Here is a 52,101-nt window from a genome sequence, read left to right as displayed (position 1 = left end):
GCTTGTGCGTCGGGTTCCGGCAACAACCAAACAAGCTCCCGTACAAACCCACCACCCCCCCCCCCCCCCCCCCCCCCCCCCCGCCCCCCCCCCCCCCCCCCCCCCCCCCCGGCGCTCCTGCCTAGGCGCAGGTTCCACCGCTGGGGGTCAGTGCGCCGATGAAGGTGTCCAGTCGGGCGACGGCTGTGCGGAGCAGGTCGACGGATCCGGTCGGGTCGTCCGGGAGTTCGAGGCCGTGGTCGGCGGCGGGGAGTTCCAGGACCTGGTGGCCGGTGGCGTCGGCGACGCTCCGGTCCCACAGCCTGTCGGCGCCGCCGCCGATCAGGAGGGTCGGTGCGGTGGCCCGGTGGAGGGCGCGGGCCACGTGGTCGAGGGTGAGCACCGGGGTGAGCCAGGCGGCCGGGAGGGCGCGGTCCGCGGCGAGGCCGGCGGCCAGGGAGCCCAGCGACTTGCCGACCAGCAGGCGGCAGGCGCCGCCCTCGGCGTCGACAGCCGCGCCGACCTGCCGCTCGACCCAGGCGATCCGCTGCTCCGTCGTGAACTCGGCGAATCCGTCCGGGATCCGCCACCACAGCTCCTGGACCGTCCAGCCGTGCCGGACCAGGACCGAGGAGGCGAAGTGCAGCAGTGGACGGGCGGGCGTGTAGCCGACGCCGGGGACGACCAGCGCGACCCGGTCCGGGTCGCCGTCGATACGGGTGGGGAGGCTCAGTGCGGAGGAAGCGGACATGCCCGCAGGCTACTTCCGGCCCACCCCGCCGACTGCGGGGGGAACCTCCTGCACCATCATCTGCCGTGCGCCCCACGCTACTTCGGCTATGGCGGAACGACACCTTGGTCCGCGATACTTGGTTCGCACAGTGATCGAGTCCGAAGGAAGGGGGAGCTCATGAGCTTCGTTCTCGCGTTCCTGGCCGCGCTGGCGGCCGTCGTCGTCGGCACCACCCTGTTCCTGGCCCGTCGTGATCGGGCCCACCGGCGGTGGGCGGACGGCACGGAGGGCCTGCTGATCGAACAGCGGCGGACCTCCCAGGCCGCCCGGATCCGCAGCACCCACTCCACCTGGGCCACCCACCACGGCAACGGCCTGTTCCCCGACGACCTGCAGACCCACTACGTCTGACGCGGCGTCGCCACCTTCCCGGCGCCGGGGGCGGACGCAGCGGCGCCGGGGCGGACGAAAACCCGGGTGCGCCCCTCGGCCCGGCCGCGCGACACTACCGCGCATGAGCTCCGACGCCGCCCCGACCCCGCAGGTCCGGGCCCTCGACCACGTGGCCTCGCTCTCCGCCGGCCCGCCCGTCGACCCGGCCCTGCGGGTGACCCTCAACTTCCACCCGGACCGGGTCTCCCGCGGCCGGGCCGTCCTCGACGCCCTGGCCGAGGACGGCGTCTACCTCTCCCAGTTCGCCACCGGCACCAGCAACGGCGGCCTGACCGCCCACCCCGGCGGGGACCGCTGGCGCTGGGAGAGCCGGATCTTCGCCGGTGCCTACGACGCCGCGGCTCCCGGCGAACGCCCCGTCTACGGAGCCCTCGACCACCGCCGCAGTCCGGTCGGCGCCGCACCCCGCTTCGGCTCCGCGCACCTGCGGCTCACCGCCCCCGCCCTGGAGCGCACCACCTTCTGCTACCCGGACAGCTTCCTGGAGCCCACGGACTTCGGCACCGCCGCCCGCATGGGGCTCGTCGAACTGGCCCTGGCCGACGACCAGGACGCCCTCGACGACTACATCGAGGCGCAGGTCCACGGCCCGGTCCGGCTGGCCGAGGACGTCGAGGCCCTGGTGCTGGACCCCTGCTACCGGAACACCCCGGTCGAGGACGCCGCCCGCCGCCTCCCCTGCCCGCTGGAGTGGCACCCCGGCTTCCGGCTCACCGTCGAGGAGCTCCGCCGCCACCCCGACTACCGCGGCCAGGAGTTCGTCGCCCTCGGCGCCCGGATCGCCGAGGAGGGCGCCCTCGACCCCCGGATCATCGGCGCTGCCGCCGCGAGCGGTCGCCACGACCCCCAGGCCCTCAAGAAGGTGTGGCACTACCTCGCCCGCTTCGGCGCCCTCGGGTTCGGCGCCCCCGGGTAGCGAAAAGCGGTTGGCCCGGCTTCCCGCCGGACGGAGAATCGCCGGATGACCGATGACCAGATCGACTGGGCCCGCCTGCGCGCCGCCCACCGGGCCTGTACCCGCTTCCTCTCCGGCAACCGCCCGCTCACCATGCGCGAGCGGCTCACCGCGCTCGCCGAGGCGGTCGAGCCGGACGCCCACCCCGACATCTACGGGGACGGCGGGCCGGTCGGGGAGCTGGAGGAGCGCACCGCCGCGCTCCTCGGCACGGAGGACGCGGTGTTCTTCCCCAGCGGGACGATGGCCCAGCAGGTCGCCCTGCGCCACCACGCCGAGCGGACCGGGAACCCGGCCGTCGCACTCCACCCGCAGAGCCACCTCGAACGGCACGAGCGCCACGCCCACGTCCAGCTGACCGGCCTGCGCAGCCTCTGGCCCACCACCGAGCCGCGGCAGCCGACCGCCGACGAACTGCGGGGCCTCGGCGAGCCGTTCGGCACCCTGGTGGTGGAACTCCCGCTCCGCGACCCGGGCTTCGTCCTGCCCACCTGGGACGAGCTCACCGAGCTGGTCGCCGCCGCCCGCGCGGCCGGTGCCCGGGTGCACTTCGACGGGGCCCGCCTCTGGAACACCACGACCCACTTCGGCCGGCCGCTGGACGAGATCGCCGCCCTGGCCGACAGCGTCTACGTCTCCTACTACAAGGACCTCGGCGGCATCAGCGGGGCCGCCCTCGCCGGGGACAAGGCCTTCACCGCGTACGCCCGCACCTGGCGCCACCGTTACGGCGGGCAGCTCTACCAGCAGTGGCCGGCCGCCCTCGCCGCGCTCACCGGCCTGGCCACCGAACTCCCCCGGATCCCCGGCCACACCCGCCACGCGGCGACCCTCATCCCCGCCCTGGCCGCCCTTCCCGGTGCGCGGATCTTCCCGGAGGTCCCGCCCACCCACGACTTCCAGCTCTGGCTCCCCCACCCGGCGCGCGCCCTGAACGCGGCCACCCTCGCCCTCGCCGAGCAGGAGGGGACCTGGTTCCTGGACTGGACCGACGCCGCCCCCGGCCTCGCCATGGCCGAGGTCCGCCTGACGGGCTCGGCCCGGGACTGGACGGCGGAGGAGGTCACCGAACTCGGGCTGCGCTTCCTGGAACTGGTCGCCGCCGCCGAACGGGACTGACCCACCGCCGAACGGGACCGACCCGCCGGCCCCCGGGCTCGGGCAGCCAGCCCCCGGGCTCGGGCAGCCGGACGGAGCCCGCGGCCGTCAAACGGATGGCGGGCTCCCCACCCTTCGTGTCAGAATGACGATTATGAGCAAGCAGCAGGTCGGGGACTTCGCCGACGTCCGCAGCCGCGAGGAGCTGGCGGGCCTGATGGCCACCGGGGCACGGCCGAAGTGGGTGATGTTCTGGGGGCACACCGCCCGCAAGGGCGGCGGGACGCGGCAGGAGTGCCTGAGCCAGTGGTGGCCCGGGCAGTTCACCGTCGACGGGGTGACGTACGCCTCCGCCGAGCACTGGATGATGGCCGGCAAGGCCCGGATGTTCGGCGACCGGGCGATCGAGCAGCAGGTGCTGGAGGCCCGGACGCCCGCCGAGGCGAAGAAGCTGGGCCGACTGGTGCAGGACTTCGACGACAAGACCTGGACGGCGGGCCGGTTCGACCTGGTGGTCGAGGGGAACGTCGCGAAGTTCGGTCAGGACGAGGCCCTGCGGGAGTACCTGCTGGGCACGGGCGACCGCGTCCTGGTCGAGGCCAGCCCGCTGGACCGGATCTGGGGCATCGGCCTCGGCGCGGACGACATCCGGGCCGAGCGACCGCTGGAGTGGCGGGGGCTGAACCTGCTCGGGTTCGCGCTGATGGAGGCGCGGGCCCGACTGGCCGGTTGAGGCCGGTCGTTCCCCTGCCGGACGGGGCGGCCCCTGCCGGACGGGGCGGCCCCTGCCGCGGAGCGCGACCGGCGCACTTCTCGCAACGGCCGCCCTCTGCGCGCTCCTTGACGCCACTCGGGCACGACTGGTCGCGCTCTCGTAACTCCATCGCCACATTCCGACGCCAGGATGTCCCGCAGTCAGGGCACAGATGGACAGGTTGGGGCGATCATGCGCATGCGGTCGACGGAAGAATCCGCAGGCCAGCAACCGGAGGGCGAGCAACGGGCCGCCGAACTCCGGTCGGAACTGGACGAGTTGCTCCGCGCGAGCCGGTACGCGGGCCAACGCGAACGCCGGTTGAGCGAGGCGATACGGGCGACCCCGGGCCGCCAGCGCCCGGACGGCGACCTGCTGCGGCAGCTCGCCCAGGCCCGCACCCTACGCGAGGGCCTGGGCGCGCGCTGCCTGCAACTGAGCGATCAGTTACAGGAGTTGGAGCTCCACCTCAGACAGGCGCCGATCCCAGCGCCGGCCCCGGCACCACCCCCGGCACCGGCACCACCCCCGGCACCGGCACCGCCACCACCCCCCGCTCCACCCGTCCGCCCCGACCTCGGCGCCCTCACCGAGCGGATCACCGGACTCCACCGCAGCGGGGCCCGCCCCGAGGCCGAGGACCTGCTGGACCGGGCCGCCGCCCACCTCGCCCCCGTCGAGGCCGCCTTGCTGGCCGGGATGCTCTCCCGGCGCGGGCCGACCGGCGCCTCGCTCCAACTGGCCCGGACGGCCGCCCGGAGCGCCCCGGAGCACGCCGTCGTGGTGCTGGCGGAGCTGCGCGAACTGGGTCTGGCCGAGGAGGCCGCCGAGCTGTTCCACGCCTTCCGGGCCTACCCGGCCGCCGCCGTCCCGGCGCTGCTCGCCGCGCTGGAGCGGGCCGGGCAGCACGCCGACAGCGCCACGCTGCTCTGGGAGTGGGGCTCGGCGCCGACCCCGGAGCTGACCTCGCTGGCCGCCGGCCTCCAGCAGCACGGCCGCCCCGCCGACGTCCGCACGCTGCTGCGCCAGGCGGCCGGCCGCCCGACCGCGGACCTGGTCGGACTCGCGACCGGACTGCCGCCCGCGCTCGCCACCCTCCTGCTGCAGGAGCTGGCGGCCCTCCGCCCGCCGGTCGAACTGGCGCGCCTGGCCGCCGCGCTGGAGAACCACCGGGACCTCTACGGGCAGCTGCTGGCGGCACTGCTCGCCGACGACACCCGCCACCGCACCACCCTGGCCGCCCTCCGCACGGCCGGCCTGCCGACCGCCCCGCCGGCCGCCCCGCGCTCCCGCTGGGGCCGGCGCTGACCCACCGGCCGTAGGAAAGCGGGGAGCCCCCGCCCGCCTCCACCAGGGAGGACGGCCGGGGGCTCCCCGAAGTACCGGAGTACCGGAGTACCGGAGTACCGGACTCAGCAGCCGATCAGCCGCGCCGCCAGGTAGCCCTTCACCTGGTCCAGCGACACACGCTCCTGCGACATGGTGTCGCGGTCGCGAACGGTCACGGCGTTGTCCTCGAGGGTGTCGAAGTCGACCGTGACGCAGAACGGCGTACCGATCTCGTCCTGGCGGCGGTAGCGCTTGCCGATCGCGCCCGCGTCGTCGAACTCGACGTTCCACGCGGTGCGCAGGTCGGCGGCCAGGCCGCGGGCCTTCGGGGAGAGCTCGGCGTTGCGCGACAGCGGCAGCACCGCGACCTTGACCGGGGCCAGGCGCGGGTCGAGCCGCATGCCGACGCGCTTCTCCATGACGCCCTTGGCGTTCGGCGCCTCGTCCTCGAAGTAGGCGTCGATCAGGAAGGCCAGCATGGCGCGGTTGAGGCCGGCCGCCGGCTCGATGACGTACGGGAAGTACCGCTCGCCGGACTCCTGGTCGAAGTACTTGAGGTCCTGGCCGGAGGCCTCGCTGTGCACCCGCAGGTCGTAGTCCGTGCGGTTGGCGACGCCCTCCAGCTCGGAGAACTCGGAGCCGCCGAAGTTGAAGCGGTACTCGATGTCCACGGTGCGCTTGGCGTAGTGGGAGAGCTTCTCCTTCGGGTGCTCGAAGAAGCGCATGTTCTCGGTGCGCAGACCGAGGTCGACGTACCAGTCCCAGCGCTGCTGGAGCCAGTACTCGTGCCACTGCTCGTCCTCGCCCGGCTTGACGAAGAACTCCATCTCCATCTGCTCGAACTCACGGGTCCGGAAGATGAAGTTGCCGGGGGTGATCTCGTTGCGGAAGCTCTTGCCGGTCTGGGCGATGCCGAACGGCGGCTTCTTGCGCGAAGTGGTCTGGACGGCCTTGAAGTTGGTGAAGATGCCCTGGGCGGTCTCGGGGCGCAGGAAGGCCAGGCCGCTCGCCTCCTCGGTGACACCGAGGTGGGTCTTGAGCATGCCCGAGAAGTCCTTGGGCTCGGTGAACTGGCCCTTGGTGCCGCAGTCGGGGCAGTTGACGTCCTTGAGGCCGTTCGGCGGCGGGAAGCCGTGCTTGGCCTCGTACTTCTCCTCCAGGTGGTCGGCCCGGTGGCGCTTGTGGCAGGAGAGGCACTCGGTCAGCGGGTCGTTGAAGGTGGCGACGTGGCCGGAGGCCTCCCAGACCTCGCGGGCCAGGATCACCGACGAGTCGAGTCCGACGACGTCCTCGCGGGCCTGGACCATCGTGCGCCACCACTGGCGCTTGATGTTCTCCTTGAGCTCGACGCCCAGCGGCCCGTAGTCCCAGGCGGCACGCGTGCCGCCGTAGATCTCGCTGCAGGGGTAGACGAAGCCTCGGCGCTTGCTCAGGCTGACGATCGTGTCGATCTTGTCGGCGGCCACAGTGCTCTCTTCAGTACGTACGGCACGGTCAGGGCACGGCTGGTTGCTCGTACCCGAATACCCAAGGTTACCGGCCAGACGGGTACGGGGTTCAAATCGATATGGTCCGGCTCCTCCCGACCAGGGCCACCTGCCGTTCACCCGTCCGAGTGATTTGACAATCATTTCCACTGCAGATGAGAATGATTGTCATGATGATCGGACTGCTCAGCCGCCGTACCCGCAGGACCGCCGCCCTGGCCGTCGCCGCCCTCGCCGCCTCCATGGCCCTCACGGCCTGCGGTGGCAGCAGCAGCGCCCAGGGTGCGGACGGCAAGCTGAACGTCGTCGCCTCCTTCTACCCGATGGAGTTCCTGGCCCAGCAGATCGGCAAGGAGCACGTCTCGGTCACCGACCTCACCGCGCCCGGCGTCGAGCCGCACGACCTGGAGCTCACCGCCAAGCAGGTCGCCGGCGTCCAGAAGGCCGACGCGATCCTCTACCTCAAGGGCCTCCAGCCCACCGTCGACCAGGCCGTCGACCAGTCGGCCAGCAAGCACAAGATCGACGCCACCGCGGCCAGCCCGCTGGTCGACCACCACCTCGACGAGGGCACCGCCGAGGGCGACGGCTACAAGCACGAGGGCCCGGCCGGCGACCCGCACATCTGGCTCGACCCGAGCCGCTACGCCGCGATCGCCAAGAGCGTCGGCGACGAGTTCGCCAAGGCCGACCCCGCGCACGCCGCCGACTACCGGAAGAACACCGACGACCTGGTCACCCGGCTCACCGCCCTGGACCAGGAGTTCCGGACCGGGCTGCAGGACGTCAAGACCAAGACCTTCGTCACCAGCCACGCCGCCTTCGGCTACCTCGCCGACCACTACGGCCTCACCCAGGTCGCCATCAACGGCGTCGACCCGGAGTCCGAGCCCACCCCGGCCCGCCTCGCCGAGGTGCAGAAGGCCGCCAAGGACAACGGCGTCACCACGATCTTCTTCGAGACCCTGGTCAGCCCCAAGCTCGCCGACACCGTCGCCAAGGACCTCGGCCTCAAGACCGCGGTGCTGGACCCGCTGGAGGGCGTCAAGGACCCGTCCAAGGACGACTACCTGACCGTCATGAAGCAGAACCTGGCCAACCTCCGGGCCGCCCTCGGCGCCCCCGCCGCGGCCACCCCGGCCCCCACCCCCGCGAGCTGACGGGACGCCCCACCATGACCCACCCGATACCCCCGGCCGTCCGCCTCCGCGACGCCGTCGCCTCGCGCGGCGGCCGGCCGGTGCTGCGCGGCGTCGACCTCACCGTCCGACCCGGCGAGGTCGTCGCCCTGCTCGGCGCCAACGGCTCCGGCAAGTCGACCACCGTCAAGGCCGTGATCGGCTCCGTCCCGCTGGAGCAGGGCACCCTGGAGCTGTTCGGCACCCCGTACGGCTCCTTCCGCGCCTGGCACCGGATCGGGTACGTCCCGCAGCGCACCACCGCCGCCTCCGGCGTCCCCGCCACCGTGCGCGAGGTGGTCTCCACCGGGCGGCTCGCACAGCACCGGCTGCTGCCGTTCCGCCGCCGGGACCGCGCCGCGGTGGACGGCGCGCTGGCCGCCGTCGGCATGCTGGACCGAGCCGGGGACGGCGTCGCCGACCTCTCCGGCGGCCAGCAGCAGCGGGTGCTGATCGCCCGCGCCCTGGTCGGCACCCCCGACCTGCTGATCATGGACGAGCCGATGGCCGGCGTGGACGCCGCCAGCCAGCAGGTGCTCGCCGACACCCTGCGCGCCGAGGTCGGCCGCGGTGCCTCCGTACTCCTCGTCCTGCACGAACTCGGGCCGCTGGAGCCGCTGATCGACCGCGCCGTGGTGCTGCGGGACGGCTGCGTCGCGCACGACGGCCCGCCGGTGCCCAACACCGGCCTGCACGCGCTGCCCGGCCACGACCACGTCCACCCGCACGCCGACCTCACCCCGCCGAGGCTGCTCGCATGACCGAGATGCTCTCCTACGACTTCATGCAGCGCGCCCTGCTGGCCGCCGTGCTGGTCGGGATCACCGCCCCCGCCGTCGGGATCTACCTGGTGCAGCGCCGCCAGGCCCTGATGGGCGACGGCATGGGCCACGTCGCGATGACCGGCGTCGGCCTCGGCTTCATCTTCCAGACCAGCCCGGTCTGGATGGCCGTGCTGGTCTGCGTGCTCGGCGCCGTCACCATGGAGCTGGTCCGCTCGCGCGGCAACCAGCGCGGCGACATCGCCCTGGCGATGCTCTTCTACGGCGGCATGGCCTGCGGCAAGCTGCTCGTCTCGATGTCCGCCCAGGCCGGGGCCGGCTCGCTGGAGAGCTACCTGTGGGGCTCGATCCTCACCGTCGCCCCCGCCGACCTGGCCACCATCGCGGTGCTCGGGGCGGTGGTCATCGCGGTCACCGTCGGCCTGCGCCGCCAGCTCTTCGCGATCTGCCAGGACGAGGACTTCGCCCGGGTCACCGGCGTGCCGGTGCGCACCCTCAACCTGCTGCTCGCGGTGATGGCCGCGGTCACCGTCACGGTCGCCATGCGGGTGGTCGGACTGCTGCTGGTCAGCGCGCTGATGGTGGTCCCGGTGGTCGCCGCCCAGCAGCTGACCCGCTCCTTCGCCGCCACCCAGGCCGCCTCGATCGCGCTCGGCGTGGTGGTCGCGCTGGCCGGCGTCACCGGCTCCTACCAGCTGAACGTGCCCTCCGGACCGGCCATCGTGCTGCTCGCCATCGCGGTGTTCGCGGTGTTCAGCGCGATCGCCGCCCCGCTCGCCCGCCGCCGCCACCGGCGCCGCGGCGACGCCGGGCAGGGGCCCCAGGTCTGCGACGTCCGACTCCCCGGCCAGGACCCGGGAAAGAGTTCCTCCGACGCGACCACTCCGGAGCGGCGGGCCGGGCTGGCACAATGAGGTGCGTGACGCCCACGACCCCAGGAGGACCCACGGTGACCACCGCAGGCCCGTCGCCGCGCGCCCGCTCGACCCGGCAGCGAGCCGCCGTCTCGGCGGCCCTGGACGAGATCGCGGACTTCCGCAGCGCCCAGGAGCTCCACGACCTGCTCAAGCACCGCGGAGACTCCGTCGGTCTGACCACGGTCTACCGCACCCTCCAGTCGCTCGCCGACGCCGGTGAGGTGGACGTGCTGCGCACCGCCGACGGCGAGGCCGTCTACCGCCGGTGCAGCAGCGGGCACCACCACCACCTGGTCTGCCGGCACTGCGGCGCCACCGTCGAGGTCGAAGGCCCCGCGGTCGAGCGCTGGGCCAACTCGGTCGCCGCCGAGCACGGGTTCAGCGACATCGCACACACCCTGGAGATCTTCGGCACCTGCGCGGACTGCGCCAAGAAGGGCTGAACGACCGTCCGTACGGGGGCAGCCCGCGCGGACGACGGCCGAAGGGCCCGCAGGAACGGTTCGTTCCGCGGGCCCTTCGGCACGTGCACGCCAGTCGGTATCAGCGCCGGTCGGTGCCAGCGCCGGTCGGCGTCAGCGCTGGGCGGGCAGCTCCAGCGGCGAGGGCAGCTCGTTCGGGATCGCCCCGCCGAAGCGGCGGTCGCGCATCGCGAACTGCTCGCAGGCGCGCCACAGGTCGCGGCGGTCGAAGTCCGGCCAGAGCACGTCCTGGAACACGAACTCGGCGTACGCGGACTGCCAGAGCAGGAAGTTGGAGGTGCGCTGCTCGCCGCTGGGGCGCAGGAAGAGGTCCACGTCCGGCATGTCCGGGTGGTACATGTACTTGGCGAGGGTCTTCTCGTTGACCTTCTTCGGGTCCAGCCGGCCGGCCGCCACGTCCAGCGCAATCGCCTGCGCGGCGTCGGCGAGTTCGGCCCGGCCGCCGTAGTTGACGCACATGTAGAGCGTCACGGCGTCGTTGCCCTTGGTCTGCTCCTCGGCGACCTGGAGCTCCTGGACGACGCTCTTCCACAGCTTGGGCATCCGGCCGGCCCAGCGGATCCGCACGCCCATCGCGTCCATCTCGTCGCGGCGGCGGCGGATGACGTCCCGGTTGAAGTTCATCAGGAACTTCACCTCGTCGGGCGAGCGCTTCCAGTTCTCGGTGGAGAACGCGTACAGCGAGATGTTCTTGACGCCGAGCTCGATCGCGCCCTTGAGCACGTCCAGCACGACGGACTCGCCGATCTTGTGGCCCTCGGTGCGGGGCAGCCCGCGCTCCTTGGCCCAACGGCCGTTGCCGTCCATCACGATGGCGACGTGGTCCGGGACCAGCTCGCCGGGGAGCTTCGGGGGCCTGGCGCCGCTGGGGTGCGGGGTCGGGGGTTCGTAGACCCGCTGCTTGCCACCGCCGAAGAGCCGTCGCGCTGCCATGTGCTCACTTCTCCACGTATCTCATCGAGCGGATGCCCCGCTCCAGGTGCCACTGCAGATAGGCCGCGACCAGGCCGCTGCCCTCCCGCCAGTACCGTGGCTCGCAGGCGTCGGCCGTCCGCCAGTCCCCTGACAGCAGCGCCCCGAGCAGTACCAGTGTCTCAGGGGAGGGTACGGCACATCCGGGCACTCGGCAGTCCGCGCAGAGCACCCCCCCTGCGGGGAGGGAGAAGAAACGGTTCGGCCCGTCCAGGCCGCACTTGGCGCAGTCGGTGAAGCTCGCGCCGTACCCGTTCACCGCGAGCGAGCGCAGCAGGAAGGCGTCCAGCACCAGGTGCGACTCGTGCGTCCCGGCCGCCAGCGTGCGCAGCCCGCCCACCAGCAGCAGGTACTGCTGGACGGCCGGCTCGCCCTCGTTCTCGGCGAAGCGCTCGGCCGTCTCCAGCATCGCCGTGCCGGCGGTGTAGCGGCCGTAGTCGGTGACGATCGATCCGCCGTACGGGGCGATGGTCTCCACCTGGGTGCACAGCGGCAGCCCGCGCCCGATCAGCTCGCTCCCCCGGCTGAAGAACTGCACGTCCACGTGCGAGAACGGCTCCAGCCGGGCGCCGAACTTGGACTTGGTCTTGCGCACCCCGCGCGCCACCGCCCGCACCTTGCCGTGGTGGCGGGTCAGCAGGGTGATGATCCGATCGGCCTCGCCGAGCTTCTGCGCCCGCAACACGACGCCGTCGTCCCGGAAAAGGCTCATGCCCCCCATTGTCCCCCAGGGCACGGACAGCCGTGGACAGCCGTGTTGCCCGCACCGGGGACCGTGGGGGAGGACCACTGCGGTGCGGGTCACGGCGGGCCCGGAGGGTGGGGGCACCTCCCGGCCGAAGGCCGGGGGCGAGCGGGCCCGTTTGTGGGGGATACGGAAGGTCCGGAGGGACGGGGGCCGAGGCCCTACAGGTTCTCGTACGGTGCCCGGGTCGCCGCCTCCAGCAGCGCCGGCACCTGGCTCTGCGGCAGGTCCAGGCAGCTGCCGACGGCGGCCAGCGCCTCGCGCTCCTGCGGCAGGTAGCGCCCGTCCGCCAGGGCGATCGCGGCGCCCAGCAGCAGCAGCCGCTCCCGGCCCTGCTGGGCCAGGTGCGGGGCGAGCGGTTCGAGCACCGCGTGCAGTTCCACGGCCAGGCCGCCGGACATCCCGTGGGCGTCGTGGAGTTCGCCGCCGAGCCCGGAGAGCGCGGCGAGCGCGGCCAGCACCTGGGCCTCGCCGCAGTCCTCGAACCCGGCCTCGCGCACCGCCGTGCAGGCCGCCTCGCGGGCCGCCCGGTGGGCGGTGCCGCCGGCCGCGAGCAGGGCCAGCGCGATGGTGTACTGGGCGTCCCGCAGCATCGCGCCGAGGCGCACGCTGGTGGGCTGCTCCAGGGACTCGACGCCGTAGCGCCCGTGGCAGCTGGTGCACTGCACGCTGCCGATCACCGGCCCGAGCGGCGCGACCGGCGTCCCCAGCAGGCGCAGCCAGCGCCGGCCGTGCTGCCGGCGGTAGTTGCGGTCCCCGCCGCAGCCCGGGCAGAAGAAATCACCGAGAACATCGGTCCGCCACCTCGGGCGGACACCCCACAACCTGGTCACGGCGCCACTCCCCAGACATGGCAGGCGGCCTGCACAACTATGGACAGGTCACGCGACCGGACACCGAGGCCGTCCCACCGACCCGGCTTGCCGGTGGATCGATGTTGCCACGGTTACCGGCACGTGTCAGTACCTCGAACGGCTTCCGATCCGAAAAAATGTGGCGCAGGCCACAGCCCGCCGGAACGCCCGGCGGACACGGCGAAGGGCCGCCCCGCGGGACGGCCCTTCGCGTACCACCCTGGGGCGTGTCTGACAATTCCCGCCGGGCGCGCGACGCCGGGGCACGCACCTCGCCGCGTTGTCGTCAGTCGCCGATGCTCCGCATGGACTCCCTCCTCCGCCTTGCGATGCACGCACCCCAACGCCGCACGCTGATCCGACGCGAATTGTCAGACACGCCCTAGGGAGTTAACCCCGCTGCGAGCGGTTGACGGCACTGATCATCGCCTTGAGCGAGGCCAGCACGGTGTTGCCGTCGATGCCCACGCCCCACAGCACCTTGCCGTCCACCGCGCACTCCACGTACGCGGCCGCCTGGGCGTCGCCGCCCTCGCTCAGCGCGTGCTCGGCGTAGTCCAGCACCCGTACGTCCACGCCGATCCGGGCCAGCGCGTCCGCGAAGGCCGAGACCGGGCCGTTGCCGGTGCCGGACAGGGTCACCGGCACACCGTCCACCACGGCCTCGGCGGTCAGCGCGTCCCGGCCGTCCTCGGTGGTCAGGGTGCGCGAACCCGCCAGCGACAGCCGGCCCCACGGGTTGCCGGTGGTCGGCAGGTACTCGTCCTCGAAGACCCGCCAGATCTCCGCCGGGCTGACCTCGCCGCCCTCGGCGTCGGTCTTGGCCTGGATGATCCGGGAGAACTCGATCTGCATCCGGCGCGGCAGGTCCAGCTTGTGGTCGTTCTTGAGGACGTACGCCACCCCGCCCTTGCCGGACTGGCTGTTGACCCGGATGACCGCCTCGTAGGTGCGGCCGACGTCCTTCGGGTCGATCGGCAGGTACGGCACGCCCCAGGTGTGCTCCGCCACCGGCACCCCGGCCGCCTTCGCGTCCGCCTCCAGGGCGTCGAAGCCCTTCTTGATGGCGTCCTGGTGCGAGCCGGAGAAGGAGGTGTACACCAGGTCCCCGGCGTACGGGTGGCGCGGGTGCACCTCCATCTGGTTGCAGTACTCGGCGGTGCGGCGCACCTCGTCGATGTCGGAGAAGTCGATCTGCGGGTCGATGCCCTGCGAGAACAGGTTCATCCCCAGCGTCACCAGGTCGACGTTGCCGGTCCGCTCGCCCTGCCCGAACAGGCAGCCCTCGATCCGGTCCGCGCCCGCCATGTAGGCCAGCTCGGCCGAGGCCACGGCGGTGCCGCGGTCGTTGTGGGGGTGCACCGACAGGCAGACGAACTCGCGGCGCGACAGGTTGCGCGACATCCACTCGAACTGGTCGGCCTGGACGTTCGGGGTGGCCCGCTCGACGGTGGCCGGCAGGTTCAGGATGATCTCGCGGCCCTCGCCGGGCTGCCAGACGTCCATCACCGCCTCGCAGACCTCCAGCGCGAAGTCCAGCTCGGTGTCCACGAAGATCTCCGGCGAGTACTGGTAGCCGAAGACGGTGTCGTCGCCCAGCAGCTTCTCCGCGTACTCCATCACCAGCCGGGTCCCGTCCACCGCGATCGCCTTGGTGGCCGCCTCGTCGTTGCGGAACACCACCCGGCGGAACAGCGGCGCGGTCGCGTTGTACAGGTGGACGGTCGCCCGCGGGGCGCCGACCAGCGACTCGACGGTCTTCTCGATCAGCTCTTCGCGGGCCTGGGTCAGCACCGAGATGGTGACGTCCTCCGGGATCGCCCCCTCCTCGATCAGCGACCGCACGAAGGCGTGGTCGGTGGCGCCGGAGGACGGGAAGCCGACCTCGATCTCCTTGTAGCCCATGGCCACCAGCAGGTCGAACATCTTCCGCTTGCGGGCCGGGGACATCGGGTCGATCAGCGCCTGGTTGCCGTCCCGCAGGTCGGTGGAGAGCCAGCGCGGCGCCTTGGTGATCACCTGGTCCGGCCAGGTGCGGTCCGGCAGGTCGACGGTGCCGAACGGCAGGTAGCGCCCGTAGCGCATGCCCGAGGGCCGCTGGCGTACGGAGGCGGCGGTGATCGGGGTCGGCCGGTCGACGAAGGCGCGAGCGGCGGGGACGGACGCGGCGGAGGTCTGCTCGGTCATGGAGGGGACTCTCGGCTTCCTGTGGATGCGTGATGCGGGCGGTCGGGAGGGATCGACACCGACTGGCCGGCCGCTGCTGCGCCGCGCGACGCGCCCTCGCGTCGCCGTTTCCGCGCACAGCTCGTTCCCCGCGGCGAGGGAGCCGGCCCGGTGGACTACAGGCCCTCGACGCGGCAGCTAAGAAGAAGCAGCCCGTTGCGCATGATGTGGCCCAGCGTAACCCAGGCCCGCGCGCCCCCGAAGTGATCCGGGCTACCGTTCCACCCCTTGAGACGTGGACCGGTCCTGCCGCAGGTGGTGACATTCGGTCATCGAGGCCTCACCCTGGGCCGCATGACTGCAGGAGTCCCGCGCTGCGCGATCGTCCCGCCGTACGTCCTGGACCGCCTCGCCGAGGCCGGTCACCAGCCCGCCGTCCACTCCCTCGCCCTGGACGCCGCGCACCGCGCGGCCCGCCTCGCCGCTCCCCTGCCGACCGCCGGCGCCCCCGGCCTCAGCCGGCTGATCCACGACGCCGGGCACGGCCAGCGGCTGCCCGGGCGCACCGTCCGCACCGAGGGCCAGGCCCCGGTCGCCGACACCTCCGTCAACCACGCCTACGACGGCCTGGGCGCCACCTTCGCGCTCTACTCCGAGGTCTTCGGCCGCGACTCGATCGACGGCCGGGGCCTGCGGATGGACGCCAGCGTCCACTACGGCCGCAACTACGACAACGCCTTCTGGAACGGCCGGCAGATGGTCTTCGGCGACGGCGACGGCCAGATCTTCGGCGACTTCACCGCCTGCATCGACGTCATCGGCCACGAACTCACCCACGGCGTCACCCAGTTCACCGCCGGACTGGAGTACCAGGACCAGCCCGGCGCGCTCAACGAGTCGGTCTCCGACGTCTTCGGCTCGCTGGTCAAGCAGTACGCCCTGCACCAGGACGCCGCCTCCGCCGACTGGTTGATCGGCGCCGGGCTGCTCGCCCCCGGCATCCAGGGCGTGGCGCTGCGCTCGATGAAGGCCCCCGGCACCGCCTACGACGACCCCCAGCTCGGCAAGGACCCGCAGCCCGCCCACATGCGGGACTACGTGAACACCGCCGAGGACAACGGCGGGGTGCACATCAACTCCGGCATCCCCAACCACGCGTTCTACCTGCTGGCCACCGCCCTCGGCGGATCGTCCTGGGAGCAGGCCGGGCGGATCTGGTACGACGCCCTGACCGGCGGCACGCTGACCGCCACCGCCGACTTCACCGCCTTCGCCCGGGCCACCGTGGCCGCCGCCAAGGCCCGTTACCCCGACAAGCCCCCGATCGCCGACACCGTGACGGCCTCCTGGGCCCAGGTCGGCGTCAGCCCAGGGTGACCGCGGACGACCGGTTCACCGCCGGTCCGGACCGGTTCGGGACCGGTCCGGGACCGGTTTCGAGGTCACGGTCGGGGAAAAGAGCCGCAAAAGCCTTCCCTGCGTAGCACCATGGACACCATGCGCATCCAGGTCACCCGGACCGGCGGGCTCGCCGGAATCCTCCGTCACGCGGAGCTCGACACCGTCGACCGCACGGACGCCCCGCACGTCCACGCGCTCGCCCGCGAGGCCGTCGCGGGCGGGCTGCGCGCGCCCTCGTACGGGGTGCCGGACGGCTTCCACTACGAGATCACCGTCGACGGGCGGACGGTGTACTGCGCCGACCCCAAACTCACCGACTCGCAGCGGGAGCTGGTCTCGCTGGTGCTCCGCGAGGGGGCGTAGTCCCCTCACGCAGGCCCGGTGCGGCACGGGTCCGGTGCGACACGGGCCCGCCCGACGCGCGCGCACGGCGTCCGGACGGGCCCGGGGCGGCTCGCCGCCCTTCGCCGTACTCCCCCGGTCAGAAGCCCAGCTTGCGCAGCTGCTTGGGGTCGCGCTGCCAGTCCTTGGCCACCTTGACGTGCAGGTCCAGGTAGACCGGCGTGCCGAGCAGCGCCTCGATGTGCTTGCGGGCGGTGGTGCCGACGTGCTTGAGCCGCGCGCCCTTGGCGCCGATCACGATCGCCTTCTGGCTCTGCCGCTCGATGTAGACGTTGGCGTGGATGTCGAGCAGCGGGCGGTCCGCCGGGCGGCCCTCGCGCGGCAGCATCTCCTCGACCACGACGGCCAGCGAGTGCGGCAGTTCGTCCCGCACGCCCTCCAGGGCGGCCTCGCGGATCAGCTCGGCGACCATGATCTGCTCGGGCTCGTCGGTGAGGTCGCCCTCCGGGTAGAGCTGGTCGCCCTCGGGCAGCAGCTTGGTGAGGAGGTCGGCGACCAGTTCGACCTGCTTGTCGCCGACCGCGGAGACCGGGATGATCTCGGCCCACTCGAAGCCCAGCTCGATGCCGAGCTGGTGGATGGCGATCAGCTGCTCGGCCAGGCGCTTGGAGTCGACCAGGTCGGTCTTGGTGACGATGGCGACCTTGGGGGTCTTCTTGATCCCGGCGATCTCCTTGGCGATGAACTTGTCGCCGGGGCCGATCTTCTGGTCGGCGGGCAGGCAGAAACCGATCACGTCGACCTCGGCCCAGGTGGTGCGGACCAGGTCGTTGAGGCGCTCGCCGAGGAGGGTGCGGGGCTTGTGCAGGCCGGGGGTGTCGACCAGCACGAGCTGGGCGTCCGGGCGGTGCACGATGCCGCGCACGGTGTGCCGGGTGGTCTGCGGGCGGTCGGAGGTGATCGCGACCTTCGTCCCCACCAGGGCGTTGGTCAGGGTCGACTTGCCCGCGTTGGGACGGCCGACGAAGCACGCGAACCCGGAGCGGTACGAGGAGGAAGGGGCATTCATGGGCCCCATTCTCCCTGATCAACGGAGCCCCGCCGTCCGGGGCCGGTCCGTCGGGGACGGTCAGCCCTTGCCGCCGCCCCGTCCGACCAGCGAGAACACCACCAGCAGCAGCAGGAAGGCGAGTGAGCCCCAGAGCCAGTAGACCGTGCCGGTCTCCTGCCACTTGCCCATGCCCATCACGAACAGCACCAGCCCGGCGACGAACGCCAACGCCCCCATGCCCCAGCCCCTCACCGAGTCCACCCCTCCGGTGAGATTATCTGCTGAATACAGGGGCGCGGCCCGTCGCACCTGCCCCGACGGGCCGCCGGAGGCCGCTCAGCGGGCCTCGGCCGCCACCCGCAGTGTCCCGTCCGGCCCGGCCAGCAGCACCGGCGTACCGGCCCCGCCCAGGTCCCGCACGGCCGCCAGGTCGGCCTCGGCGGGCTGCTCGGCCTCGCTCACCACGGCGGCGGCCTCCAGCGACTTCGCACCGCTGGCCACCGCCATCGCCACCGCCGTCTGCAGCGCGCTCAGCCGCAGCGACTCCAGCGCGACCGTGCCGGCCACGTAGGTGCGGCCGGTCTCGTCACGCACCGCGGCCCCCTCGGCCACGCCGTTGCGGGCGCGGGCCGAGCGGGCCAGGGTGATGATCTTCTTGTCCTCGGGGTCGAGTTCGACGATGTCACTCATGCCGCCGAGCATAGGCGGCCGCTCCCCCGCCCGGGCGGGCGAGTCACCGTCACACCTCAGTGGCCGACCGGGTGGGTGCGGCCGGGGTTGGGGTTGAGCACCTTGACGAGGGTCTTCGCGGCGCCGGACGGCAGCGGCTCCTCGTGCGAGGCCCGCTCGCGCCAGAACGGGTTGTCGTGCGGCAGGTGGCTGCTCACCCGGCCGTACATCCCGAAGGTGGTCACGACGACCCCGAAGACGAACGCGAACAGCACGTTCGACATCCGGAAGTTGAGGATGTTCGCGTCCGGCCGGCCGAGCACCGTCAGCCCGTAGAAGCCGGACAGGACGAACAGCACGCCGACCACCATGTTGAGGTTGGACGCGAAGTTCCCGCCGATCACCGCTCCGGCCAGCAGGACCGCCCCCGCCACGATGGACAGGATGCTCAGCGCCCCGTTCGTCGACAGCCCGGCGATCCGGTCACCGTGGGTGGCCAGGAAGCCGGGATGGTCGGTCAGCCCCAGGATCCCGAACACGATCAGGAAGATCCCCCCGAGCCCCGCCCCGACCCGCCACACCAGGGCGAGCCGTCGATCGACGGTCGGCAGTTCGTCTTGCAGCTTCATGGCGACCTCCAGAGCTCGGCCCCGACCGGAAAACACGGCCGGAGGGCACGGCTAGCTGTAGGGATGGCTCCCCTGCATGTGCGGCGTCTCGTGCATGTAGAGCGAGCCGCACTGCTGGCAGCAGCGCAGCCCGGTGCCCCACTCCTGCTCGGGCCGGGTCTCGGCGTCGGCGGGCATGGTCCGGCCGCAGAGCGCGGTCGACGGGTCCTCGTCCCGCACCACGTGCCAGGACTTGACTCCGCCGGCCGCCCCCTGCGGGCCGTACTCCGCGCGAAGTTTGTGCGTCATGCCCTCCATGGTCGCGCGGCGACCGCCCACCCGCTACTCGCCCGCGGCCCGCACCGTCTCCGACCCGCGCACCGGCGAGGCGACCATCGAACCGATCCGGTTGCGGCGCCCGGCCGAGGACTCGGCGGTCAGCAGGATGCCGGTCAGGCCGTCCGCGGCCGGCTCGGGCAGCGGGATCTCGCAGGCCGAGCCGGGGATCGGCACCCGGCCCAGGTGCTTGGCCAGCAGGCCGCCGACGGTCTCGACGTCCTCGTCCTCCAGCTCGATCCCGAACAGCTCGCCCAGGTCCTCCACCAGCAGCCGGGCGGTGATCCGGTACGAGCCGTCGCCGAGGTCCTCGACCGGCGCGATCTCCCGGTCGTACTCGTCGGTGATCTCGCCGACGATCTCCTCCAGGACGTCCTCGATGGTGACCAGGCCCGCCGTGCCGCCGTACTCGTCGATCACGATCGCGACGTGCGAGCGGCGCTGCTGCATCTCCCGCAGCAGGTCGCCGGCCGGCTTGGAGTCCGGGACGAACACGGCCGGGCGCATCACCGCGCCGACCTCCTCGGCCTCCGCCTCCCGGTTGATGTGGGTGCGGCGCACCAGGTCCTTGAGGTAGACGATGCCGACCACGTCGTCCTCGTTGTCGCCGACCACCGGGATCCGCGAGAAGCCCGAGCGCAGCGCCAGGGTGAGCGCCTGCCGGACGGTCTTGTGCCGCTCGATCATCACCAGGTCGGTGCGCGGCACCATCACCTCGCGCACGATGGTGTCGCCCAGTTCGAAGACCGAGTGCACCATCCGGCGCTCCTCGTCCTCGATCAGGTCGTCCTTCTCGGCGAGGTCGACCAGCGCCCGCAGCTCGGCCTCGGAGGCGAACGGCCCCTCCCGGTACCCCTTGCCCGGGGTCAGCGCGTTGCCCAGCAGGATCAGCAGCCGCGGGATGGGACCGAGCACCGCGGCCAGCGGCAGCAGCACGAAGGAGGCCGCGGTCGCGGTGGAGATCGGGTGCTGGCGCCCGATCGTGCGCGGCGAGACGCCCACCGCGACGAAGGACACCAGCACCATCACGCCGAAGGCCAGCAGCACGGCCTGCCAGGTCGGGTGGATGTTGCGCACGCACACCGCGGTGACCAGCACCGCGGCCGCCATCTCGCTGGCCACCCGGATCAGGGTGGCCAGGTTGAGGTAGCGGAACGGGTCGGAGGCGACGGCCAGCAGCCGCGCGGAGCCGCGCCGGCCGTTGCGCACGGCCTCCTCGGCCCGGAACCGGGAGACCCGGGAGACGCCCGCCTCGGCGCACGCGGCCAGCCAGCCCAGCACGACCAGGGCCACGGCACCGAGGATGAAGCTCGTACTCTCACCACTCACGGGAGTTCGGGCCCCGCGCTCAGTGGGTGGTGGGAGCCGGGGAGATGCCGCCGAGGCCCCGGCCCGCCCGCCAGTCGTCCAGGATCCGCTTCTGGAGGGCGAACATCTCTTCCTCCTCCTCCGGCTCCTCGTGGTCGTAGCCGAGGACGTGCAGCACGCCGTGGACGGTGAGCAGTTGGAGCTCCTCGTCCATCGAGTGCTTGGAGGGGGCCGCCTTGCCCTGCTGCTCGGCGACCTCGGGGCAGAGCACGATGTCGCCGAGCAGGCCCTGCGGCAGCTCCTCGCCCTCCTTGCCGGGACGCAGCTCGTCCATCGGGAACGACATCACGTCGGTCGGTCCGGGCAGGTCCATCCACTGGATGTGCAGCTCCTCCATCGCCGCACCGTCCACCAGGATCACGGACAGTTCGGACTGCGGGTGGATCCGCATCTTGTCCAGGGCGAAGCGGGCGACGTCGAGGATGGCTTCCTCGTCGGCGTCCCAACCGGACTCGTTGGCGATGTCGATCGACATGACGGGCTGTGTGCTCAGCTTTCGGTGCGATGGGACTGTCGGGGTGCGCGCGCCGCGGCGGTCTTGCCGGGGCGCCGCTGGGCGGGCTTGCGGGCGGCCGGGGAGTTCTCCTCGGCCTCCTGCAGCGCGTCCCAGCGCTCGTAGGCGTCCACGATCCGGCCGACCAGCTTGTGGCGGACCACGTCGGTGCTGGTGAGGACGGAGAAGTGGATGTCCGGGACGTCGGCCAGGATCTCCTGGACGACCTTGAGCCCGCTGCGGGTGCCGCCCGGGAGGTCGATCTGGCTGGTGTCGCCGGTGACCACCACCCGGGAGTTGAACCCGAGGCGGGTGAGGAACATCTTCATCTGCTCGGGCGAGGTGTTCTGGGCCTCGTCCAGGATGATGAAGGCGTCATTCAGGGTACGTCCGCGCATGTATGCGAGCGGGGCGACCTCGATGGTGCCGGCCGCCATCAGGCGCGGGATGGAGTCCGGGTCCATCATGTCGTGCAGCGCGTCGTACAGCGGGCGCAGGTAGGGGTCGATCTTCTCGTAGAGGGTGCCGGGCAGGAAGCCCAGCCGCTCGCCCGCCTCGACCGCCGGGCGGGTCAGGATGATCCGGTTGACCTCCTTGGCCTGGAGGGCCTGGACGGCCTTGGCCATCGCCAGGTAGGTCTTGCCGGTGCCGGCCGGGCCGAGGCCGAAGACGATCGTGTGCTTGTCGATCGCGTCGACGTAGCGCTGCTGGTTGAGCGTCTTGGGGCGGATCGTGCGACCGCGGTTGGACAGGATGTTCGCCGTGAACACCTGGGACGGCGCCGGGCTGTCCGGGTCCTCCTCGCGGAGCATGGCGATGGAGCGCTCCACGGAGTCCTCCGTCAGGGGCTGGCCGGTGCGCAGCACCAGCATCATCTCGTTGAACAGCTTCTGCACGAGGGCGACCTCGGCGCGCTCCCCGGTGGCGGTCACCTCGTTGCCGCGGACGTGGATGTCGGCGGCGGGGAACCCCTGCTCGATCACGCGCAGCAGCGAGTCCGCCGTGCCGAGCAGGGTGACCATCGGATGCTTCTCGGGGATGACGATCCGGGCGCTCACCCGGCCGTCGTCGGTCGGTTCGGGGCGCGACTGTCCGTCGGTACGGGTCTGCGATGTGTCACTCATGGGTCGGCGCTGGGCCTGCCTCATCCCATCCGTGGTCTCGTGTGCCGCTCGGTCTCTCCGGGGCACCAGGGTACGCCGCGAGCGTGATCGCCGCGGCGGGCGGCGGGGCCGCACCCGACGATGCTGCGGCAGATCGCGGGGCGGCGCGAGCCCTTTTCGCGGGGAGCCCGCGCGGCGTCCACCGCCGGCGCCGCGCCGTTCACGGGTGACGGCGGGCGGGGACGGGCACCCGGGCGAGGTCCTCGGCGAGCACCAGCTCCCCGTCGAAGTGCTTGCGGGCGTCGGCCAGGTGCTGGCCCAGGTCCGGGTAGCGCTGGGAGAAGTGGGTCAGCACCAGGGTCCGTACCCCGGCCTCGGCGGCGACCTTGGCGGCCTGGCCGGCGGTGAGGTGGCCGTGGTCCTCGGCGAGGCGGGCGTCGGCGTCGGTGAAGGTCGCCTCGACCACCAACAGGTCGGCCCCCTCGGCCAGTCGGTGCACCCCCTCGCAGAGCCGGGTGTCCATCACGAAGGCGAAGCGCTGGCCCCGCCGGTGCTCGCTGACCTCGTCCAGGGTGACGGTGCGGCCGTCCACCTCGACCGCGCCCTCGTGCTGGAGCCGGCCCACGGCCGGGCCGCGCACGCCGGCCGCGGCGAGCCGCTCGGGCACCAGCCGGCGGCCGTCCGGCTCGGACAGCCGGTAGCCGAAGGACTCCACCGGGTGGTCCAGCCGGACGGCGTCCAGCGCGAAGCGGGCGCCGGGCGCGGGCAACGGGCCGGGTTCGTCGATCGGCCGCGGCCGCAGCACGGCGGTCTCGTGGTACGCGGTGGCGTGCCGCAGCCGCTCGAAGTAGACCTCCCCGGAGGCCGGGAAGTAGACGTCCACCGGGTGCGGGACCCGGTCAAGGTTGATCCGCTGGATCACCCCGGCGAGGCCCAGGCAGTGGTCGCCGTGGAAGTGGGTCACCGCGATCCGGGTGATCTGGGTGGCCGAGACCCCGGCGTGCAGCATCTGGCGCTGGGTGCCCTCGCCCGGGTCGAACAGCAGGCCCTCGCCGTCCCAGCGGAGCAGGTAGCCGTTGTGGTTGCGGTGCCGGGTGGGCACCTGGCTGGCGGTGCCGAGGACGACGAGTTCGCGCTGGGACACCTGGGATCAGACCATGCTCTCGTTCATCGGCATCCCGCCGAGCACGTGCACGTGGGCGTGGAACACGGTCTGCCCGGCGCCCGCACCGGTGTTGAAGATCAGCCGGTAGTCCTCAATGCCCTCGTCCCGCGCCACCGCGCCCGCCTCGGCCAGCAGTTCGCCGGCGATGTCGGGCTCGGCGGCGCCCAGCGCCGCGGCGTTCGGGTAGTGGACGTGCGGGATCACCAGGACGTGCACGGGGGCCTTGGGGGCGATGTCGCGGAAGGCGAGGACGCGCTCGGTCTTGCGCAGCACGGTCGCCGGGATCTCGCCCGACACGATCTTGCAGAACACACAGTCGGACTGCGGCTCGCCGGCCATCGGAATCTCCTCGGTTCGGTCGTCGATCACGTTGCACGGGCCGTACGGGCGCAGCCTAGCCGAGCCGCCCGACCGCCTGCCGGTACTCCCTCAGGTGCTTCCAGCGCACCGAGCGCATGCCGACCACGTCCCCCTCCTCGAGGTCGAAGTCCTCGGACAGGAAGGCCACCGCCAGGAAGACGAAGCCGAGCAGCCAGCGCCTGGTCAGCCGCCAGGTGTTGGGGCGCATCACCCGCTTGCGGCGCACCACCCGCATCGCCAGGATCCCCTTGCCCACGCTGAAACCGGTCAGCCGGGCGAGCACCACCTGGTTGAGGAACGAGGCGAGCAGGCCGACGCCCAGGAAGGCCGCCCAGAACTGCACCACCGTGCCGCTCGCGTGCTGGGCGGCGTGGCCGGCCGCGGCCGCGACCGGCTTGGTGCGGCCCGCGGCCTCGTCGGAGGCGACGGCGGCGGAGAAACCGAGGCTCAGTGCGAGGGCGAAGTCCAGCACGATCGCCAGGAAGCGCCGGAAGCCGCCCGCCTCCGGGGGGCACGGCGGCAGCGCGGGCTGCGGCTGCTGGTGGTTCTGCTGCTGCGGGTAGGGCTGCTGCTGCGCCTGCGGGTACGGGGCCTGCCCGTACGGCGGTTGGGCCTGCGGGTACGGCTGGGGCTGCCCGTACGGCTGGGGCTGCTGCGGGTACGGCTGCGGGGGCTGCCCGTACGGACCCTGGCCGTACGGGTTCGGCCCCGGGCCGCTCTGCGGGTACTGCTGCTGCGGGTACTGCTGGTTCTGCGGGTACTGCGGCGGCGGATAGCCCTGCGCCATGGTGTGCTCCCCCGTGAGCCGTCGACCAGATCACGATCGTGATCAAGAACAGCCCCGCATCCTACCCACGCCCCGGCACGGGAGCCCGGCCGCGCCGGACCCCCGCGCCCCGAAGGGCCCCGCGCCGGCTACCCCCAGGGCAGTGGCGGCGCCGTGCGGGCCGGGGTGGCGGCCAGGGTGTCGAGGGCGATCCGCACCGCCTCGGCCAGCTGCGGGTCCTCGCCGGCCGCCCAGTGGTGCGGGGCGAACGGCACCTCGACGTCCGGGTCGACGCCGTGGTTCTCCAGGCCCCAGCCGTAGTTCTCCATCCACATCGCGTACTTGGGCTGGGTGACCAGGGTGCCGTCGACCAGCTGGTACCGGCTGTCGATGCCGATCACCCCGCCCCAGGTCCGGGTGCCGACCACCGGGCCGATGCCGAGCGCCTGGATGGCGGCGTTGACGATGTCGCCGTCCGAGCCGGACAGTTCGTTGGCGATCGCGACCACCGGCCCGCGCGGGGCGTCCATCGGGTAGGGCACCCGGCCCTCGGTGTCCCGGATCGCGTACCAGCCGACGATCCGCCGGGCCAGCTTCTCTATCACCAGCTGCGAGGTGTGGCCGCCGCGGTTCTCCCGGACGTCCACGATCAGGCCCTCCTTGGCCATCTCGGTGGAGAGGTCTCGGTGCAGCTGCGCCCAGCCGGCCGTCTGCATGTCGGGGATGTGCAGGTAGCCGAGCCGGCCGCCGGACAGCTCCCGCGTCTTCGCCCGCCGGCCGGCCACCCAGTCGTGGTAGCGCAGCGCCTCCTCGTCGGCGAGCGGGACGACCACGGGGTGGCGCCGGTCGGTGCCGTCCTTTCCGGCCACGGTCAGCTCGACCGGCTGCCCGGCGGTGCCCGCCAGCAGCGGGGCCGGGCCGGTGACCGGGTCGACCGGGCGGCCGTTGACGGCGAGCACGGCGTCGCCCGGGCGGACCGCCGCGCCGGGCGCGGCCAGCGGCGAGCGGGCCCGGGGGTCGGAGGACTCGCCGGGCAGGATCCGGCCGATCCGCCACTGCTCGCCGTCCCGGACCAGGTCGGCGCCGAGCAGGCCCTGGCGCCGGGCGGGTTCGGTGTAGCGGCCGTACGGGACGACGTAGGCGTGCGAGGTGCCGAGTTCGCCGTTCACCTCCCAGAGCAGGTCGACCAGTTCGTCGTGCGAGCCGACCCGCTCGACCAGCGGCCGGTAGCGCTCCAGGATCCCGGCCCAGTCGACGCCGCCGAGGTCGGGGCGCCAGAAGTTGTCCCGCATCAGCCGGCCGTTCTCGGCGTACATCTGCCGCCACTCGGCGGCCGGGTCGACGGTCACCCGCAGCCGGGTGAGGTCGACGGCGGTCTCGTCGTCCTCGCCGCCGGCCTTGCGGTCGGCCGGGACGATCCGCAGCTCGCCTCCGTCCAGCACGGCCAGCCGGGTGCCGTCCCCGCTGACCGAGAACCCGTCGACGCCGTGCACCAGTTGCTCGACCCGGCGCTTCCTGAGGTCGAAGCGCTCCAGCACCGGGCGGGGCCGGTCGTCGTCCAACGAGGCCGCCTCGTCGCCGAGTTCGCCGAGCAGCGGCGCCCTGGTCCACAGCACCCCGTCCTTGGCGGCGCGCAGCGCGTGGAAGCGGCCGCCCTCGACCGGGAAGGGGACGATCCGGTCGGCGATGCCGTCCAGGTCCACCCGGACGGCCGGCACCGCCCCGCCCGCGGCCTCCTCGCCGTCCGCCGTGCGGGCCCCGGGCTCGTCCTCCTCCCCGCCGGGCGCCCGCCCGGACCGCTGCGGGCCGAACGGGGACGGCGTCTCGGCGGCGAGCGTCACCAGGTAGGGGCGGCAGCCGTTCGGGAAGGACAGGCCGAAGGCGTGGGCGTCGTAGACCGGGTCGAAGCTGCGCACCGACAGGAAGGCCAGGTAGCGGCCGTCCGCGGTGAAGGCGGGCGAGGTGTCCAGGAAGCGCTGCGAGGTGACCTCCCCGACGGTGCGGGTGGCCAGGTCGGCCAGCACGATCTGGCGCAGCGAGTAGGGGCCCATCCGGTGCACCGGGCGCGACCAGGCCAGCCAGGCCGAGTCCGGGCTGAACACCAGTCCGCTGACCTCGCCGTCGGTGCTGCGCTCCAGCTCGTGCACGGCGCCGTCGGCCAGGCCGACCACCAGCACCCGGCCGTCGTGCACGCCGACCGCAGCCCGCCTGCCGTCCGGGGAGACCACCAGCGAGTTGACCCGGCCCAGTCGCCCGGCGGCCAGCCGGCGCCGCTCGGGGTCGTGCACGGCGGGGGCGTACTCCAGGGCGTCCTCGCCCTCGGCGTCGGACACCCAGAGCACGCCCTGGGCGCCGTCCTCGCCCGGCACCACCCGGGCCAGCCGGGCGCGCACGCCCGGGGTCTCGTCCAGCACCCGGGCCGGGCCCTCGCGGTGGGTCAGCCAGTGCACGCTGCCGCGCACCACCACGGCGCCGGCCCGGCCGGTGCGGTCCGGGGCGACGGACTCCAGCCAGTGCGCGGCGTGCACCGGGTGGGGGCGGCGGCGGGCCCGCGAGCCGGCCGGACGGACGTCCAGCCGGCGCGGGGTGGCGGTCTCCAGGTCGTCCAGCAGCCACAGGTCGCCGGCCCGGTGGAAGACCACCCGGGTGCCGTCGGTGGTGGCGTTGCGGGCGTAGAAGCCGTCCGGGTCGGTGCTGTGGCGGCGCAGGTCGGAGCCGTCCGGGCGGCTGGACCACAGCTCGCCGACGCCCTCGTGGTCGGACAGGAAGGCGATCCGGCCGTCGCCGTCCCCGGCCACCCAGAGCGGGGAGTCGAGCTGCCCGGCCAGCTCCTGGTGGATCCGGACGAACCGGTCCTGCCCGATCCACAACTTGCCGGCCCGGCCGCCCCGGTAGCGCTTCCACCAGGCCGGCTCGCGGTTGTTGACGGTCACCAGCAGCACCCGGTCGCCGGCCGGCTCGAAGGCGAGCCCGCCGACCGGCCCGTACGGCAGCCGCACCGCCTCGCCGCCGTCCAGCGGCACGGCGTGCGCCCAGCAGCGGCGCACGCCGGACTCGCCCGCGCCGGTGGTGGCGATCGGGCGCCCGTCGGCGGTCCAACCCTGCACCCGGGTCTCGGCGTTGCCCCAGTACGTCAGCCGCCGCGACGGTCCGCCGTCCACCGGCACCACGTGCACCTCGGGGGCGCCGTCCCGGGTGGAGGTGAAGGCGATGTGCCGCCCGTCCGGGGAGAACCTGGGGTGCTGCACCGGCAGGTGATCGGCCGTCAGGCGCCAGGCCCGGCCGCCGTCCAGCGGGGCGAGCCACAGGTCGTCCTCGGCGACGAAGGCGACCAGGTCACCGTGCAGATGGGGATGGCGCAGATAGGCGCCCGCAGAGGTGCTCAGGGAGTCCGTCACGCCGCCAGCGTAGGCAGCTTCGGGTACGAGCCGCTCCGTTTTCCGCAGACTCCCGGCGGGCGCACGGGAGTTGCCGGCGGGGTCAGGCCCAGCGGCCGGTGCGCCCCAGCAGCAGCGCGCCCGCCGCCACCCCGGCGGTCGAGGTGCGCAGCACCGAGGGGCCCAGCCGGTACGGCTTGGCCCCGGCCTCGGCGAAGGCGGCCAGCTCCTCCGGGGAGACCCCGCCCTCCGGGCCGACCACCAGCACGATGTCCCCGTCGGCCGGCAGCGCGGCCTGCGCCAGCGGCTCGGCGCCCTCCTCGTGCAGCACGGCGGCGAGCGCGGCCCCGGCCAGCAGCGGTGCCAGCTGCCGGGTGGTCATCGGCTCGCGCACCTCGGGGAAGCGCAGCCGGCGGGACTGCTTGCCCGCCTCCCGGGCGGTGGCCCGCCACTTGGCGAGCGCCTTGGCGCCGCGCTCGCCCTTCCACTGGGTGATGCAGCGCGAGGCGGCCCAGGGCACCACCACGTCCACGCCGACCTCGGTCATGGTCTCCACGGCCAGCTCGCCGCGGTCGCCCTTGGGCAGCGCCTGGACGACCACGATCCGCGGCGCCGGCTCCGGCTCCCGCCGCACGGCGGCCACCGTGACCTCGATCGCGTCCTTGCCGAGCACCGCGGCGACGGTGCCGTCCACGCCCAGCCCCAGCCCGTCCGCCAGGGTGACCGCCTCGCCGGTCGCCAGCCGCTTCACCGCCGCCGCGTGCCGCCCCTCGGGCCCGTCGAGCCGCAGTACGGCCCCGGGCGCGGCGGCGGCGATCCGCTCGGTCTCGACGACGAAGACGGGCGCGGTCATGGCGGGGAACCTTTCCTGGGGTGGCCTGCGGCCGGGGAGGGGAAACACCGCAGGGGTGCCGGGGGTCCTCCCCCCCCGGCACCCCTGCGTGGACGACTACCGGCCGTTGAAGGCGTCCTTCAGGCGCGAGAACAGGCCCTGCTGGCCCGGCGCGAACTGGCCGGACGGCCGCTCCTCGCCGCGCAGCAGCGAGAGCCGGCGCAGCAGCTCCTCCTGCTCGGCGTCGAGCTTGGTGGGCGTCTGCACCTCGACGTGCACTATCAGGTCGCCCCGGCCGCCGCCGCGCAGGTGGGTGATGCCCCGGCCGTGCAGCGGGATCGACTGGCCGGACTGGGTGCCGGGCCGGATGTCGACCTCCTCCAGCCCGTCCAGGGTCTGCAGCGGCACCTGGGTGCCGAGCGCGGCCGCCGTCATCGGGATGGTGACGGTGCAGTGCAGGTCGTCCCCGCGCCGCTGGAAGACCGCGTGGGTGGTCTCGGCGATCTCGACGTACAGGTCGCCGGACGGGCCGCCGCCGGGGCCGACCTCGCCCTCGCCGGCCAGCTGGATCCGGGTGCCGTTGTCCACACCGGCCGGGATCTTCACGGTCAGGGTGCGGCGGGCCCGCACCCGGCCGTCGCCGGCGCACTCGGGGCACGGGGTCGGCACCACGGTGCCGAAGCCCTGGCACTGCGGGCACGGGCGGGAGGTCATGACCTGGCCCAGGAACGAGCGGGTGACCTGGGACACCTCGCCCTTGCCGCGGCACATGTCGCAGGTCTGGGCCGAGGTGCCGGGGGCCGCGCCCTCGCCGTTGCAGGTGGTGCAGGTGACGGCGGTGTCGACCTGGAGTTCCTTGGTGGTGCCGAAGGCGGCCTCCTCCAGGGTGATCTCCAGCCGGATCATGGCGTCCTGGCCGCGGCGGGTGCGCGAGCGCGGGCCGCGCTGGCCGGCCGCGGCGCCGAAGAAGGCGTCCATGATGTCGGAGAAGCCGAAGCCCGCCGCGCCGGCGCCGAAGCCGCCCGCGCCACCGCCGCCGCCCGGCGACAGCGGGTCACCGCCCAGGTCGTAGACCTGGCGCTTCTGCGGGTCGGAGAGCACCTCGTAGGCGGCGTTGATCTCCTTGAACCGCTCCTGCGTCTTCGGGTCCGGGTTGACGTCCGGGTGCAGTTCGCGTGCGAGGCGCCGGAACGCCTTCTTGATCTCGTCCTGCCCCGCATCCCGTCGGACGCCGAGTACCGCGTAGTAGTCCGTGGCCACCAAATGCTCCGCTTGTTCCGCCTGTAGTAGTGCTGCGACTGGACGCCGGCCGTTGCGAATCCAACGGCCGGCGGTGTGCTACGACTCGGCCAGGATCTGGCCCACGTACCGTGCCACCGCCCGCACCGCCCCCATTGTGCCCGGGTAGTCCATCCGGGTCGGACCGATCACACCCAGTTTGGCCACACTCTCGTCGCCCGAACCGTAGCCGACCGAAACGACCGAGGTGGAATTCAGCCCTTCGTAGGCGTTCTCCCGCCCGATCCGGACCGTCATCGCGGCGTCCGTGGTCTCACCCAGGAGGCGGAGCAGGACGACCTGCTCCTCCAGGGCCTCCAGCACCGGCTGGATGGTGAGCGGGAAGTCGTGCCCGAAGCGGGTCAGGTTGGCGGTGCCGGCCAGCATGATCCGTTCCTCGTTCTGCTCGGCGAGCGCCTCGAACAGCGTCGCCAGGACCGTGCTGACGGTCGGCCGGTCGGCCGCCTCGAAGGCCGCCGGGAGCTCCTCCAGGAGCCCCGGGACGTCCGGCAGCCGCTGGCCGGCCGCCCGGGTGTTGATCCGCGAGCGCAGGTCCGCCAGGACCGTCTCGCCGACCGTGCCCGGGCAGTCGACCATCCGCTGTTCGACCCGGCCGGTGTTGGTGATCAGCACCAGCATCACCTTGGCCGGGGCCAGCGCCACCAGCTCGATGTGCCGGACGGTGGAGCGGGTCAGCGAGGGGTACTGCACCACGGCGACCTGGCGGGTCAACTGGGCGAGCAGCCGCACCGTACGGGTGACCACGTCGTCCAGGTCGACGGCGCCGTCCAGGAAGTGCCGGATCGCCCGGCGCTCCGGGGAGCTCATCGGCTTGATCTCGGCGAGCTTGTCGACGAACAGCCGGTAGCCCTTGTCGGTGGGGATCCGCCCGGCGCTGGTGTGCGGCTGGTGGATGTACCCCTCCTCCTCCAGCGCCGCCATGTCGTTGCGCACGGTGGCCGGGGACACCCCGAGGTTGTGCCGCTCCACCAGGGCCTTGGAGCCGACCGGCTCCTCGGTGCCCACGTAGTCCTGGACGATCGCGCGCAGCACGGCGAGCTTGCGGTCGTCCAGCTGGCGGACCTCTCCGGCCATGGGGCACGCACCTCCGTCTTCGCACGTTGTCCGTCTGTGATGCTGCGAGCCGCTCCGGGGAGGGCCCCGACCCTGGCACTCTGCACGCACGAGTGCCAAAACCGTACCTGCCAGTGTACGGCCCGGGTCGTACCGCAGGAACGGCCCGGCCGGGGTGATCCTGCCCGCAGTTCCGGACGGCCACCGCGACACTCCGCGTGCACGGGTGGTGCCCCGGGGCCGTCCGGGTGGCAGCATCGAAAGCGACGGCGAACGGAGGAGCAAGCGATGTCGAGCTCGGGCCAGCACACCCGTTTCGCGCCCGACCGCGGCCTGACCAGCCGCATGGTCGGGACGATGTTCGTGATCGGGCTGCTGTACGTCGGTTTCACGGGCCTGCTGATCGCGCTGCTGCGCGGGGCCTGGCCGCTGATCGTGCTGATCTCCGGCGGGCTGTTCGTGGCCCAGTTCTGGTTCAGCGACAAGATCACCGAGCGGGCCATGGGCGCCCACCAGGTGACCGAGGAGCAGTACCCCCAGCTGCACGGCACCATCGACCGGCTCTGCGCCCTGGCCGACATGCCCAAGCCCCGCGTGGCGGTCGCCGACAACGACATGCCGAACGCCTTCGCCACCGGCCGCAACCCGCAGAACGCCGTGGTGTGCGTCACCACCGGACTGCTGCGCCGACTGGAACCCGAGGAGCTGGAGGGCGTCCTGGCGCACGAGCTGTCGCACGTCGCCCACCGGGACGTCGCGGTGATGACCATCGCCGGCTTCCTGGGCGTGCTCGCCGGGGCGATGACCCGGGTCGCGATGTACGGCGGGTTCATGGGCGGCAACCGCAACAGCAACGACCAGAACGCGGCCATCGCGGCGCTGGTCATCCCGCTGGTGTCGATCGTGGTCTACGCGATCAGCTTCCTGCTCACCCGGCTGCTGTCCCGCTACCGCGAACTGGCCGCCGACCGGGCCGCCGCCCAGCTCACCGGCCGGCCCAGTGCCCTCGCCTCGGCGCTCACCAAGGTCACCGGGCAGATCGCCGCCATCCCCACCGAGGACCTGCGCAAGGCCCAGCCCTACAACGCCTTCTACTTCGCCCCCGCGCTGAGCGCCAGGGAGACCGCCTCCCAGCTGCTCTCCACCCACCCGACGCTGGAGAAGCGGCTGGCCCAGCTGGCGAAGATCTCCGAGCAGCTCGGCCGCTGACCCCCTACCGACCCGCCCCGACCCGCCAGAGAGGACCGCCGTGGGATTCCTGGACGCCCTGTTCGGCCGCACCAAGCCCGTCAAGCCCGACCTCGACCAGCTGTTCGGCCTGCCGTCCGCCGCGCTCACCCTGGAGGCCGGGGCCGGGTTCCTCCCCACCGGGCTCGGCTCGGTCTGCTTCGCGGCCGTCGAGGGCGCCGCCTTCGTCCAGGTGGAGCAGCAGGTCCGGGCCCTGCTGGACGCCGACACCGAACGCGGCGGCGTCCCGGTGGAGGCCTCCAAGGACGGCTACGGCTACTCCTGGCTGCTCACCCGGCACACCCCCGAGGAACTCCCGGAGCTGGTCAACGACCTGCACGCGGTCAACAGCGAACTGGAGGCGAACGGCTTCGGCCCGCAGCTGCTCTGCTCCCTGGTCGTCTTCCGCAACGCCGAGGGCCAGTCGCTGGCCCTGGTCTACCTCTACAAGCGCGGCACCTTCTACCCCTTCGCCCCGATGCCCGGCGGCGGCGAGCGGCGCAACAGCCCGCTGGAGCTCCAGGTGAACGCGATGCTGGGGAACGACCTGCGGCTGGAGAAGGACCTCAGCCGCTGGTTCCCGGTCTGGGGCGCACCGGGCCTCTGACACCCCGTCCGTAAAATCGCCCCATGCGCAGCCACCAGTACGAACCGGACCTCACCCCGCCGTGGAAGAAGCAGCAGCCCGCACCCGAGGTGCCGGCCGAGCGGGACCTGGTGGTCGAGGAGGCGGCCACCGGCTACTGCGGGGCGGTGGTGCGCTGCGAGCGGACCGCGGAGGGGTTCACCGTCACCCTGGAGGACCGCTTCGGCAAGCACCGGGTCTTCCCGCTGGTGCCGCGCGGCTTCCTGCTGGAGGGCAGGGTGGTCACCCTGGTGCGCCCGGCCGCCCCGGCCGCGCCGCGCACCCCGGCCCGCACCGCCTCCGGTTCCCTCGCCGTGCCCGGTGCCCGGGCCCGGGTCGCCCGCGAGTCCCGGATCTACGTCGAGGGCCGGCACGACGCCGAACTGGTCGAGCGGGTCTGGGGCGACGACCTGCGCATCGAGGGCGTCGTCGTCGAGTACCTGCAGGGCATCGACGACCTCCCGGCGATCGTCGCCGACTTCGCCCCCGGCCCCGGCCGCCGCCTCGGCGTCCTGGTCGACCACCTGCTCCCGGGGACGAAGGAGCACCGCATCGCCGCCCAGGTCACGGGTGAGAACGTGCTGGTCGTCGGCCACCCCTACATCGACATCTGGCAGGCCGTGAAGCCCTCCAGCGTCGGCATCCCCGCCTGGCCCGCCGTCCCCCGCGGCGAGGACTGGAAGGAGGGCACCTGCCGCCGCCTCGGCTGGCCGGTGGACACCCCGGCCGCTTGGAAGCACATCCTGTCGAAGGTCAATTCCTACAAGGACCTGGAGCCGGAACTCCTGGCCAAGGTCGAGGAGTTGATCGACTTCACCGCCCTGCCGGGTCAGGAGTAGGCCTGGAACTCCGAGGTGTCGAGCGTGACGTCCAGCAGATCCACCGGAATGGGCTCGCCGAACTTGACGGTCCGCATCACCGTGTAGTCCGGCAGTCCGGAGACACTCGCCCGGGTCGGCTCGGTCAGCAGCACACAGACGGCCTTGAGCGGGTCAACGATCAGATACGCGGGAATCCCACCCTGGGCATAGAGCTCCCGCTTGGTTCGGTGGTCACGGAGCGCGCTGGGCTTCGTGACCACTTCGACCACCAGAGTGACCGCGGCTGCGGGCAACTCCTCAACGGGCCCGCGCTCGAACACAACCAGGTCCGGTTGCGGCTCACCGACGTCACCCGGGAAGGAGAGGCTCTGCTTCGTCAAGCCATGCCATTTCCCGTAGGGGATCTGGTCGAGCAGGGACGCGACGATGAGGTTGGTCGCCAGGTCGGAGCTCGGAGACAGCAGGATCTCCCCGAAGATGATCTCGACACGAACACCTTCCGGGATTTCGAGCCGCTCAAGGACCCTCTGCACCCGCGTACTTGAAGTAGTCACGCGAACACGATAGGTCCCCGGTCAGTCCACCAGGTCACGCACGACGGCGTCCGCCAGGAGCCGTCCCTGGAGGGTCAGGGCGGCGCGGCCCTGCTCGTAGGCCGTCTCGGCGAGGAGGCCGTCGGCGAGGGCCTTGGCGGCGGCCCGGCGGCCCGCCTCGGCGAGGAGGTCGAGGGGGATGCCGTCGGCCAGGCGCAGTTCCAACAGGATGCGCTCGACCCGGCGGTCCTGCTCCGACAGCACCTCGCGGCCCAGGGCCGGGGTGCGGCCCTCGGCGAGGGCCTGGGCGTAGGCGGCGGGGTGCTTGGCGTTCCACCAGCGGACGCCGCCGACGTGGCTGTGGGCGCCGGGGCCGGCCCCCCACCAGTCGGCGCCGGTCCAGTAGAGCTCGTTGTGGCGGCAGCGCCCCTCGGGGGTGGTGGCCCAGTTGGAGACCTCGTACCAGGAGTAGCCTGCCGCGCTGAGCGCCTGTTCGGCGATGAGGTAGCGGTCGGCGTGCACGTCGTCGTCGATCATCGGCAGTTCGCCGCGCTTGACCCGGGCGGCCAGCTTGGTGCCGTCCTCGACGATCAGGGAGTACGCGGAGACGTGGTCGGGCCCGGCGCCGATCGCGGCGTCCAGGGAGGCCCGCCAGTCGTCGTCGGACTCGCCGGGGGTGCCGTAGATCAGGTCGAGGTTGACGTGGTCGAAGCCGGCCGCGCGGGCCTCGGCCACGCAGGCCTCGGGGCGGCCGGGGGTGTGGTGGCGGTCGAGCAGCCGCAGGACGTGCGGGCGGGCGCTCTGCATGCCGAAGGAGATCCGGTTGTAGCCGCCCTCGCGCAGCTCGGCCAGGTACGCCGGGTCGACGGACTCGGGGTTGGCCTCGGTGGTGACCTCGGCGCCCGGGGCGAGCCCGAACTCCTCACGCAGCGCGGCCAGCATCTTCACCAGGTCGCGGGCGGGCAGCAGGGTCGGGGTGCCGCCGCCGAGGAAGACGGTCTGCACCGGGAGGTCGACGTCCCCGAGGACGCGACGGGCCAGCCGGATCTCGGCGACCACGTTGTCCGCGTAGGTCTCCTGGGAGGCGACGGCCCCGGAGGAGCGCAGCTCGGTGGCGGTGTAGGTGTTGAAGTCGCAGTAGCCGCAGCGGCTGGCGCAGTACGGGACGTGCAGGTAGAAGCCGAACGGCCGGTCGCCCAGCCCGGTGAGGGCGTGCGCGGGCAGGGAACCGTCGGACGGCACCGGTTCGCCGTCGGGGAGTGCGGAGGGCATGACCCCATTGTCCCGTACGACTCACCCGAACTCGTGAGCCGTACGGGAGGGGGTGGCTCAGGCCTCGTTGGCGCCCGCGTACATGGCGGCCACCGCGTCGGCGTAGGTCCGCTCGACCACCGGGCGCTTGATCTTGAGGCTCGGGGTGAGCTCGCCGTGCTCGATGTCGAGGTCGCGCGGCAGCAGGTGGAACTTCTTGATCGTCTGCCAGCGCTGGAGGTCGGCGTTGACGCGCTTGACGAAGCCCTCGATCAGCTGGTGCACGGCCGGGTCGGCGGTCAGCTCGGCGTAGCTCTTGCCGGCCAGGCCGCGCTCGGCGGCCCACGGCATCAGCACCGCCTCGTCCAGGCCGATCAGCGCGGTGCAGTAGTTGCGGCCGTTGCCGATCACCAGGATGTTGCTGACGAACGGGCAGACCGCCTTGAACTTGCCCTCGACCTCGCTGGGCGCCACGTACTTGCCGCCGGAGGTCTTGAACAGGTCCTTCTTGCGGTCGGTGATCCGCAGGAAGCCGTCGGGGCTGAGCTCGCCGATGTCCTCGGTGTGGAACCAGCCGTCCGGCTCCAGCACCTCGGCGGTCTTCTCCGGCAGGTTGTGGTAGCCGCGCATCACGCCGGGGCCGCGCAGCAGGATCTCGCCGTCCTCGGCGATCCGCACCTCGGTGCCGGGCAGCGGGCGGCCGACCGTGCCGATCCGGACGTCCTCCTTGCGGTTGACGCAGGAGCCGGCGCTGGTCTCGCTCAGCCCGTAGCCCTCCAGGATCGGCACCCCGGCGCCGAGGAAGAAGTAGCCGATCTCGGGGGCCAGGGCGGCGCTGCCGGAGACCGCGCCGCGCAGCCGGCCGCCGAAGGCGGCCCGGATCTTCGCGTACACCAGCTTGTCGGCCAGCGCGTGCTGCAGCCGCAGGCCCAGCGGGGCGCTCTCGACGCCGGTGGCGACCCGGCTCTCCTGGACCGCCCGGGCGTACTCGCGGGCGACCTTGGCGGCCCACAGGAAGATCTTGTACTTGGCGCCGCCCTCGGCCCGGGCCCGCCCGGCGATGCCGTTGTAGACCTTCTCGAAGATGCGGGGCGCCGAGGCCATGGTGGTCGGCCGGATGACCGGCAGGTTGTGGATGATCCGGTCGACCCGGCCGTCCACGGCCATCACGTGGCCGGTGGCGATCTGGCCGGAGATCAGCGTCTTGCCGAAGACGTGCGACAGCGGCAGCCACATGAACTGCACGTCGTCGGGGCCGAGCAGGCCGCTGGCCTCCTGGGCCCGGCCCTCGTAGGCCCAGCAGTCGTGCACCAGGCGCACGCCCTTGGGGCGGCCGGTGGTGCCGGAGGTGTAGATGAGGGTGGCCAGCTGCTCCTTGTCGAGCCCGGCCACGGCCTTCTCGACCGCGTCCGGGTGCTGCTCCAGGTACTCGGCGCCGCGCCGTTCCAGCTCGGCCAGGGTGATCAGGTCCAGCCCGGCCGTCGGGAGCGCCTGCGGCCCCGACTCCCCGGCGGGGGCGTCGAAGAGGATCACGGTGCGCAGCTCGGGCAGCTCGTCGATGTGCTCGACGGCCTTGGCCAGCTGGTCGGCGTTCTCGGCGAACATGGCCCGGGAGCCGGAGTTGGAGAGGATGAAGGCCGTCTCGTCGGCGTTGGTGCTCGGGTAGACGGTGGTGATGGCGGCGCCCGCGCACATGGCGCCCAGGTCGGCGAGGATCCACTCGACCCGGGTGGAGGAGGCCAGCGCGACCCGGTCCTCCGACTGGATGCCGAGCGCCATCAGGCCGGCGGCCACCGCCTTGACCCGGACCGCGGTCTGCGCCCAGGTGAGCGAGCGCCACTGCTCGGCGCCCGGCGCGCCGTCCGCGGCGTGCTCGTCGACCGAGGCCGGGTAGCGGTAGGCCTCGGCGTTCGGGGTCAGGGCGACCCGCTCAAGGAACAGGTGGGCGACGGAGGCGGGACGCCCGGCGACGATGTCGGCACTGCCGGAGTCGATCAGGGACTGCGCGGAACTCAACGAGGACCTCCGGGGGCGGGTGGCCGTCTGAGGGATTGTCGCGGCGTCCGTGGGGGCGGCCGCCGGGCCCCGGTTAACGTGGTCGGTACCGGTCAGTAACAAGGGCGTAGTCAGCAGCCTAGGGGGAAACCGGTCATTCCGTAAGGGGGCGGCCCCAGCTGGCACGCCCCCGACGCGCCGGTGCCGGTCCCACCGGGGGCGCGAACCGGGCCCCGAAGGCAAAGGCCCGGCAAACCTCCGCCGGACGGCCCCCGAATCGTCTGTACGACGCTACAGAACGACGAGAATTGGGGTGCGAACCCAACCGGCGACGACAAGAGTGTGCCAGTGCTGATCAGACTGCTCCGGGCGTACCTGCGCCCATACTCCCGACCGATCACCCTGCTGGTGGCCCTCCAGCTGGTGTCCACCCTCGCGGCGCTCTACCTGCCCACACTCAACGCCGACATCATCGACAAGGGCGTGGTCAAGGGCGACACCGGCTACATCCTGCGCCTGGGCGCCGTGATGATCGGCGTCACCCTGCTCCAGGCGCTCTGCTCCATCGGCGCCGTCTACTACGGCGCCCGCACCGCGATGGCCTTCGGCCGCGACCTGCGGGCCGCCGTCTTCGACCGGGTGCAGAGCTTCTCCGCCCGCGAGGTCGGCCAGTTCGGCGCCCCGTCGCTGATCACCCGCACCACCAACGACGTCCAGCAGGTCCAGATGCTGGCCCTGATGAGCTTCACCCTGATGGTCGCCGCACCGATCATGTGCGTCGGCGGCATCATCATGGCGCTCAACCAGGACGTCCCGCTGTCCGGCCTGCTGCTCGCCGTCATCCCCGCGCTCGGCGTCGTCGTCGTCCTGCTGGTGCGCGCCCTGCGGCCGAAGTTCCGCAGCATGCAGGTGAAGATCGACACCGTGAACCGGGTGCTGCGCGAGCAGATCACCGGCATCCGGGTCATCCGCGCCTTCGTCAAGGACGGCCACGAGCAGCAGCGCTTCGCCGACGCCAACGAGGACCTCACCCAGGTCGCCCGGCAGGTCGGCCGGCTGATGTCCGTGATGTTCCCCGCCGTGATGCTGGTCGTCAACGTCTCCAGCGTCGCGGTGCTCTGGTTCGGCGCCCACCGCATCGACAGCGGCGGCATGGAGATCGGCGGGCTCACCGCCTTCCTCTCCTACCTGATGCAGATCCTGATGAGCGTCATGATGGCCACCTTCATGTTCATGATGGTGCCGCGCGCCGAGGTCTGCGCCGAACGCGTCCAGGAGGTCCTCTCCACCGCCTCCAGCGTCGTCCCGCCCGCCGCCCCGGTCACCGAGCTGCTGCGCCGCGGGCACCTGGAACTGCGCGACGTCGCCTTCCGCTACCCCGGCGCCGAGGCCCCGGTGCTGCGCGGCATCGACCTCACCGCCCGCCCCGGCGAGACCACCGCCATCATCGGCTCCACCGGCGCCGGCAAGTCCACCCTGCTCGGCCTCGTCCCCCGGCTCTTCGACGCCACCTCCGGACAGGTCCTGCTCGACGGCACCGACGTGCGCGAACTCTCCGCCGACACGATCGCCGACAGCGTCGGCATCGTCCCGCAGAAGCCCTACCTCTTCTCCGGCACCGTCGCCAGCAACCTCCGCTACGGCCGTCCCGACGCCACCGACGAGGAGCTCTGGCACGCCCTGGAGATCGCCCAGGCCAAGGACTTCGTCGAGAAGCTGCCCGAAGGCCTGGACGCCCCCATCGCCCAGGGCGGCAGCAACGTCTCCGGCGGCCAGCGCCAGCGCCTGGCCATCGCCCGGGCACTCGTCCGGCGGCCCGACGTCTACCTCTTCGACGACTCCTTCTCCGCGCTCGACTACGCCACCGACGCCAGGCTGCGCAAGGCCCTCGCCCGCGAGACCTCGAACGCCACCGTCCTGATCGTCGCCCAGCGCGTCTCCACCATCCGCGACGCCGACCGGATCATCGTCCTCGACGAGGGCGCCGTCGTCGGCAGCGGCACCCACCACGAACTGATGGCCGACAACCCGACGTACCGGGAGATCGTGCTCTCCCAGCTCACCGAGCAGGAGGCGGCGTGACCAGCCCAGGAAAGCCCGCCGGAAAGCCGGCCGGGCAGCCGGCCGGGACCCCCGCCGGACCGGGCGCCGGACAGCCCGACGACCGGCTCCCCAGCGACTCCCAGGCCGCCGCCGCCCGCCGCGGACCGGCCGGACCGGGCCGCTTCATGGGCGGCCAGGGCACCGAGAAGTCCATGGACTTCAAGGGCTCCGGCAAACGCGTGCTCGGCCTGCTGCGCCCCGAACGCACCATCCTGATCGGCGTCCTGCTGCTCGGCGTGCTCGGCATCGGCTGCGCCGTCACCGGCCCGAAGATCCTCGGCGACGCCACCGACCTGATCTTCGCCGGCGTCATCGGCGCCCGCTTCCCGGCCGGCACCTCCAAGGCCGAGGTCATCGCCGGACTGCGCGCCCACGGCGACGGCGGCATCGCCGACCTGCTCTCCGCCGTGGACTTCACCCCCGGCCAGGGCATGGACTTCGGCGCCATCGGTTCCGTCCTGCTCTGGGTGCTCGGCATCTACGTCGCCTCCGCCCTCTTCGGCATCGTCCAGGGCCGGCTGGCCACCCGGGCGATCCAGTCCGCCAGCTACCGGCTGCGCCAGGACGTCGAGGCCAAGCTCGCCCGGCTGCCGCTCAGCTACTTCGACAAGCAGCCGCGCGGCGAGGTGCTCAGCCGGGTCACCAACGACATCGACAACATCGGCCAGTCGATGCAGCAGACCATGGGGCAGATCGTCAACTCGCTGCTCACCGTGGTCGGTGTGCTCGCGATGATGTTCTGGATCTCCCCCGTCCTCGCCGCGATCGCCCTGGTCTCCGTACCGCTCTCGGTGGTCGTCGCCGCCAAGGTCGGCAAGCGGGCCCAGCCGCAGTTCGTCCAGCAGTGGAAGTCCACCGGCCAACTCAACGCCCACATCGAGGAGATGTACACCGGCCACAACCTGGTCAAGGCGTTCGGCCGGCACCGCGAGTCCGCCGAGACCTTCCGCGAGCACAACGACGCGCTGTTCCACGCCAGCTTCCGCGCCCAGTTCATCTCCGGGATCATCCAGCCCGCGATGATGCTGATCGGCAACCTGCAGTACGTGCTGGTCGCCGTGGTCGGCGGCCTGCGGGTGGCCAGCGGCGCGCTGTCCATCGGCGACGTCCAGGCCTTCATCCAGTACTCCCGGCAGTTCAGCCAGCCGCTCACCCAGGTCGCCAGCATGGCCAACCTGGTGCAGTCCGGGGTCGCCTCCGCCGAGCGCGTCTTCGAACTGCTCGACGCCCCCGAGCAGAGCCCCGAACCGGCCATGCCCGAGAAGCCCGACACCGTCCACGGCCGGGTCGCCTTCCAGGACGTGTCCTTCCGCTACGACCCCGACAAGCCGCTCATCGACGACCTCTCGCTCAAGGTCGAACCCGGCCAGACCGTCGCCATCGTCGGCCCCACCGGCGCCGGCAAGACCACCCTGGTCAACCTGCTGATGCGGTTCTACGAGGTCAGCTCCGGACGCATCACCCTCGACGGCGTCGACATCGCCGCGATGTCCCGCGAGGACCTGCGCTCCGGCATCGGCATGGTCCTCCAGGACACCTGGCTGTTCGGCGGCACCATCGCCGACAACATCGCCTACGGCGCCGGCTCCGCCACCCGCGAACAGGTCGTCGAGGCCGCCAGGGCCGCCCACGTCGACCGCTTCGTCCGCACCCTCCCGGACGGCTACGACACCGTCATCGACGACGAGGGCACCGGCGTCAGCGCGGGCGAGAAGCAGCTGATCACCATCGCCCGGGCCTTCCTCGCCCAGCCGTCCATCCTGGTCCTCGACGAGGCCACCAGCTCCGTCGACACCCGCACCGAGGTGCTCATCCAGCGGGCCATGGCCCGGCTGCGCACCGGCCGCACCAGCTTCGTCATCGCCCACCGGCTCTCCACCATCCGGGACGCCGACGTGATCCTGGTGATGGAGAACGGCTCCATCGTGGAGCAGGGCTCGCACGACGAGCTGATCGCCGCCGACGGCGCCTACGCCCGGCTCTACCAGGCCCAGTTCGCGGAGGCCGTGGCCGAGGTGGACTGACCCGTCGCCACCCGCGGAGCCGGGACGGAACCCTCCGTCCCGGCTCCGCGCACGTCGGCGCCCACCCCGCCCGTGGGCTCGAGCAGCCGACGGCGAGGGCCTCCTGGAAACGCCGGAGGGCCCGGGCTGCTGCCCGGGCCCTCCTGGTACCGCTTCCCGCTACGCCTACTTCTTGTCCTTCGGCGTCTCGGCGTCGGTGGACAGCGCGGCGATGAAGGCCTCCTGCGGGACCTCCACACTGCCGACCATCTTCATCCGCTTCTTGCCTTCCTTCTGCTTCTCCAGCAGCTTCCGCTTGCGGGAGATGTCACCGCCGTAGCACTTGGCGAGGACGTCCTTGCGGATCGCGCGGACCGTCTCCCGGGCGATCACCCGGGAGCCGATGGCGGCCTGGATCGGCACCTCGAACTGCTGGCGGGGGATGAGCTTCTGCAGCTTGCCGGCCATCATCACGCCGTAGCCGTAGGCCTTGTCCTTGTGCACGATCGCGGAGAACGCGTCCACCGCGTCGCCGTGCAGCAGGATGTCGACCTTCACCAGCTGGGCGGCCTGCTCGCCGATGGGCTCGTAGTCGAGCGAGGCGTAGCCGCGGGTCTTGGACTTCAACTGGTCGAAGAAGTCGAAGACGATCTCCGCGAGCGGCAGGGTGTAGCGCAGCTCGACCCGGTCCTCGGAGAGGTAGTCCATGCCCTGGAGGCTGCCGCGGCGGGACTGGCAGAGCTCCATGATCGCGCCGACGAACTCGTTCGGCGCCAGGATGGTGCCGCGCACGACCGGCTCGAAGACCTCGGAGATCTTGCCGGTCGGGAACTCGCTCGGGTTCGTGACGGTGTGCTCGCTGCCGTCCTCCATCACCACCCGGTAGACCACGTTCGGGGCGGTGGAGATCAGGTCGAGGTTGAACTCGCGCTCCAGGCGCTCCCGGATGATCTCCAGGTGCAGCAGGCCGAGGAAGCCGCAGCGGTAGCCGAAGCCGAGCGCGACCGAGGTCTCCGGCTCGTACACCAGGGCGGCGTCGTTGAGGCGCAGCTTGTCCAGCGCGTCGCGCAGCAGCGGGTAGTCCGAGCCGTCCAGCGGGTACAGGCCGGAGAACACCATCGGGCGCGGGTCCTTGTAGCCGCCGAGCGGCTCGGTGGCGCCCTTGTGCATCGAGGTGATCGTGTCACCGACCTTGGACTGCCGGACGTCCTTCACACCGGTGATGATGTAGCCCACCTCGCCGACGCCGAGGCCGTCGGCGACCTTCGGCTCGGGCGAGATGACGCCGATCTCCAGCAGCTCGTGGGTGGCGCCGGTGGACATCATCTGGATGCGCTCGCGCTTGGTGAGCTGGCCGTCCACGACACGGACGTAGGTGACCACGCCGCGGTAGGAGTCGTACACCGAGTCGAAGATCATCGCGCGGGCCGGGGCGTCCTTGACGCCGACCGGGGCCGGGATGGTGTTGACGATGTGGTCCAGCAGGTCCTCGACGCCGAGACCGGTCTTGGCGCTGACCTGGAGCACGTCGGAGGGGTCGCAGCCGATGATGTGGGCGATCTCGGCGGCGTACTTCTCCGGCTGGGCGGCCGGCAGGTCGATCTTGTTGAGGACCGGGACGATCGTGAGGTCGTTCTCCAGCGCCAGGTACAGGTTGGCGAGGGTCTGCGCCTCGATGCCCTGGGCCGCGTCGACCACCAGGATGGTGCCCTCGCAGGCCGCGAGGGAGCGGGACACCTCGTACGTGAAGTCCACGTGGCCGGGGGTGTCGATCATGTTGAGGATGTGGGTCGTCCCGGCGTCCGGCCCGGTCTTCGGGGCCCACGGGAGGCGGACCGCCTGCGACTTGATGGTGATGCCGCGCTCGCGCTCGATGTCCATGCGGTCGAGGTACTGGGCGCGCATCTGCCGGGGGTCGACGACGCCGGTGATCTGCAGCATCCGGTCTGCGAGCGTCGACTTGCCGTGGTCGATGTGGGCGATGATGCAGAAGTTGCGGATCAGCGCCGGGTCGGTACGGCTGGGCTCTGGCACATTGCTGGGGGTCGCGGGCACCTTGGTCCGATTCTCCGTTGGTCCGGGGCCGGGGGTGTCCGGATCATCGCTGACCGGCTATCCCGGGGACCGGACGGTCTCGTCCGATCGAAATAGTTCCTCCCATCCTCCCACGACTACGGGCCGGGACGCCGTTCGGGCACCTCACAGCCTTCCGCCGCACGCTCGTGAGGCGGCAGGATGGCCGTTCATGATCCTGGAAAGCGCCCTGCTCGACGTCCTGCCCGGCCGGGAGGACGAGTTCCTCGCCGCCTTCGCCGAGGCCCGCCCGCTGATCGCCGTCCAACGCGGCTTCCGCTCCCTGGAGCTGCGCCGCTGCCTGGACGAGGGGCGCGGCTCGCGCTTCCTGCTGCAGGTGGAGTGGGAGACCCTCGCCGACCACACCGAGGGCTTCCGCGGCTCGGCCGAGTACGCGCGGTGGCGGGAGCTGCTGCACCACTTCTACCGGCCGTTCCCGGAGGTCGAGCACTACGGGGAGCCGGTGCTGAGCGCCTGACCCGCCCGCGGGCCCGCCGACCCGCTGCCCCGGGGCAGCTGCGGGCCGACCGCCGGTTTGGGGCGGGCGGCGGGCCCCTGGTAGCGTGGTCAGCTGCACCTGGCCTCGGCATGCCCTCTCAGCTGGTCCGACGGCCGCAGGGTGCAACCCTCCCCCAGCCTCCGGGCCGGGGGGGACCCCCAGTAACCATTCACAAGACTGAGGCTCCTTCGTGGCGAACATCAAGTCCCAGATCAAGCGCAACAAGACCAACGAGAAGGCGCGCCTGCGCAACAAGGCCGTCAAGTCCTCGCTGAAGACCGCTCTGCGCAAGGCCCGCGAGGCCGCTGCCGCCGGTGAAACCGAGAAGGCCACCGTGCTGGCCCGTGCCGCCTCCAAGGCGCTCGACAAGGCCGTGAGCAAGGGCGTCATCCACGCCAACCAGGCCGCCAACAAGAAGTCGGCCATCACCAAGCGCGTCAACACCGCCGCCCAGGCCTGACGCCCCCGGGGGCTCCGGCCCCCACCGCCTCAGGGCGACCCGGCCCTCTACCCGGAACCCCGAGGCGTGCGAGACTCGCACCGCACGCGGCCTGCGTTCGCCACGCGGGTGCGGTGCACACGAGCTGTACGGCAGGCGCCGCAGTCAGCCTCTCCCCGAGGCCGACTGCGGCGCCTGTCGCGTTCCGCGTCCCGGCCACTAGGGTCGGTCAGGCGCGACCGGGGGTGCGGGGAGCACCCACGGCGCCAGTCCCGAGGGGGGAACTTCCATGACGACGCCACCGCCACCGCCGTCGCCGTCGCCGGGCCAGGGTGCCGGCCCGAACGGGCCCGGCTACGGCTTTCCGCAGCAGGCGGCCGCGGCGCCCGTACCGGGCACGGGTGGGCCGGGTGGGCCTGGTGGGCCGGGGGCCGGCGCCTTCGGGCCGCCGCCCGGGCTGCCGACCGCGCCCGGGCTGCCCGCCGCGCCGCCCAAGAGCGGCGGGCTGCGCCGCAACGCCGTCTGGGCCTTCGTCGGCGCGGTCCTCGCCTCGGCCGGCTGGGCCGCCGCCGTGGCGGTCGTCCCGGACCTGGTCAGCAACGACTCCTCACCGCGCAGCCTCGGCAACTACCACCTCTCCGACGACTTCTGCGCCACCGCGAAGCCCTCCCGGCTGCTGGAGAGCTACACCGTCACCACGGACAGCAGTTCGCCGTCCCACCACACCGACCGGACCGCCGCCCTGGACAGCATGAACTGCTCCATGTCGCTCAAGCGGACCGGCGGCGGCAGCGACAGCGAGTACGCCAGCGTGTACATCCGCGCCGACCTGCACAAGGCCGTCAACCCGGCGCCCGAGCAGGCGTCCGGCAAGGAGCTCTACCGGGCCCGGGGCTACCAGATCACCGACATCCAGGGGATCGGCGAGGACGCGTACTTCATCTACAAGGACGACGGCGGCACGGGCTCGTACCACAGCCTGTTCGCCGAGGTGCAGATCCGCGACGGCGGGATGACCTACTACATCAGCTACAACGCCAGTTACACCCAGGGGAAGTCCAACCCGCCGTCCATGACCGAGCTCCGCAACGACCTGCAGACCGACGCCGACAACGCCGTACGGGCCATGCGCAAGTAGCCGTCCGCCGCCCCCGCCGCCTCGCCGCCCCCGCCGCCTCGCCGTCTCGCCGTCTCGCCGTCTCGCCGTCTCGCCGTCTCGCCGCCGAGGTCAGTACGCGGGGCGGGAGCCGGCCCGGGCGGCCTTGGCGACGGCCACCACCGCCCGCTCCAGGGCGAAGGCCGGGTCGGCCGAGCCGCCCTTGACCGCCGCGTCGGCCTGGGCGATCGCGGTGAGCGCCGTGGCCACCGCATCGCCCGTCCACCCGCGCATCTGCTGGCGGACCCGGTCCACCTTCCACGGCGGCATGCCCAACTCGCGGGCCAGATCGGCCGGACGCATGTTCCGCCCGGTCGTCGCCAGCCGACCGATGCTGCGCACGCCGGAGGCCAGCGCGTAGGTGATGCCGGTCGGCGGCTGGCCGACGGCCAGCGCCCAGCGCAGCCGCTCCAGCGCCTCGGCCGCCCGGCCGGTGACCGCCAGGTCGGCCACCTCGAACCCGGTCGCCTCGGCCCGTCCGCTGTAGTAGCGGGCCACCACCGTCTCGTCGATCGTGCCCTCGACGTCCGAGGTCAACTGGCTGCACGCGGCGGCGAGCTCGCGCAGGTCGCTGCCGAGCGCGTCCAGCAGCGCCTGGCAGGCCTCCTGGGTCGCGGAGCGGCCCAGCGTACGGAACTCGCCCTTGACGAAGGCCAGCCGCTCGCCCGCCTTGGCCAGCTTGGCGCAGGCCACCTCGCGCCCGCCCGCCTTGCGCCCGGCGTCCAGCAGGCCCTTGCCCTTGGCCCCGCCGGCGTGCACCAGGACCATGATCACTTCCTCGGCCGGGGCCTCGATGTACGCCTTGACCTCCTTCACCGACTCGGCGGAGAGGTCCTGCGCGGCCCGCACCACGATCACCTTGCGCTCGGCGAACAGCGAGGGCGTGGTCAGCTCGGCCAGACTGCCCGGCTGCAGCCCGCCGGGCGGGAGGTCCCGCACGTCGGTGTCCGGGTCAGCCGCCCTGGCCGCGGCCACCACCTGGGCGACCGCACGGTCCAGCAGCAGCTCCTCCTGGCCGACCGCGAGGGTCAGCGGGGCGAGCAGGTCGTCGGGTGCACTCTTCCTGGCCATCGCCTACCAGCATCCCACGCGCGGCGGACACTCCCGGCCGTACGGCCGGGGCTCGTACGGGCGGGGGGTGGGGCCAGGGGCCGGGCCAGGGGGACGGGGGTCCGGGGCCAGGGCTCGGCGAAGGCCGACCGCCCTGCGGGGGTGCGCGGCCCGACCTGGAGAATGGTCCGGTGACCGAGAACCACGCCCCCGACCTGCCGGACGTCGACGACCCGTTCGTCCGCCAGCTGCTCGTCCTGCCCGACCGCGACACCGCCGACGAGGCCGCCGAGGAACTCTCCGCCGCCCACCCCGACCTCGGCGAGCTGGAGATCGTCCGCGACGCGCTGGCCGGCGAGGACGACGCCGAGGACGCCCAGTGGCTCGTCGTCCTCGACCCCCCGTCCGACGGCTGGACCCCCGCCCTCCTGCACGCCCTCGACACCCTCGCGGCCTCCTACGAGGGCTGGCGCGAGGAGGCCTGACCGGGCCGTCGCCCGTCCCCGACGCCCGGCCCCGACGCCCGTCCCAGACGCCCCCGGCGTTCCCCGAGGTGGTCAGTTCGGCAGCACCCAGTCCGGCCGCCAGGTCCCGGGGGCGTCGCGGGCGGGCGACGTGGCGGCGAGGTGGGCCCGGAGGGTGGCCAACGCCGGGTTGGGGTTGTCCCGGTGCCACAGCAGCGAGTGCGGGTAGACCGGCGTCGGGTCGGTCACCGGGATGCGGCGCAGACCGTGGCCGGCCGGCCAGACCAGCCGGGTGCGCTCGCTCATGAAGGTGGCCAGGGCCGGGGTGTCGGCGACGGTGTCCAGCAGCGCATCGGAGCCGAAGTTGGGGCCGGTCGCCTCGATGGTGAGGCCGAACTCGGCGACCAGGTCGTCGTAGTAGGCGGCCCACTCGGTGCCGGGGGCGATGCCTGGCATCCAGATCCGGTGGCCGACCAGCTGGGCGACGGTCACCGAGCGGGCGCCCGCCAGCGCGTGCGCCGGACCGGTGAGCAACTGCAACGGCTCGTCGAGCACCCGGACGGACTCGATGTCCTCCGGGAAGGGCCGCCCGGGCGCGGCGACGGCGCGGAAGGACGCGTCGATCGCCCCCGAGCGGATCGCGGCGACGGCCGCCGCCACGTCGAACAGCATCACCACGTCCAACTCGATCCCGGGGTGCGCCCGGTGGAAGTCGCGCATCAGACCCGACCCGGCGCCGCGCGAGGCGATGATGTCGACCCGCAGCGGCCGCCGGCCCGTCCGCACCGAGGCGACGGCCCGCTCGGCGGCGCGCAGCAGTTCGCGCGCGTGGGGCAGGAACGCCTGTCCGTCGATGGTGAGTTCGGCGCCGCGCGGGGTGCGGGTGAACAGGCGCACCCCGAGGTCGCGCTCCAGGGCGGCGATGCGTTTGGAGACGGCCTGCTGGGTGACCGCCAGGTCGACGGCGGCCTTCTGGAACTGGCCGGCCTCGGCGGCGGCGGCGAAGGTGCGTACGGCTTCGAGGTCCACGTCGGCCCACCTTAGAGAACAACGGACGGTTGTACCCGGCGGGTGGGTCGGTTGTTTGACCTGCGATTGTGGCGCTCGGTTAGCTCTCCCCGGTCAACGTCGGTTTGTTCGAACGGAATGTCGAGGGAGTGCGCCGGACATGGTGGGCACGGGGGACGCGGCAGGTGCGGCGGGCGCAGCGGGTGCGGCAGGCGCAACGGGCACGGCAGGCGCGGCGGGCACGGCAGGTGCGGCGGGCAGGTTCGGCAGGAGACGGCTCGGCCCGGGGTTCGGCTGGCTGTGGGCGGCCTACGCGGTCAGTGCGTACGGGTCCGGACTGGGGTTCGGCGCCCTGCCACTGCTGGCCGTACTGGTGCTGCACGCCGGGCCCGCCCAGGTGTCCGCACTGTCCGCCGTGGGCCCCGCCGTGGGGGCGCTGATCGCGCTGCCGCTCGCGCCCTGGGTGGAGTTCCGGCGCAAACGCCCGGTGATGATCGCCATGGACCTGGTCCGGTTCGCGGCCATGGCGACGATCCCGGCCGCCTACGCCCTCGGACTCCTCGGCTTCGCCCAACTGCTGGCGGTCTCGGCCGTCGTCGCCGCGGCCAAGATCGCGTTCAACGCGGCCGCCGGCGCCCACCTCAAGGCCCTGGTCCGGCCCGAGGACCTCCTGGTGGCCAACTCCCGCTTCGAATCCACGAACTGGAGCTCCATCGCGATCGGACCGCCCCTGGGCGGAGCCGCCATCGGCCTGTTCGGGCCGGTCACCACCGTGATCGCCGACGGGCTCAGCTACCTGCTCTCCGCCCTCGGCATCGGCGCCATCCGCGGCCGGGAGGAGGCCCCGCAGCCCGCCGGACGGAACCCGGGGCGGGCCGGCTCGGTCCTCGACGGCTGGCGGCACATCCTCGGCGACCCCGACCTGCGAGCGCTCTACCTCAACAACCTGCTCGTCTCCGGGCTGATCATGGCCACCGAACCGCTGCTGGCCGTCCTCATGCTGCGCCAACTCCACTTCCCGCCCTGGCAGTACGGCCTCGCTTTCGCCGCCCCCTGTCTCGGCGGACTCATCGGCTCCCGGCTCGCCCAGCGCGTCGTGACCCGCTACGGCCGCCGCCGGGTCTTCCGGACCGTCGGCACCCTGCGCTCCGTCTGGCTGATCGGCCTGGTCCTCGTCCGCCCCGGCATCGTCGGCCTGGTCACCGTGATGGCCGTCGAACTCGCCATCATCATCAACATGAGCCTCTACACCCCGGTGCTCGCCACCCACCGGCTCGAACGCACGCCCAAGCACCTCCTCGCCCGCACCCTGTCCGCCTGGTCCATCGGCCAGCAGGCCGCCATCGCCGTCTGCACCGCGCTCGGCGGCCTGCTCGCCGACGCCACCGGCCCACGCGCCGCCCTCGCCGTCGCGGGCCTGCTCATCCTGGCCACCCCGCTGCTGCTCCCGCGAGGCGACCGGCAGCCCTCGCCGCAGGAGCCGGAGCCGTCCCCCAGCCGCTCCTGAAGCCGCCGGAAACCGTAGCCCCGTCCGGCCGTAGGCCCGTCCGACCGCAGCCCCCGCCTGGAGTCCACCCCCATGAGCACCGCCCTTCTCGTCCTGGACTGCCAACCCGCGGTCCTGGCCGCCCTGCCCGACACCGGGGCCCGCGAGGCCCTGCTCGCCCGCCTGGAGCGGGCCGTCGCCGACGTCCGGGCGGCGGGCGGCACCATCGCCTCGGTGCGCCTCGGCTTCACCGAGGCCGACTGGGCGGCCGTCCCGGTCGCCAACGCGACCTTCGCCGCGCTGGCGCGGCACCGCGCCCTGCACCACCAGGACCGGGCCACCGCCGTCCACGAGCGCCTGACCCCCCGCGACGGCGACCTCGTGGTACGCAAGACCCGCCACGGCGCCCTGTCCACCACCGACCTCGACCGGCAGTTGCGTGGGCGCGGCATCACCACCCTGGTCGTCGCGGGCCTCAGCACCGGCGGCGCGGTCCTGTCCACCGTCCTCGATGCGGCCGACCGCGACTACCGCCTGCACGTCCTCTCGGACGGCGTCGCCGACCCGGACCCCGACCTCCACGACACCCTGCTCCGACGGGTCCTCCCCTCCCGCGCCCACCTCGTCGACACCGCCGGACTGCCCGCCCTGCTCCGGGCCGGCCGAACCGGTACGTCGGTGGCGGCGGCCCCGCGCTAGGGACCTGCCGCGCTCGCGGCACTCGCCGCGCTGGAGGACTTCGTCCGTGAACCTCCGCTGGGTCGACCAGTGCCCGGACTACCCCGCATCACCGGCCTCCGCAGGCCCTACCCAATTCGGGTGAAGGTCCGTCCACCCACCGACCGGACAGCAATGCGTCGCCATAGCCTCGATGGCGCCCCGTCGCCGCTCGGGTGCGCGATCCGGGCGAAGGTGTGCGGGATCCGTATCCGTCGATCCGGAAGGCCACCGACACCATGACACGCTCAGCGGGCGGAAACGACGAGACGACCGGCGGGCCCTCCCGCCGCCAACTGCTCAGGATCGGCATCGGTGTCGCCGTGGGGGCCGGGGCCATCGGCTCCGGTGCTCCCGCCGCGCTCGCCAACGGCCCGTACGACCCGGCCAGTCCGACGATCGCGACCAAGTTCAAGAACCTCAGCGGCCCGGCCGAGACCGGGGCGCTCGGCGCAGCGTGGACCGACCTCGGCATCCCGGTCCGATGCCCGGACGGCACCATGCTCTTCGTCTGCGGCGACACCTTCGACGGCGACCAGGTCTTCGCCGGGCAGTGGAACGCGCCCGTCGGACTGCGCTCCAGCAGCGCGGACCTGGACAACCTGCGCATCGACGGCGTCGTCCGGGGCGCCCACGGCATCAGCCTCGTCGACGAGCCGCACACCCCGGTCGGCGACACCGCGCACACGACTGCGATCCCCTCCGACGCCTTCGTCGTCGACGGCGTGATGTACATGCACCTCATGCGCGGGGTCATCTACGACACCCACCACACCGACTTCTGGCGCTCCACCGACAACGGGCAGACCTGGGAGTACCTGTGCCAGTGGCCCGGCGACCTGCACGGCGGGCAGTTCCAGCAGAAGACGTACGCGGTGGCCGACGACGGCTACTGCTACGTGCTGTCCACGGTCTTCAACCGTGAGGTGGAGTCGGGGATGCTGCTGCACCGGGTGCGGAAGGAGAGTCTCGGCAACCCGGACGCCTACGAGCCCTGGGGCTACACCGACGGCAACTGGCAGTGGAACGCCCCCGCCCCGACGACGGTCTTCGGCACCCGCAAGTGGGGCGAGCTGTGCTTCCGCGCCATGGACGGCAAGTACGTCCTCACCTGGTTGAACACGGACCCACTGTCGATCAGGGCGATGGTCTTCGCGCTCCCGACCTCGGACCTGACCCGGACCCTGGAACAGGCCATGATCCTCCCCTGCGCCCCGGGTCAGGAGACCGCCAACTTCGTGGCCAGCCCGTACGGCGGCTTCGTCATCCCCGGCTCGACGTTCGGCAACTTCCACATCGTCGTCAGCCAGTGGTACGACCTGACGAACTACCGGATCATGCAGTACCGGATCAACATGCTGTCCTGATCCCCCGCGCGGGCGGCCTTGCCGCATTCCTCAACTTCCCGCACCCACAGGCGCATTGCCCCGGCGGGGGGGGGGGGGGGGGGGGGGGGGGGGGGGGGGGGGGGGGGGGGGGGGGGGGGGGGGGGGGGGGGGGGGGGGGGGGGGGGGGGGGGGGGGGGTGGCTGTGGGACGGACTCG

Annotated in this window: 50 protein-coding genes; 23 read left to right on the top strand and 27 right to left on the bottom strand. The window is 72.6% G+C overall.

Going from position 1 to position 52,101, the window contains the following annotated elements:
• Positions 1 to 121: 121 nt before the first annotated feature.
• Positions 122 to 730, bottom strand: coding sequence for an alpha/beta hydrolase (locus ACZ4W5_RS03235; RefSeq protein ID WP_465652444.1), 609 nt, complete (start codon positions 728 to 730; stop codon positions 122 to 124).
• Positions 731 to 889: 159 nt separating this feature from the next.
• On the opposite strand from ACZ4W5_RS03235, the gene ACZ4W5_RS03230 reads away from it, so the two are divergent.
• The 5 genes from ACZ4W5_RS03230 to ACZ4W5_RS03210 all read left to right on the top strand — a co-directional run bounded on the left by ACZ4W5_RS03230 (position 890) and on the right by ACZ4W5_RS03210 (position 5,280).
• Positions 890 to 1,123, top strand: coding sequence for a hypothetical protein (locus tag ACZ4W5_RS03230; protein ID WP_360228696.1), 234 nt, complete (start codon positions 890 to 892; stop codon positions 1,121 to 1,123).
• Between the two features lie 103 nt (positions 1,124 to 1,226).
• Positions 1,227 to 2,081, top strand: coding sequence for a DUF3626 domain-containing protein (locus ACZ4W5_RS03225; RefSeq protein WP_465652442.1), 855 nt, complete (start codon positions 1,227 to 1,229; stop codon positions 2,079 to 2,081).
• Positions 2,082 to 2,126: 45 nt separating this feature from the next.
• Positions 2,127 to 3,239 (top strand): threonine aldolase family protein, encoded by a 1,113-nt coding sequence (locus ACZ4W5_RS03220; protein ID WP_465652440.1) that lies wholly within the window; start codon positions 2,127 to 2,129, stop codon positions 3,237 to 3,239.
• 133 nt (positions 3,240 to 3,372) lie between these two features.
• Complete coding sequence (locus ACZ4W5_RS03215) at positions 3,373 to 3,951, top strand: NADAR family protein (protein WP_465652438.1); 579 nt, start codon at positions 3,373 to 3,375, stop codon at positions 3,949 to 3,951.
• A 219-nt stretch (positions 3,952 to 4,170) separates the two neighbouring features.
• On the top strand, positions 4,171 to 5,280 hold the full coding sequence (locus ACZ4W5_RS03210; RefSeq protein WP_465652436.1) for a hypothetical protein: 1,110 nt from the start codon (positions 4,171 to 4,173) through the stop codon (positions 5,278 to 5,280).
• Positions 5,281 to 5,384: 104 nt separating this feature from the next.
• On the opposite strand, the gene ACZ4W5_RS03205 is transcribed toward ACZ4W5_RS03210, so the two are convergent.
• A complete protein-coding gene (locus ACZ4W5_RS03205; protein ID WP_402483569.1) occupies positions 5,385 to 6,767 on the bottom strand; it encodes a glycine--tRNA ligase in 1,383 nt (460 codons plus the stop codon).
• A 191-nt stretch (positions 6,768 to 6,958) separates the two neighbouring features.
• Here ACZ4W5_RS03205 and ACZ4W5_RS03200 point away from each other — a divergent pair, with 191 nt between their 5' ends.
• From ACZ4W5_RS03200 to ACZ4W5_RS03185, 4 genes are read left to right on the top strand one after another with little or no spacing between them, the layout of a single operon-like run.
• Positions 6,959 to 7,948 carry a metal ABC transporter substrate-binding protein gene (locus ACZ4W5_RS03200; RefSeq protein ID WP_465652434.1) on the top strand — a complete coding sequence of 330 codons (990 nt, stop codon included), beginning with the start codon at positions 6,959 to 6,961 and terminating at the stop codon, positions 7,946 to 7,948.
• 14 nt (positions 7,949 to 7,962) lie between these two features.
• Positions 7,963 to 8,727: a metal ABC transporter ATP-binding protein gene (locus tag ACZ4W5_RS03195; protein ID WP_360228717.1), complete on the top strand. Its 765-nt coding sequence runs from the start codon at positions 7,963 to 7,965 to the stop codon at positions 8,725 to 8,727.
• Complete coding sequence (locus tag ACZ4W5_RS03190) at positions 8,724 to 9,662, top strand: metal ABC transporter permease (protein ID WP_402483566.1); 939 nt, start codon at positions 8,724 to 8,726, stop codon at positions 9,660 to 9,662. The genes ACZ4W5_RS03195 and ACZ4W5_RS03190 overlap by 4 nt, the downstream gene beginning before the upstream one ends.
• A 35-nt stretch (positions 9,663 to 9,697) precedes the next feature.
• Entirely contained in the window at positions 9,698 to 10,108 is a 411-nt protein-coding gene (locus ACZ4W5_RS03185) for a Fur family transcriptional regulator (RefSeq protein ID WP_360228723.1), read from the top strand.
• Positions 10,109 to 10,240: 132 nt separating this feature from the next.
• Here ACZ4W5_RS03185 and ACZ4W5_RS03180 read toward each other — a convergent pair whose 3' ends face one another.
• The 4 genes from ACZ4W5_RS03180 to leuA all read right to left on the bottom strand — a co-directional run bounded on the left by ACZ4W5_RS03180 (position 10,241) and on the right by leuA (position 14,905).
• Positions 10,241 to 11,080, bottom strand: a complete 840-nt coding sequence (locus ACZ4W5_RS03180; protein ID WP_360228726.1) for an isoprenyl transferase — start codon at positions 11,078 to 11,080, stop codon at positions 10,241 to 10,243.
• A 4-nt stretch (positions 11,081 to 11,084) separates the two neighbouring features.
• Positions 11,085 to 11,831: a DNA repair protein RecO gene (gene recO / locus ACZ4W5_RS03175; RefSeq protein WP_360228729.1), complete on the bottom strand. Its 747-nt coding sequence runs from the start codon at positions 11,829 to 11,831 to the stop codon at positions 11,085 to 11,087.
• Between the two features lie 194 nt (positions 11,832 to 12,025).
• Positions 12,026 to 12,697 carry a TerB family tellurite resistance protein gene (locus ACZ4W5_RS03170; protein ID WP_360228732.1) on the bottom strand — a complete coding sequence of 224 codons (672 nt, stop codon included), beginning with the start codon at positions 12,695 to 12,697 and terminating at the stop codon, positions 12,026 to 12,028.
• 411 nt (positions 12,698 to 13,108) lie between these two features.
• Complete coding sequence (gene leuA / locus ACZ4W5_RS03165) at positions 13,109 to 14,905, bottom strand: 2-isopropylmalate synthase (protein ID WP_402483560.1); 1,797 nt, start codon at positions 14,903 to 14,905, stop codon at positions 13,109 to 13,111.
• Between the two features lie 333 nt (positions 14,906 to 15,238).
• On the opposite strand from leuA, the gene ACZ4W5_RS03160 reads away from it, so the two are divergent.
• Together ACZ4W5_RS03160 and ACZ4W5_RS03155 are read left to right on the top strand one after the other, a co-directional pair.
• Positions 15,239 to 16,261: a M4 family metallopeptidase gene (locus ACZ4W5_RS03160; protein ID WP_465652430.1), complete on the top strand. Its 1,023-nt coding sequence runs from the start codon at positions 15,239 to 15,241 to the stop codon at positions 16,259 to 16,261.
• A 120-nt stretch (positions 16,262 to 16,381) separates the two neighbouring features.
• The gene (locus tag ACZ4W5_RS03155; RefSeq protein ID WP_360228741.1) at positions 16,382 to 16,648 is read left to right on the top strand and encodes a protealysin inhibitor emfourin; all 267 of its coding nucleotides are present in this window, start codon (positions 16,382 to 16,384) and stop codon (positions 16,646 to 16,648) included.
• Between the two features lie 118 nt (positions 16,649 to 16,766).
• Here ACZ4W5_RS03155 and era read toward each other — a convergent pair whose 3' ends face one another.
• The 15 genes from era to hrcA form a co-directional block, all read right to left on the bottom strand.
• A complete protein-coding gene (gene era / locus ACZ4W5_RS03150; protein WP_030061259.1) occupies positions 16,767 to 17,696 on the bottom strand; it encodes a GTPase Era in 930 nt (309 codons plus the stop codon).
• Positions 17,697 to 17,756: 60 nt separating this feature from the next.
• Positions 17,757 to 17,939 (bottom strand): hypothetical protein, encoded by a 183-nt coding sequence (locus ACZ4W5_RS03145; RefSeq protein WP_360228745.1) that lies wholly within the window; start codon positions 17,937 to 17,939, stop codon positions 17,757 to 17,759.
• Between the two features lie 75 nt (positions 17,940 to 18,014).
• A complete protein-coding gene (locus ACZ4W5_RS03140) occupies positions 18,015 to 18,368 on the bottom strand; it encodes a cytidine deaminase (protein WP_360228748.1) in 354 nt (117 codons plus the stop codon).
• 56 nt (positions 18,369 to 18,424) lie between these two features.
• Positions 18,425 to 18,976, bottom strand: coding sequence for a DUF4383 domain-containing protein (locus ACZ4W5_RS03135; protein ID WP_465652427.1), 552 nt, complete (start codon positions 18,974 to 18,976; stop codon positions 18,425 to 18,427).
• A gap of 51 nt (positions 18,977 to 19,027) precedes the next feature.
• Positions 19,028 to 19,264, bottom strand: coding sequence for a hypothetical protein (locus tag ACZ4W5_RS03130; RefSeq protein WP_360228754.1), 237 nt, complete (start codon positions 19,262 to 19,264; stop codon positions 19,028 to 19,030).
• Between the two features lie 33 nt (positions 19,265 to 19,297).
• The gene (locus ACZ4W5_RS03125; protein WP_402483550.1) at positions 19,298 to 20,620 is read right to left on the bottom strand and encodes a hemolysin family protein; all 1,323 of its coding nucleotides are present in this window, start codon (positions 20,618 to 20,620) and stop codon (positions 19,298 to 19,300) included.
• Between the two features lie 19 nt (positions 20,621 to 20,639).
• Complete coding sequence (ybeY, locus tag ACZ4W5_RS03120) at positions 20,640 to 21,134, bottom strand: rRNA maturation RNase YbeY (protein ID WP_030061268.1); 495 nt, start codon at positions 21,132 to 21,134, stop codon at positions 20,640 to 20,642.
• Between the two features lie 14 nt (positions 21,135 to 21,148).
• The gene (locus ACZ4W5_RS03115; protein WP_465652424.1) at positions 21,149 to 22,276 is read right to left on the bottom strand and encodes a PhoH family protein; all 1,128 of its coding nucleotides are present in this window, start codon (positions 22,274 to 22,276) and stop codon (positions 21,149 to 21,151) included.
• A gap of 199 nt (positions 22,277 to 22,475) precedes the next feature.
• Entirely contained in the window at positions 22,476 to 23,399 is a 924-nt protein-coding gene (locus ACZ4W5_RS03110) for a ribonuclease Z (protein WP_465652422.1), read from the bottom strand.
• 6 nt (positions 23,400 to 23,405) lie between these two features.
• The gene (locus ACZ4W5_RS03105) at positions 23,406 to 23,759 is read right to left on the bottom strand and encodes a histidine triad nucleotide-binding protein (protein WP_465652420.1); all 354 of its coding nucleotides are present in this window, start codon (positions 23,757 to 23,759) and stop codon (positions 23,406 to 23,408) included.
• A gap of 55 nt (positions 23,760 to 23,814) precedes the next feature.
• Complete coding sequence (locus ACZ4W5_RS03100; protein WP_465652418.1) at positions 23,815 to 24,567, bottom strand: RDD family protein; 753 nt, start codon at positions 24,565 to 24,567, stop codon at positions 23,815 to 23,817.
• Between the two features lie 128 nt (positions 24,568 to 24,695).
• Positions 24,696 to 27,944, bottom strand: a complete 3,249-nt coding sequence (locus tag ACZ4W5_RS03095) for a S41 family peptidase (protein WP_465652416.1) — start codon at positions 27,942 to 27,944, stop codon at positions 24,696 to 24,698.
• 82 nt (positions 27,945 to 28,026) lie between these two features.
• The gene (locus ACZ4W5_RS03090; protein WP_360228772.1) at positions 28,027 to 28,776 is read right to left on the bottom strand and encodes a 16S rRNA (uracil(1498)-N(3))-methyltransferase; all 750 of its coding nucleotides are present in this window, start codon (positions 28,774 to 28,776) and stop codon (positions 28,027 to 28,029) included.
• Between the two features lie 96 nt (positions 28,777 to 28,872).
• Positions 28,873 to 30,015: a molecular chaperone DnaJ gene (gene dnaJ, locus ACZ4W5_RS03085; RefSeq protein ID WP_360228775.1), complete on the bottom strand. Its 1,143-nt coding sequence runs from the start codon at positions 30,013 to 30,015 to the stop codon at positions 28,873 to 28,875.
• Between the two features lie 78 nt (positions 30,016 to 30,093).
• A complete protein-coding gene (gene hrcA, locus ACZ4W5_RS03080) occupies positions 30,094 to 31,128 on the bottom strand; it encodes a heat-inducible transcriptional repressor HrcA (RefSeq protein WP_360228778.1) in 1,035 nt (344 codons plus the stop codon).
• A gap of 267 nt (positions 31,129 to 31,395) precedes the next feature.
• On the opposite strand from hrcA, the gene htpX reads away from it, so the two are divergent.
• From htpX to ACZ4W5_RS03065, 3 genes are read left to right on the top strand one after another with little or no spacing between them, the layout of a single operon-like run.
• Positions 31,396 to 32,316 (top strand): zinc metalloprotease HtpX, encoded by a 921-nt coding sequence (gene htpX, locus ACZ4W5_RS03075; RefSeq protein WP_360228781.1) that lies wholly within the window; start codon positions 31,396 to 31,398, stop codon positions 32,314 to 32,316.
• Positions 32,317 to 32,356: 40 nt separating this feature from the next.
• A complete protein-coding gene (pspAB, locus tag ACZ4W5_RS03070; RefSeq protein WP_360228784.1) occupies positions 32,357 to 32,941 on the top strand; it encodes a PspA-associated protein PspAB in 585 nt (194 codons plus the stop codon).
• 23 nt (positions 32,942 to 32,964) lie between these two features.
• The gene (locus tag ACZ4W5_RS03065; protein ID WP_465652412.1) at positions 32,965 to 33,798 is read left to right on the top strand and encodes a DUF3097 domain-containing protein; all 834 of its coding nucleotides are present in this window, start codon (positions 32,965 to 32,967) and stop codon (positions 33,796 to 33,798) included.
• On the opposite strand, the gene ACZ4W5_RS03060 is transcribed toward ACZ4W5_RS03065, so the two are convergent.
• From ACZ4W5_RS03060 to ACZ4W5_RS03050, 3 genes are read right to left on the bottom strand one after another with little or no spacing between them, the layout of a single operon-like run.
• Positions 33,789 to 34,313, bottom strand: a complete 525-nt coding sequence (locus ACZ4W5_RS03060; protein ID WP_465652410.1) for a Uma2 family endonuclease — start codon at positions 34,311 to 34,313, stop codon at positions 33,789 to 33,791. The two genes, ACZ4W5_RS03065 and ACZ4W5_RS03060, sit on opposite strands and share 10 nt — an antisense overlap.
• 42 nt (positions 34,314 to 34,355) lie before the next feature.
• Positions 34,356 to 35,585 (bottom strand): radical SAM family heme chaperone HemW, encoded by a 1,230-nt coding sequence (hemW, locus tag ACZ4W5_RS03055; protein WP_465652408.1) that lies wholly within the window; start codon positions 35,583 to 35,585, stop codon positions 34,356 to 34,358.
• A gap of 57 nt (positions 35,586 to 35,642) precedes the next feature.
• Positions 35,643 to 37,580: an AMP-dependent synthetase/ligase gene (locus ACZ4W5_RS03050; RefSeq protein ID WP_465652407.1), complete on the bottom strand. Its 1,938-nt coding sequence runs from the start codon at positions 37,578 to 37,580 to the stop codon at positions 35,643 to 35,645.
• A 327-nt stretch (positions 37,581 to 37,907) separates the two neighbouring features.
• Between ACZ4W5_RS03050 and ACZ4W5_RS03045 the strand changes: the two genes are divergently transcribed.
• A complete protein-coding gene (locus ACZ4W5_RS03045) occupies positions 37,908 to 39,641 on the top strand; it encodes an ABC transporter ATP-binding protein (RefSeq protein WP_360228799.1) in 1,734 nt (577 codons plus the stop codon).
• Positions 39,642 to 39,787: 146 nt separating this feature from the next.
• Entirely contained in the window at positions 39,788 to 41,686 is a 1,899-nt protein-coding gene (locus tag ACZ4W5_RS03040) for an ABC transporter ATP-binding protein (RefSeq protein ID WP_360228982.1), read from the top strand.
• 165 nt (positions 41,687 to 41,851) lie between these two features.
• On the opposite strand, the gene lepA is transcribed toward ACZ4W5_RS03040, so the two are convergent.
• Entirely contained in the window at positions 41,852 to 43,720 is a 1,869-nt protein-coding gene (gene lepA / locus ACZ4W5_RS03035) for a translation elongation factor 4 (protein WP_360228802.1), read from the bottom strand.
• Positions 43,721 to 43,910: 190 nt separating this feature from the next.
• Here lepA and ACZ4W5_RS03030 point away from each other — a divergent pair, with 190 nt between their 5' ends.
• The 3 genes from ACZ4W5_RS03030 (at position 43,911) to ACZ4W5_RS03020 (ending at position 45,814) form a co-directional block, all read left to right on the top strand.
• The gene (locus ACZ4W5_RS03030) at positions 43,911 to 44,216 is read left to right on the top strand and encodes an antibiotic biosynthesis monooxygenase family protein (protein ID WP_360228805.1); all 306 of its coding nucleotides are present in this window, start codon (positions 43,911 to 43,913) and stop codon (positions 44,214 to 44,216) included.
• A 211-nt stretch (positions 44,217 to 44,427) separates the two neighbouring features.
• Positions 44,428 to 44,697: a 30S ribosomal protein S20 gene (rpsT, locus tag ACZ4W5_RS03025; protein WP_063347533.1), complete on the top strand. Its 270-nt coding sequence runs from the start codon at positions 44,428 to 44,430 to the stop codon at positions 44,695 to 44,697.
• Positions 44,698 to 44,965: 268 nt separating this feature from the next.
• Positions 44,966 to 45,814, top strand: a complete 849-nt coding sequence (locus tag ACZ4W5_RS03020) for a hypothetical protein (protein ID WP_465652403.1) — start codon at positions 44,966 to 44,968, stop codon at positions 45,812 to 45,814.
• Positions 45,815 to 45,904: 90 nt separating this feature from the next.
• On the opposite strand, the gene holA is transcribed toward ACZ4W5_RS03020, so the two are convergent.
• On the bottom strand, positions 45,905 to 46,903 hold the full coding sequence (gene holA / locus ACZ4W5_RS03015) for a DNA polymerase III subunit delta (protein WP_360228811.1): 999 nt from the start codon (positions 46,901 to 46,903) through the stop codon (positions 45,905 to 45,907).
• 170 nt (positions 46,904 to 47,073) lie between these two features.
• On the opposite strand from holA, the gene ACZ4W5_RS03010 reads away from it, so the two are divergent.
• A complete protein-coding gene (locus ACZ4W5_RS03010; RefSeq protein WP_402483519.1) occupies positions 47,074 to 47,367 on the top strand; it encodes a hypothetical protein in 294 nt (97 codons plus the stop codon).
• 72 nt (positions 47,368 to 47,439) lie between these two features.
• On the opposite strand, the gene ACZ4W5_RS03005 is transcribed toward ACZ4W5_RS03010, so the two are convergent.
• A complete protein-coding gene (locus ACZ4W5_RS03005) occupies positions 47,440 to 48,375 on the bottom strand; it encodes a LysR family transcriptional regulator (protein WP_360228817.1) in 936 nt (311 codons plus the stop codon).
• A gap of 277 nt (positions 48,376 to 48,652) precedes the next feature.
• On the opposite strand from ACZ4W5_RS03005, the gene ACZ4W5_RS03000 reads away from it, so the two are divergent.
• The 3 genes from ACZ4W5_RS03000 to ACZ4W5_RS02990 all read left to right on the top strand — a co-directional run bounded on the left by ACZ4W5_RS03000 (position 48,653) and on the right by ACZ4W5_RS02990 (position 51,924).
• Entirely contained in the window at positions 48,653 to 49,861 is a 1,209-nt protein-coding gene (locus ACZ4W5_RS03000) for an MFS transporter (protein WP_465652450.1), read from the top strand.
• A 72-nt stretch (positions 49,862 to 49,933) separates the two neighbouring features.
• Positions 49,934 to 50,539, top strand: a complete 606-nt coding sequence (locus ACZ4W5_RS02995; RefSeq protein WP_465652400.1) for a cysteine hydrolase family protein — start codon at positions 49,934 to 49,936, stop codon at positions 50,537 to 50,539.
• A gap of 257 nt (positions 50,540 to 50,796) precedes the next feature.
• A complete protein-coding gene (locus tag ACZ4W5_RS02990) occupies positions 50,797 to 51,924 on the top strand; it encodes a DUF4185 domain-containing protein (protein WP_465652398.1) in 1,128 nt (375 codons plus the stop codon).
• The last annotated feature ends 177 nt before the right edge of the window (positions 51,925 to 52,101 follow it).

Source organism: Kitasatospora sp. NPDC029367 (genome assembly GCF_055569135.1).
The sequence above is the reverse complement of the archived record's forward strand: the minus strand, read 5'-3'. Positions and strand labels throughout refer to the sequence as shown.

Bases quoted from the DNA above. Each gene is read 5' to 3' on its own strand.
- ACZ4W5_RS03230 (WP_360228696.1), top strand. From the start codon at position 890: ATGAGCTTCGTTCTCGCGTTCCTGGCCGCGCTGGCGGCCGTCGTCGTC.
- ACZ4W5_RS03210 (WP_465652436.1), top strand. From the start codon at position 4,171: ATGCGGTCGACGGAAGAATCCGCAGGCCAGCAACCGGAGGGCGAGCAA.
- ACZ4W5_RS02990 (WP_465652398.1), top strand. From the start codon at position 50,797: ATGACACGCTCAGCGGGCGGAAACGACGAGACGACCGGCGGGCCCTCC.
- ACZ4W5_RS03180 (WP_360228726.1), bottom strand. From the start codon at position 11,080: ATGGCAGCGCGACGGCTCTTCGGCGGTGGCAAGCAGCGGGTCTACGAA.
- ACZ4W5_RS03065 (WP_465652412.1), top strand. From the start codon at position 32,965: ATGCGCAGCCACCAGTACGAACCGGACCTCACCCCGCCGTGGAAGAAG.
- recO (WP_360228729.1), bottom strand. From the start codon at position 11,831: ATGAGCCTTTTCCGGGACGACGGCGTCGTGTTGCGGGCGCAGAAGCTC.
- ACZ4W5_RS03190 (WP_402483566.1), top strand. From the start codon at position 8,724: ATGACCGAGATGCTCTCCTACGACTTCATGCAGCGCGCCCTGCTGGCC.
- ACZ4W5_RS03195 (WP_360228717.1), top strand. From the start codon at position 7,963: ATGACCCACCCGATACCCCCGGCCGTCCGCCTCCGCGACGCCGTCGCC.
- holA (WP_360228811.1), bottom strand. From the start codon at position 46,903: ATGGCCAGGAAGAGTGCACCCGACGACCTGCTCGCCCCGCTGACCCTC.
- ACZ4W5_RS03090 (WP_360228772.1), bottom strand. From the start codon at position 28,776: ATGACCGCGCCCGTCTTCGTCGTCGAGACCGAGCGGATCGCCGCCGCC.
- ACZ4W5_RS03135 (WP_465652427.1), bottom strand. From the start codon at position 18,976: ATGAAGCTGCAAGACGAACTGCCGACCGTCGATCGACGGCTCGCCCTG.
- ACZ4W5_RS03105 (WP_465652420.1), bottom strand. From the start codon at position 23,759: ATGGCCGGCGAGCCGCAGTCCGACTGTGTGTTCTGCAAGATCGTGTCG.
- hrcA (WP_360228778.1), bottom strand. From the start codon at position 31,128: ATGGCCGGAGAGGTCCGCCAGCTGGACGACCGCAAGCTCGCCGTGCTG.
- ACZ4W5_RS03215 (WP_465652438.1), top strand. From the start codon at position 3,373: ATGAGCAAGCAGCAGGTCGGGGACTTCGCCGACGTCCGCAGCCGCGAG.
- ACZ4W5_RS03040 (WP_360228982.1), top strand. From the start codon at position 39,788: ATGGGCGGCCAGGGCACCGAGAAGTCCATGGACTTCAAGGGCTCCGGC.
- ACZ4W5_RS03160 (WP_465652430.1), top strand. From the start codon at position 15,239: ATGACTGCAGGAGTCCCGCGCTGCGCGATCGTCCCGCCGTACGTCCTG.
- ybeY (WP_030061268.1), bottom strand. From the start codon at position 21,134: ATGTCGATCGACATCGCCAACGAGTCCGGTTGGGACGCCGACGAGGAA.
- hemW (WP_465652408.1), bottom strand. From the start codon at position 35,585: ATGCCCTCCGCACTCCCCGACGGCGAACCGGTGCCGTCCGACGGTTCC.
- ACZ4W5_RS03220 (WP_465652440.1), top strand. From the start codon at position 2,127: ATGACCGATGACCAGATCGACTGGGCCCGCCTGCGCGCCGCCCACCGG.
- era (WP_030061259.1), bottom strand. From the start codon at position 17,696: ATGAATGCCCCTTCCTCCTCGTACCGCTCCGGGTTCGCGTGCTTCGTC.
- ACZ4W5_RS03020 (WP_465652403.1), top strand. From the start codon at position 44,966: ATGACGACGCCACCGCCACCGCCGTCGCCGTCGCCGGGCCAGGGTGCC.
- ACZ4W5_RS02995 (WP_465652400.1), top strand. From the start codon at position 49,934: ATGAGCACCGCCCTTCTCGTCCTGGACTGCCAACCCGCGGTCCTGGCC.
- ACZ4W5_RS03130 (WP_360228754.1), bottom strand. From the start codon at position 19,264: ATGACGCACAAACTTCGCGCGGAGTACGGCCCGCAGGGGGCGGCCGGC.
- ACZ4W5_RS03200 (WP_465652434.1), top strand. From the start codon at position 6,959: ATGATGATCGGACTGCTCAGCCGCCGTACCCGCAGGACCGCCGCCCTG.
- ACZ4W5_RS03100 (WP_465652418.1), bottom strand. From the start codon at position 24,567: ATGGCGCAGGGCTATCCGCCGCCGCAGTACCCGCAGAACCAGCAGTAC.
- ACZ4W5_RS03225 (WP_465652442.1), top strand. From the start codon at position 1,227: ATGAGCTCCGACGCCGCCCCGACCCCGCAGGTCCGGGCCCTCGACCAC.
- leuA (WP_402483560.1), bottom strand. From the start codon at position 14,905: ATGACCGAGCAGACCTCCGCCGCGTCCGTCCCCGCCGCTCGCGCCTTC.
- ACZ4W5_RS03115 (WP_465652424.1), bottom strand. From the start codon at position 22,276: ATGAGTGACACATCGCAGACCCGTACCGACGGACAGTCGCGCCCCGAA.
- ACZ4W5_RS03030 (WP_360228805.1), top strand. From the start codon at position 43,911: ATGATCCTGGAAAGCGCCCTGCTCGACGTCCTGCCCGGCCGGGAGGAC.
- htpX (WP_360228781.1), top strand. From the start codon at position 31,396: ATGTCGAGCTCGGGCCAGCACACCCGTTTCGCGCCCGACCGCGGCCTG.
- ACZ4W5_RS03235 (WP_465652444.1), bottom strand. From the start codon at position 730: ATGTCCGCTTCCTCCGCACTGAGCCTCCCCACCCGTATCGACGGCGAC.
- ACZ4W5_RS03155 (WP_360228741.1), top strand. From the start codon at position 16,382: ATGCGCATCCAGGTCACCCGGACCGGCGGGCTCGCCGGAATCCTCCGT.
- ACZ4W5_RS03140 (WP_360228748.1), bottom strand. From the start codon at position 18,368: ATGAGTGACATCGTCGAACTCGACCCCGAGGACAAGAAGATCATCACC.